The organism is Bacillus cereus group sp. N14 (assembly GCF_016483555.1).
In the GTDB taxonomy this organism is placed as follows: domain Bacteria; phylum Bacillota; class Bacilli; order Bacillales; family Bacillaceae_G; genus Bacillus_A; species Bacillus_A wiedmannii.
The window spans coordinates 57,672-115,342 of sequence record NZ_JAEHBQ010000014.1; the positions used below are offsets into that span (position 1 = coordinate 57,672).

A 57,671-nucleotide genomic window follows, 5' to 3' on the forward strand; every position below is an offset into this window, starting at 1 on the left:
TCCATATGTCTTGTTGTATACATTCGCTTTTATAAGAAACATTCCCTTTTTCTTACTATACCATTATTTATCTAAAAAAACAGAAAAAAGGAAACCACGACGGTTCCCCCTGCCCTTTTATTCCATTATTTGTAGGAAGTAACACTCACTGAATGCGAAGAAATGAGTGTTACTTCCCCAAAAACACAATTGGTGCTGGCTAATAATCAGCGAGGGATAAATCCCTCACCGATTAAACTTTCACCTTATACTAATTCTCGTTGCTTCGTTTCTTGCCCAAGTACAATTACAGCAACTACGCCAATTAAAATTGATCCACAGAAAATCGTAAATATTAGTGATAGTGAAGCCTGTGAAGCAACTAAATATCCTACTAATAGCGGCCCAAGAATACCACCAATACGACCGAATGCTGCTGCCATCCCTGCACCTGTACCACGAATAACCGTTGGATACTGTTCCGGTGTATAAGCGTATAATGCACCCCAAGCACCTAAATTAAAGAAGGATAGTAACATGCCTGCTACGATTAATACCGTTAATGACTCCGCCACTCCAAACAAATAAGCACTACATGCTGTACCGATTAAATACGTAACTAAAACGAACTTACGACCAAGTCGTTCAATAAACCAAGCAGCCGTGAAATATCCTGGCAATTGAGCTAACGTCATAATAAGTACGTACTGGAAACTTTTTATTAAACTAAATCCTTTTAATACCATCACACTAGGTAACCAAAGGAACATCCCATAATAGGAAAAGACAACAGAAAACCATAGAATCCATAACATAATTGTTGCCTTACGATATTCCCCAGACCAAACTGACTTTACATTTTCAATAACGGACGGTCTTTTTTCAGCCTTTTGAAATCTCGGAGAATCCGGTAAATTCCATCTTAAATATAAAGCATATAATGCCGGAACCGCGCTCAATACCATTGCAACTTCCCACCCATATTTCGGAATAACAAAATACGAGATAAGGGCTGCAATTAGCCATCCACCTGCCCAAAAGCTTTCTAATAGCACAACTATTTTGCCACGTTCATGCGCTTCAACGCTCTCTGATACTAATGTAGACGCAACTGGAAGCTCTCCGCCAAGCCCCATACCAATTAAAAATCGTAAAACAAGGAACATCGCAAGTGTCGTCGTTAAAGCAGTTAAACCACTACCGATAGAAAATAGTAATAATGTAATAATAAAGACTGATTTCCGCCCTATTTTATCTGATAGTATTCCAAAAACGAGTGCTCCAACTGCCATACCAATCGAATTAATGCTGCCTATCCAGCCCATTTCTTGCGTACTTAATCCCCAATCTTTTTGCAGTGCTACCATTACAAATGAAAGCATTCCAACATCCATTGCATCAAATAACCATCCAAGCCCTGCTATACCAAGTAGCTTTCGCTTCGAAATTTCTTTCACCTTGCCCACAAGAAGTCCTCCTTACACAGCTGTCTTTACACATCATTTTACATGTGTGAATTACATAAGTAAAATACTTTCGTGTAAAAAATTCTCCTTCTTCTATTCCCAAAAAATAAAATACTTATCCCGCCTCAAAATTCAGCTGGAGCGAAAGAGTTAGATTGAAGATCAACTGCCAGTAAATGTCCGATTGGTGAAGACTAACAATCAGTAGGAGATGAACAAAACCTCACTGATTAAAGTTGCATTTTATCAAAAATGGCCAAATAAAAAAGTAGCGATATTCCGCTACTTTTTCGAACGCATAACTTCTTTTAAAAATTCCACTAATACTAACTGACGACGCCAGCGCGTTGGATTGCTACACAATCTATAAAACCACTCTAAATAAATCGATTGAATCCATTTTGGTGCACGTTTTACCTCTCCAGCCCATACGTCTAAACTTCCACCTACTCCAACAGCCATTTTCGTTTCTAAACGATGCTTATTAGTTTGGATAAAGTTCTCTTGTCTCGGGAAACCAAGTGCGACAAGTAATAGATCTGGTTTTGCTTCTTGAATACGAGAAATGATATTTTCTTCGTCCTCTTGTTTAAAATACCCATCTTGTATACCCACAATAGATACCGCTGAATACGTCTTCGTTAAATGATCTGCTGCAGCTTGTACAACATGTGGTTTTGCTCCTAATAAGAAAACGGATACTGGTTTATTCTCTTCTGATAACTTCGCAAACAAATTACACATTAAATCAAAACCTGCTACACGCTCTTTTACAGGTGTACCAAGCATACCACTTGCTTTTACAACTCCAATACCATCAGGTGTAATTAAATCTGTATTTAATAATGTTTTATGGAACTTTTCATCCTTTTTTGCACACATAACAATTTCAGGATTCGCTGTTACTACCTGAAAAGTATGCGTTCGCTCCAATTCTAGTTGCCCCTTCAAATATTGGACCGTTTCATCCATTGTCATTGTAGAAAAAGGAACACCTAGAATATCAACCGTTTTTACTTCCATGATTAACTATCCTCTCTATTTCAGTAAAAGTTTTTTATATGCATTATAAGTATCTTCATACAAATTTTTTAGGGAGAACTGAGTAGATGCATGATTATATAAACGATTTCCCATCGCTTCTAATTCACCATTCAACCATTTTTCGTAAGCATTTTCTAATGCGCTTGCTAACGAGTCTACATCACCAATTGGTACAATCCAGCCATACGTATCATCAACTATTAACTTTTTCATATCACCTACATTTGTTGCAATAGAGGTTAAGCGTTGATTTGCTGCTTCTAATAAAACGAGAGGGAAACTTTCACTATAAGAGGTTAACAAATTAATGTGTGCAGATGCATATAATTCTTTTGAATCTGTACGAAAACCTAGAAAAATCACCTTATCCTCTAGTTTTTTTTGTTTCACCATCTCTTTTAATTCTTCTTCTATAGGTCCGTCACCAAGCAAAAGTACCTTTATATTTGGTATTTTAATTTTTTGTAACGCCTCAAACAAAATGTGGTGGCCTTTCACAGGATGCAGACGAGCTACTTGAATGGCTGTAAATACTCCTTCTTCTATTCCAAATTCACTTTTATCATAAGGTTTTGCTGGAACGTTATCATATTCAATTCCATTATAGGTCGTACAAATTTTCTCTTCTGGTACGCCAAGATTTATTATGTTTTTCTTAAAGTTTTCCGTAATTGCAAAAAACAAATCCACCTTCTTGAAAGAACGTAAATTTAACTTCGTAAACACCCACCCTTTTAATCCTCTCTGCATAAAATCCAACGTTGGATCACTATGGACAGTCATTATCCATTTTGCTTTTATACCTTTTTTCAAGAGGGAGAGATAGAAATTCGCTCGTGCTCCATGTGTATGCACAATGTCAAATTGATTTTCATTAATAAATGATTTTATTCTTGAAAGAATGGATAGGTCGTACCGAGATGATTGAGTAAAAACATGCACTTGAATACCAAGGTCTCTCGCTTCTCTAGCAATCGCACCTTCTTCGAATACCATTAATTCCACTTCTTTCTTCGGAAACTGAGATAAAAGTGAAATAATATGTGTTTTTCCTCCGCCCTCTTCTGCACCAGCATTTATATGTAACACTTTCATTTCCTATTTCCTCCACACTTTTTTATTTTTACTTACTATAACAAAAATAAAAGCTAACATGTGCTAGCTTTTATTTTTTAATCATTCAATTTCCAAATCAACAAGTAGGTATGCGCTAATAAGGGCTAAATAAAAACTTACACCCGGTGCCATTAAAACATGACCAGCTATAAATGAAATACCTAGGGCTAAACCTATTCCGGTCATTACTAATACATATTTCACAGTGAATAATTGTTTAAATTTAGTCAATACAAGTCTAATAATTTTAAGTCCAAAGTATACAAAAGGTAGTAAAAGTAACCCAAGTCCACCAATTCCAAATGAATAGAACCAATCATGGAAATCTCGTTCAATTAATTTGGGCTCACCTTTATAATTACCTGAATAACCCATACCTAATATTTTTTGAGAAAGAGGAGCTTTTTCATAGTACTCTTTATACTGCTGTTCAAATAATTCCCTGCCACTAAAGATAATAGCCTGTGTTTCCTCTTTCTGTTCTTTTTCAATTTCAATTTCTTTCTCTTTTTCCGTCTCAATAACGTGAGGTTTATGTTCTTTCAATTCTTCTACTTGTTTCGCATTTTCTTCCTTCTTCTCATTTTGTTGCTTCTCAATTACTTGAAAATGTAGCCCCATATTTTTCATAAATGGTGAGAAAGGAGTGTATGCCATTACCCCTAGAAAAACAGTCATTGCAATCATACCATTTAATACATATGCATTTTTCTTTGTATCTTTACGTTGCATAAATGCCTGAATAAAACACATGATGAACGCAATAATCATTGTAGCAAAAATCGCTCCAAATCCAACCTTTGTACCAACAGCAAACAATGAAAAAATAATCAAAATAGAAGGAATCCAGCAATATATTTTAGACATACTAGTTGTTTTTTCAATAGAATATAAAACAACTATTGGACAAATAATCGCCAGAATTGAACCTAATTCATTCCCTGCATAAAACCATCCACGTGAACCAACCTTTAACCAATCATAACTGTTATAATCTGTTCCTGTTACAACTGAAACTACCATTACTATATTTATAATTAATGCTGCATAGGCAATATTGTTTCGCATTTTAAAATGCCTATTTTCTTTAAGTGATTTAAAGACCAAAATATAGCAAGTAAACATGATAAACGGATATAAAGATTTCGCTATAAACTTAATCTCTTCCCCTAATACGATAGGATCCTTAACCAATTTATTATTAATTAGTCCTATAGTGAAAAAAGCACCCATTCCAATTATATACAGCAAGTACTTAAGATTCCCTCTTTTCCTAGCTTGGAATACAATGTATATTCCTCCTAGGCCCATGACAAATAGACGCGTAAGAATTCCAATGGTTGTATCAATTTTTAAAACCATTATACAAAATGCCGTGAGTAAATCTAGAATTGGCTGTAACATTATAAAAATCAGTAAGAAATTTTCAAATTTACTACTTATACTGTTTTCCTTTAACATTTAAAGCCTCCATAACTATTACATAATTTCAACCTATAAAATAAACATTTTTTATCCATCTCAAATGTTTATTATAGCATAACCTTATTGTTAAACTATCCGATTTATATACCAATTTTTATAATAGAAAAGGTAATAAATTTGTATTTTCAAACGCTTTCTTTCCTAATTTATTCTTTTTTTTTACACGTAAAGAAAATACATTGTTATTTCCAAAACTTTAGTGTATATTTTTTCTCTGGAACATCTTTATAAGGAAGGAATTAGAGCCATGTTATTAATCGATATATTTACGTTTCTTGGCATTATCGCCGCTGCCATTTCTGGTACATTAGTTGGTTTAAAAAAAGATTTAGATTTATTCGGTGTCCTTTGTTTAGCTGTAGCTACTGCGCTCGGCGGCGGTATTATTCGTGATATTATGATTGGTAACCTGCCTCCTGTCGCATTTGTAAAACCCATTTACTTTTTCGTAAGCGTATTATCAGCATTATTTACTTGTATGTTTTTTGAACGCATCAATAAACTTCAAGTCGTTATTATGCTTTCTGATGCTGTTGGCTTAGGTGTTTTTACAGCTATTGGTGCAAATGCAGCAATGTCACATCACGTTGACGCCTCATTTTTAGTAGTTTCAATGGGAGTCATTACAGGTATTGGAGGCGGTATTTTGCGTGACATTTGCGCTCAAGATATCCCTTACGTATTCCGAAAAGAAATTTACGCAATCGCTTCTATCTTAGGAGCAATTAGCTTCCTAATCACACATGCAATGGGCGCGCACGTATTAGCTTTCTATGTTTGTTTATTAGTAACATTCATTATTCGTGTCGTCACTGTAATATATAATGTACATTTCCCTGTTTTCTTTAAAACACATGCTAAAATTAATAAAGGTCATTAAGAGAATTCTACATAGAATTCTCTTAATTTATATACAATTCCATATACTGTAGAGTAATTTTATATAACAATATATAATTACATTAGAATACAAAATTGAAAACGCTTTACAAACAGGGGGAAGAATGATGCTTGGGGTTTTTAAAAAAATTAAAACAAACACCAGTATAATTGAGTTAAGTAAAGGCCAACAAATAATATTTAATGTGCCTGCTAATTCTGAACTAAAAACTCAAATGGATATGCTACATATTTCGAAGGAAGATTTACAAATTGTAAAAGTATTACAGCCGTTTATTTATGAGGAAATAGATTGGATCACTGAAAAATTCTACACCAACATCACAAAACAACCTAATTTAATTGCCGTTATTGAACGCTACAGCTCTATTCCCAAATTAAAACAAACGTTAAAAACACATATTAAAGAATTATTTAGCGGTAATATGTATGAAGATTTTATTGAACAACGTGCTAAAATTGCAAGAAGACATGTACAAATTGGTTTACATAGAAAATGGTATACTGCAGCCTATCAAGAATTATTCCGTTCCGTCATGAAGATTTTGCAAACTAAAATTTCAACAATAGAGGATTTTTCTTATTCTATAAATGTAATAAACAAATTATTTACATTAGAACAAGAACTTGTTATTGCGGCTTATGAATCCGAATATGAAAGAATTCAAAAAGAACATGAAAAAGAAAAAGAACTGACAGCTATGACGATTACACATATTGCAACAGAACTAGCAGCAGTATCTGAAAAAACAAGTTCTTCTATTCAACAGTTAACATCTAAATCAGAAAATATTGTAGGAATTGCAAAAACAGGTACATCATTAGCCACAACATCAGAAGAAAAGGCTAATAAAGGAAAAGAACAATTAAATCTGCAAAACAAACGTATGGAAAGCATTCAAACAAATATGGAAACTATCATTACTGATACTCGTGAACTTCTCGATATTTCTAATAAAATTAACGAAATCATTGATATCGTAAAATCAATCGCTGAGCAAACAAATTTACTAGCATTAAATGCTGCTATTGAATCTGCACGTGCTGGTGAATTCGGTAAAGGTTTTTCAGTCGTAGCGGGAGAAATTCGAAAGTTATCAGAGCAAACGAAAGAATCTATCTACAACGTTACAAAGCTCGTTGAAAAAACTAATAAACAAATTATCCACGTCTCTTCCTCCGTAGAACAAATTAGCTCTCTCGTATCTGAAGGGACAGATAGTATGCATGCGACAGATCAATATTTCCAAGAAATCGTAAAAGATATGTCTAACTCTAAAGACCAGAATAAAAAAATTGAAAATGAATTAGAAGTTATTTCACAGGTAATGAAGAGTATTCAAGACGACTCCTCAAAAATGGCCTTAACAGCGGATAGTTTGCAGCTAGAACTAAACCGATAAAGCAAACAAATATAAGGGTGGAGATTCTTCATCTCTCCTTTGTATGAACTCTAATCATCCATCTACAAAAAAAGAATCCAAAATGGATTCTTTTTATTTTCTGAAAAATATTTTTTGACAGTAAACATAACTCATATAAACACCAAAGCTTTGTAAAATAAACAAGGCTGGCACAATCATATTGTAATATGCCATATGTACTTGGAAAAGTCTTAACAACACATATCCACTAATTAACAGTAAGAACAACACATATCCTTCGTTTTGTTGTGTCTTAATAAGAAAATATAATAAAGCTACAGTCATAAATAACGTTACCACTACATATATAAGTTTTTCATATTTAAGTAGAATAGAATTTATCCCCTCATCTGAAAACTGATTCATTACTGGTTTTAGCAGTTTAAATCTTTCACTCTCAATCTCTTTTAACTTTTGATCAATATGTTCTATTACAGTTTGATTTTCCGGTATTTTTTCCTCTTTTTGATTTTTACCGATTAAAACCGATTGAACATACGTCTCATTCGAAATCGTATATTGTGACATTCCCATTGTCTTAATTCCGTAATTCACACCAAAATGAGTACTATAAAATAAAATAAGTATCCCTATCATCTTTAAAAATACTCTTTTTTTCGTTGCTGATTGAAAGAATTCAATTAATAGCACATACACAGCGATAAAAATAGGGAGGAATAACCCCATTGGGAAAATCATATTGCTAAATGCAAATAAAATTGCCGAAAACACCCACATATAAGGATGCTCTAAGCCTTTATGTAGAAGTATGTAACAAGCAAAATAAAATAGGAATATTGCGAGTGATTCCTGCGTTAATAAAGAACTCATAAATATATTTGGAATATATAAAGCGTAGAACACAGACGCAATTCGACCACATTCTTTCCCAAAAATCATCGCTGCAATACGATAAATGAAAAATGCGGTTCCTGTACAGAACAGAACATTAAATAACTGTAAAACAAATACCGTATCACCAAATATACGAATAACAATCGATTCATAAATAATAAAAGGTAACTGCATTACATTCTCTATATTATTACCAATTGCAATCTGCTTTGCAGCCTCATACATAGCTTTCATATCACCGATTACTGGAACGTCTACAAATAGAACCACACTAAGTCTCACAATTGTAGATATACTTATAAGAAAAATAAGAAATTGTTTATCTGTAAAACGATATTGTAAAATTGATGCCGCTAACAAGATGAGGATAATGAAAATTGCCAATACAATTGTCACACTTGTATTACTTCCTCCCAAAAGTTGCTTGCTTGCTTCAAACGCTGACCAACAACTATAAACAAAAAATGCGAGCATCGCACCGATCATTATTTTACTGAAGAAAAATGAAAAATTTGTTTTTATATGATTCATATGTCCATTGCACCTCTATTTCCATTCATAACACAACGATTCTATCATGAATAGGCACACAGCTGATAGGGAATTTATATGACAAATATGTATTCTTCACTTTTCACTTGCAATGTAAGCGAATCCTCTTTTACACTACACTTTAGACAAAATAAATTTTCTTTCAGTTGCATGAATATACTTGCAGAAGTATTCTTTCCTCTCTATCCATAACTTTTACTCATTTGAATATCTGGTAAAATCCAATAGGAACTAACACTCCTTTTATGTCATAAAGAACATGTCACTCTGATTGAAAACGTAACCTAGGGGCTGATTATATGGAAAAGAAATTTATGAGAGAATCAAAAGCAATTAAAACAACACGTGTTTTCCCAAACGATTTGAACAATCATCAAACTTTATTCGGTGGAAAATTATTAGCGGAAATTGATAGTATTGCTTCTATTGCAGCTGCCAGACATAGCCGAAAACATTGCGTTACAGCATCTATTGATTCTGTTAATTTTTTAACACCAATTCAACAAGCTGATTCTGTTTGTTACGAAGCGTTTGTTTGTTATACTGGTAAATCATCTATGGAAGTATTTGTGAAGGTTATCGCAGAAAGCTTATTATTAGGAGAACGTCGCATCGCTGCTACTTGCTTTATTACATTCGTAGCTCTAAAAGATGGGAAACCTTCTTCCGTTCCGCAAGTACTGCCAGAAACTGAAGAAGAACATTGGTTGCACAAAACTGGTCTAGAACGTGCAGAAGATCGAAAAAAAGGACGTCTAAAAAGTAAAGAAATGGCTGAAGTACTAACTTTAAATAAACCTTGGAGCGTATAAAAAGCAATGAGCGAATATGTAGTATATATATTCGCTCATTGCTTTTTAAACAATTCAAACATCCACTACGATTTTTATAGTCACCCCTTAACCTATATATCTATCTTAACTACGCATATCCATTCTTATTTTCTTTTTTATACAACTTATTTTATATATATTTCTATACAAGCAATAGTTGATTTACAAAGTTTATGTAAGGTACACTTATACTCGTAATTAACAAATGAAGGTGATGATTTATTGCACATATAAAAAAACTATACCTTCAAAACTGTATATAAAATGTATTTCATTATACTAAAATTATTCACACTTCAAATATATTTTTATATGGAGTCAAATAATTAGCTCTAATAAGGGTTCTTAATACGATACAAATGATATTTTGATTAAATCGTATTACTTTAATGAAAAGGTGAAATCATGCAAAAATCAATTATTTCTAATATCTTTTATAAAATGCTGCTCAATACATTTAATATTATACTCCCAATCTTAGTTGGTCCTTACGCGTATCGAATGCTAGGAGCCAAGTCAATAGGAACTGTTAACTACGCCGAAACTATTTTTAATTATTTTTTCATATTCGCAGTATTTGGTGTATATCAATACGGACTACGTGAAATTAGTTTAATAAAAAATGATAAAAGTAAAGTTTCTAAGTTATTTACAAGTCTTTATGTAATTAACTTTACGACTAGTATTTTGGCTTTACTATCCTTTTTACTCTTTAGTTACATTGGATACGGTAACGAAAACTTATTCCCTGTCCTTCTAATTTTCGGCTTCAATTTCATTTCAAATATATTTTATGTGGAGTGGTACAATGAAGCATATGAAAATTATGATTTCATTACTAAAAAAACAATTGTTGTTCGACTTATCTATGTTGGACTTCTTTTCTCTCTAGTTCATGGAGTGAATGATTATAAAACATTTGCCTGCTTATTAGTGCTCTCAACATTCTTAAATCATTTTATTAGTTTTATATATGTGAAACGCCAAGTCAAATTTGATTTTTCTAACTTAACGATTATTCCACATTTAAAACCCTTAGTATTAGTCGTTATTTTTTCAAATGCCAGTATTTTGTACACACAATTAGATCGACTTGTCTTAGGCGCATACGCAGGAAAAATAGAAGTCGCTTTCTATGTTATGGCTTTCCAAATTATGACTATCATCAATACACTTATGTTAAGTGTTGTACAAGTCACGATTCCAAGACTTTCGTATTTATCTGGAAATGCAGCTGAAAATGAATATGAATCTTTATTAAATAGAATTTCAAAAGTATATTTCATTACCTTATTTCCTGCGGCAATCGGTCTAATGCTCATTGCCCATACGGCCGTCATTATTTATGGTGGAAAGGAATTCGCTCCCGCTGGTAATACTTTAATTATTTTTGCTTTTTATATGATCACAGTAGGTATTGAGTCTATTTTATCGAATCAAATTATTTATGTGAAAAAGAAAGAAAATATTTTGGTGCGCTTTTTATTTATTTGTGGATTCGTCAACTTAGTATCCAATATCGCATTAATATTTTTCGATATACTCACTCCCACAACAGCAATTTTCACAACAACCATTGCAAACATTGGATTAATTACTCTCGAATATATATATATAAAAAAGAAATTAAAAGTGAATTATACATTGTTTGATATTCAAAAACTTAAATACCTATTTTATTCTCTAACATTTTTACCAATAGCGTTTATTATAAAAAAATTAGTCTCTGGACAAATCATACAATTCGCCCTAGTAATATTAATATGCGGATTAACATACATTCTTATCTTATTTGTAACAAAAGATGAGATTCTATTAGCTCTACTAGGAAAGCTACAAGCACGATTCAAAAAGGTGTAAACGCAACCTCTTAAAGGAGCTGTTAAAATTGAAATTTTCTTTGATTATGGCCACTTGTGGTAGACGTGATGATATTCTAGATCTACTAAAGTCACTTAAACAACAAACTTATAAAAACTTCGAACTTATTGTAGTAGATCAAAATGACATTCCAATCTCTGAGCTCTTTGAGGAATATACCAATAATTTTTCTATTAACTATATTTATACACCTATTAAAGGCCTATCTCGTGCAAGAAATATCGGCTTACAAGTTGCTAATGGCGATATTATTGCTTTTCCAGATGATGATTGTATTTACGAAACGAATGTCTTAGAGAGCATAGTAGCAACGTTTAACTCAAATGCACATATTCAATTTATATCGACAAACACTACAAACATTGAAAAAACAGGATCTTTAATACATGCGCCTGATAAAGACATCATTCTAAATAATAAGTATGGATTCATGGGCCCCTCTTTCGCTCTGTTTTTTACAAAACAATTTGTACAAAACGTTGGCACATTTAATGAAGATTTAGGTGTTGGATCTGGAACAATTTATGGTGCCGGTGAAGAGACTGATTTCGTACTACGAGGTATGAAAAAAAATTATATAGGTTTATTTAGAAAAAATCTTTTCGTGTACCATCCTGTAAAAGAGGATACTATAGATGAACAATCATTAAACAGAGCTATTTCTTACGCTGGTGGTTTTGGTAAAGTTATCTGTTTACATTATGGATTTCCTTACCTTTTACGTGCAGTCGTTGCCGCTATATTCCGCATGATGCAAAATATATTTAACGATAAACGTAAATTCCATGCAAATCGAGTAAGAGGCATTATCCGTGGATACTTTAAATAATTTTTATTTCCCCTAAAAAAGGTGCAATCATTTTTAATAAACTGATTGCACCTTCTATTTATCTATCTTTCTATTATAGACAAAATAGTCTTTTCTAACCCTTCACGCTACGACGTTTTCGGTACTTCTCCAATAAATCTCTCATACTTATCACCATCATATATATTTTTTTCAAAATAATGAAACATAATTCTTGAAAAAATATACATTTTGAAATGATAGCATTATACGAAAGAATTTAGTATCATGATTCAAGGTACTATTTCAAGTTGGACGGAGGATATTATGAGCTTATTAACAGTCGAAAAACTAGGACATACATTTGGTGATCGTACATTATTTAAAGATGTATCCATGCGCTTACTCGCAGGAGAGCATGTTGGATTAGTTGGAGCAAACGGTGTTGGTAAATCAACATTTATGAATATAATTACTGGTCAGCTTATCCATGATGAAGGTCGTGTAGAATGGACACCTGGTACAAATTACGGTTACTTAGACCAACATACAATTTTAACACCCGGTCGCACGATCCGTGATGTATTAGCAGATGCATTTTTACCTTTATTTGAAAAGGAAAAAGCTTTAAATGAAGTTACAGAAAAAATGGGAACTGCTACACCGGAAGAATTAGAGGAACTTCTTGAGCAAATGGCAGAAATTCAAGATGCTCTTGAAGCAGGTGGCTTCTATTTATTAGATATTAAAATTGAGGAAGCAGCTCGTGGTCTTGGAATTGATGCAATCGGTTTAGATCGTGATGTTGCTGCATTAAGTGGTGGACAACGTACAAAAGTATTACTTGCAAAGTTACTACTTGAACAACCAGAAGTATTACTATTAGACGAACCTACCAACTATCTAGACGTTGAACATATTCATTGGTTAACAAATTATTTAAAAGAATATCCTCATGCCTTCCTATTAATTTCCCATGATACGGAATTTATGAATAAATGTGTCGATATTATTTTCCATCTAGAATTCACAAAAATGACGCGTTATACAGCGACATATGAAAAATTCCTAGAGCTAGCGGAAATCAATAAAAATCAGCATATAAATGCTTATGAAAAACAACGCGAATTTATTAAAAAGCAAGAAGACTTTATTGCGAAGAACAAAGCTCGTTATTCAACGACGGGTCGTGCAAAGAGTCGTCAAAAACAACTTGATCGCATGGAGCGTATTGATCGTCCTGAAACGGCAATTAAGCCAGAATTCTCTTTCAAAGAGTGTCGTGCAAGTAGTCGTTTCGTCTTTGAAGGTGAAGATGTAGAAATCGGATATACACATCCATTATTACCAAAATTAACGATGACAATTGAACGCGGTGAAAAAATTGCAATTGTTGGATGCAATGGTGTTGGTAAATCAACATTACTAAAAACGATTTTAGGCAAGATTAAACCATTAAGCGGTAAAACAAGCCTTGGTGATTTCCTAACGCCATCATACTTCGAACAAGAAGTAAAAGCTGATAATATAACACCGATTGATGATGTGTGGAATACATTTCCTAGCATGGACCAACATCAAATCCGTGCAATGTTAGCAAAATGTGGTTTAAAAAATGAACATATCTCTCGCCCTTTAAGTCAATTAAGTGGTGGTGAACAGGCAAAAGTTCGTTTATGTAAACTAATGGGAGAAGAAAGTAACTGGCTATTATTTGATGAGCCAACAAACCACCTTGATGTTACAGCAAAAGAAGAGCTTAAAAAAGCTATGAAAGCATATAAAGGAACGATTCTACTTGTATGTCACGAACCAGACTTTTATGAAGATTGGATAACAAAGGTTTGGGACGTAGAAGAATGGTCTCAACAAAACTCTTAATTTCTTAAAACAAGCCCTATGCAGACTAAGTTAAGTTTGCATAGGGCCATTTTCATTGAAATAACTTATAAAATTCATTAAGGAGTTTAGACATATAATGCAAAATATATTTTCTCTAAAAGCCAATGCATTTTTTGTAAAGTGTTTATTACTACTATGCCTATTTATTTATGCAGCCATAACATGGTATTCCATATCCATAATTGGAAGTACTTCCGATTCTCGTTTCCTTGTTATAGTCCCACCCATTATTATAGGTCTACTCCTTTTACTTATTGGTTACATTGCGAATAAATATATGTCAAAAATAGTATTTACTATTTCACTTATTACTTTAACTTTTTCGATTCGATTGATCTGGATTCTCAATATTCCAACCCCCATCGAATCTGACTTTGCAGTGATGTACTATAGCGCAGTCCAAGCCGCTAAAGGCGACTTTAGTTTTGCTCAAAATACATACTATACTTCATGGGTGTATCAACTTGGTTTTACAATGTATCAAGCTTCTATTATAAAATTATTCGGAGAATCTCCTACACTGCTGAAGATTTTAAATGTTGCATATTGCACAGGAACAACATTACTGATTTATAAGATTACTTCGAAGGTATTTAATGAATGGTCTGGGCGTATTGCAGGGGTAATATACTCGCTATATATCCCAAGCATTATAATGAGCTCTGTATTAACAAATCAACACCTTGCTACCTTCTTCTTTTACCTTGGTTTTTATATATTAATTACAAAGGGATTAAGCCATAAATATATGTGGATTTTTATAGGAATCTTCCTATCTCTAGGAGATATCATCCGTCCACTTGGTGCCTTAATTTTGATTGCCGTAACTATTTATACTTTTTTACAAGTAATATTAGGAAAATCAAAACAGAGTGTTTTCCATTCTATAAAAAAACTTGTTGGTATTTTCATCATTTTTTACCTTGTACATTATATTATTAGCTACATACTTATATCCACCGGTGTTACACAATATCCGCTCTCTAATCGTGATCCGCTATGGAAATTCACAGTAGGATTTAATCATGACACAAAAGGCGGTTATTCTGAGGAAGATGCAGAATATATTACATCCATTGAAATTGGTGAGGAACGGACAGTCGCGGAAAAAAAACTTATTCAAGAACGCATAGCTGACCCGAAAAAAGTTTTATCTTTATTTAAAGACAAGTTCATACTTATGTGGGCCGATTACGACTCAGCTCCGATGTGGAGTTTATTTGGATTAGAACATAAAGACAATGATATAATCACATTAAAAGACAACCTTATAAAATACGAAAGATATATTTATGTTACCACCTTGCTATTTGGTATATTGTCACTTCTTTATCTTATAATAACTAAACAAAATGAAACTCCTTATACATTATTTTTACTACTAATAATTGGTTATGTATCTATTCATTTCTTAATCGAATATCAAACAAGATATCGTTATTTCATCATTCCTAGCTTTACGATTATTCAAAGCTATGGAGTGTATATATGTCATATCCTAATAACAAAAAGAAACTCAATACAAGATTTAAAATAAAAAGATTATTGAATTTTGTATACACAATACAGATTATCTTATCGACTAATATAAAGGTACACCAAACATGCACAATGCCATATCAACTCTTTGAAATATTCACGTAATAACGCCCTTACATGATTTACAACAATATAAGGAAGCAGTATTCGTTCATTAATAAAAAAGGTAACAATGAAAGCCATCATTGTTACCTTTTTATATTGTAATACCCCATAAGTCGCAAACGAAATTCCTTTAAATTTGGATATGCCTCTAAATTAGACAGCATCCCTTGAATAACTGGAATCCTTGGATTTGGTAATCTCATTTCTGCCTCTAAAACATCTAGCGTAATAAGTAATTCATCATCTTCTAATTGATCAGCTAATGTACGCTTAAAAACAATGATTTCTTTTAAAAAATGCTCCTTAACTTGTTCTTTAATAAACTCTGATTTACAAAGAAACTCTCCAAGTCTTTCTTCATGTAAAACAGGTTCTTCCGAAGATTCTATAAGTCCATCTACTAAATGATCCACCCTTTTTAAAATAAAAGCCGATACATAGGACAAATCAATTTCTGGCGCTTGTAAAATAATTAGTTCTAAATACCCACGGCAGATCCCTTCTACCATAATTACTAAATCTAATAAATACGGCATAACCTTGTCACCATAAATAGACAACAAACTATTTCGATAAAATGCATGAGATTCCAATTTCATTCGCATCATAAACTCTTCTACTTCTTTATTAAAAGGTATAGCATTTTCCCTCGCATGCATAATAATAAATTCTTTATGCTTTTGTATATCATTAAACTGGCAATGCAATTGTTTTGCAAATTTTTCACGCGGCAATAACGATTCTTTTTCAATATCCATCATTTTATTTTGAATCTTGTCATAGTAATATCGAAGTGTTGCTAATAAAAGTTCCTCTTTCGATTTAAAGTATAAATAGAAAGCTCCCTTAGATATGCCACAAGCGGTCACAATTTCCTGTACTGATGTCGCATTTACACCCTTAGTCGCAAATAACTTCATAGCCATCTCTATAATTAAACGCTCTTTTTCTTTCATATCATGTCTCTCCTAAATTTAATCTCGCATCTTATTATGAATTTATTATACCATCCCTTTTCATTGACGGCTGACCAATCAGTCAGTTATATTATGTATTAGACTGACCAGTTGGTCAATACAATACAAAAGGGAGCGCAAACATGAACAAATTCATTAATTTCTCGTTAAAAAATAAGTTCGCAGTTTGGCTACTAACCATTATTGTTACCATTGCAGGTATTTATTCTGGGCTGAACATGAAGCTGGAAACAATTCCTGATATTACAACACCGGTTGTAACAGTAACCACGGTTTATCCTGGTGCTACACCAGAAGAAGTAGCTGACAAAGTTTCAAAACCGATGGAAGAGCAACTGCAAAATTTAAGTGGTGTAAACGTTGTTAGTTCATCATCTTTTCAAAACGCATCTTCTATTCAGATAGAATATGATTTTGATAAAAATATGGAAAAGGCTGAAACAGAAATTAAAGAAGCTCTCGCAAATGTGAAATTTCCAGAAGGTGTAAAAGACCCGAAAGTTTCACGTGTAAACTTTAATGCCTTTCCAGTTATTTCGTTAAGCGTAGCAAGTAAAAATGAATCTTTAGCTACCTTAACTGAAAATGTAGAGAAGAATGTTGTGCCAGGATTAAAAGGACTTGATGGTGTTGCATCTGTTCAAATTTCAGGTCAACAAGTAGATGAAGTACAACTTGTCTTCAAGAAAGATAAGATGAAAGAATTAGGTTTAAGTGAAGATACTGTAAAAAATGTAATTAAAGGATCGGACGTATCTTTACCACTTGGCTTATATACATTTAAAGATACAGAAAAATCGGTTGTTGTAGATGGGAATATTACGACAATCAAAGCATTAAAAGAATTAAAGATCCCGGCTATACCTTCATCACCTAGCGGTCAAGGTAGTCAAAACGCTGGAGCTGGTACACAAACACCGCAAATGAATCCAGCGGCTATGAACGGGATTCCGACAGTTACATTAGACGAAATTGCTGACATTAAAGAAGTCGGAAAAGCAGAATCTATTTCTCGAACAAATGGAAAAGAAGCAATTGGAATTCAAATTGTGAAAGCTGCTGACGCGAATACTGTTGATGTTGTAAATGCAGTGAAAGATAAAGTAAAAGACCTTGAGAAAAAATATAAAGACTTAGAGATTATTTCAACATTCGACCAAGGTGCACCGATTGAGAAATCAGTAGAAACAATGCTGAGCAAAGCCATTTTTGGTGCTATCTTTGCGATTGTTATTATTATGCTGTTCCTACGAAATATCCGAACAACATTAATCTCTGTCGTTTCCATACCACTTTCTTTATTAATTGCTGTATTAGTCATAAAACAAATGGATATTACGCTTAACATTATGACACTTGGAGCAATGACAGTCGCTATTGGACGCGTTGTTGATGACTCCATTGTTGTTATTGAAAATATTTACCGACGAATGTCGTTATCAGAAGAGAAACTGCGCGGAAAAGATTTAATTCGTGAAGCTACGAAGGAAATGTTCATCCCAATTATGTCTTCTACCATTGTAACAATTGCTGTATTCTTACCGCTTGGACTAGTAAAAGGTATGATTGGTGAAATGTTCTTACCATTTGCCTTAACTATCGTCTTCGCTTTATTAGCATCGTTACTAGTAGCAGTTACAATCGTGCCGATGTTAGCTCACTCTTTATTTAAAAAAGAGAGCATGAGGGAAAAAGAAGTACATCATGAAGAAAAACCAAGTAAATTAGCAAATGGGTATAAACGCATACTTGCATGGGCTTTAAATCACAAAATTGTTACATCAAGTATCGCTGTCCTTCTATTAGTTGGTAGTCTTGCACTAGTGCCAATTATCGGTGTAAGTTTCTTACCAGCTGAAGAAGAAAAAATGATCATTACAACGTACAATCCTGAACCAGGGCAAACGTTAGAAGACGTTGAAAAAATTGCAACGAAAGCTGAGAAGCACTTCCAAGATAATAAAGACGTCAAAACAATTCAATTCTCATTAGGTGGAGAAAACCCAATGAGCCCTGGTCAATCAAATCAAGCAATGTTCTTCGTACAATATGATAACGACACGAAAAACTTTGAAAAAGAAAAAGAACAAGTCGTTAAAGATTTACAGAAGATGTCTGGAAAAGGTGAATGGAAAAACCAAGATTTCGGAGCGAGTGGCGGTAGTAATGAAATTAAACTATACGTTTACGGAGATAGCTCTGAAGAAATTAAGCCTGTCGTAAAAGATATTCAAAATATCATGAAGAAAAATAAAGACTTAAAAGATGTAGACTCTAGTATTGCAAAAACGTATGCAGAATACACTTTAGTCGCAGATCAGGAAAAACTAAGCAAAATGGGTCTAACGGCTGCACAAATCGGAATGGGACTTTCTAATCAACATGATCGCCCTGTTGTGACAACAATTAAAAAAGACGGTAAAGATGTCAATGTATATGTAGAAGCTGAAAAGCAAAATTATGAAACAATCGATGACTTAACAAATCGTAAAATTACAACGCCACTTGGTAATGAAGTGGCTGTGAAAGATGTTATGACTGTAAAAGAAGGGGAAACTTCGAATACAGTGAAACACCGTGATGGCCGTGTTTATGCAGAAGTAAGTGCAAAACTAACATCTGATGACGTTTCAAAAGCATCTGCCGCGGTTCAAAAAGAAGTAGATAAAATGGATCTTCCTTCCGGCGTAGATGTTTCTATGGGCGGCGTTACAAAAGATATTGAAGAATCATTCAAGCAACTTGGCTTAGCGATGTTAGCTGCGATTGCGATTGTATACTTCGTTCTTGTCGTTACATTTGGTGGTGCTCTTGCACCATTCGCAATTTTATTCTCGCTACCATTTACAATTATCGGAGCTCTTGTTGCCTTATTAATCTCTGGTGAAACGTTAAGTGTCTCTGCAATGATCGGTGCGCTTATGTTAATCGGTATCGTTGTAACAAACGCAATCGTGCTTATCGACCGCGTTATTCATAAAGAAAATGAAGGTCTATCAACACGTGAAGCTTTATTAGAAGCTGGTGCAACACGCCTTCGTCCAATTTTAATGACTGCAATTGCAACAATTGGGGCTCTTATCCCGCTTGCATTAGGATTTGAAGGTAGCGGCTTAATTTCTAAAGGACTTGGTGTAACAGTAATTGGTGGATTAACAAGTTCAACGTTATTAACACTTCTTATTGTCCCAATCGTTTATGAAGTATTAAGCAAGTTCAAAAAGAAAAAAGCAAAATAAAAAAATAACCTCGCTAATTGCGAGGTTATTTTTTATTCCCAAATACGACTAGAAAATCACCATATCCTTCTTTCTCTAATTCCTCTTTTCGGATAAATCGAAGGGCTGCGGAATTAATACAGTAACGAAGACCATTTGGTCCTGGGCCATCCGGGAATACATGACCTAGATGTGAATCTCCCTCTTTGCTTCTCACTTCCGTACGCGTCATATTATGACTGACATCCATTTTTTCTTTCACACTTGCTGACATAACTGGCTTCGTAAAGCTAGGCCATCCACACCCGCTATCAAATTTATCTAAAGAAGTAAATAACGGTTCATCTGAGACGATATCTACATAAAGTCCTTCTTCTTTATGATTCCAATATTCATTTTGAAAGGGTGGCTCAGTTCCATTTTCCTGTGTTACATAAAATTGCATCTCATTTAGTTTTTCTTTTAAATGAGCATTATCTTTTTGCCAATGTTGTTTAATAAACGCATCCCGCCCTGACCCTTTACGGTATAACTCATAGCGGAATGTATTTTTCTTATGATATCCTTGGTGATAGTCTTCAGCTGGATAAAACGTAGCTGCTGGTAATACTTTTGTCGCAATTGGTTTTGAAAAGCGTCCACTCTTTGCAAGCTCTTCTTTTGAAGCATTTGCTTTTTTATGTTGTTCTTCATTATGATAAAAAATCACTGTTTCATAAGACTGTCCGCGGTCGTGGAATTGCCCACCTATATCAGTCGGATCAATTTGTCTCCAATATATATTTAATAACTCCTCATACGGCATTTTATTTGCATCAAATGTAATTTGTACTGCCTCATAATGTCCAGTCGTTTCTGAACACACTTCTTTATATGTTGGACTCTCTTTATGACCACCTGTATAACCAGAAACAACCTTTATAATTCCTTCCATCTCTTCAAATGGCGAAACCATACACCAGAAACACCCTCCAGCAAATGTAGCTAACTCTACCTTTTCATTTACAGCCATTATTTCACCCCTATTCTATCTTCTGCTTACAGTATGGCATAAAAAACATCATGTTATAAAAGAAAAAGCATCGAACATCGATGCTTTTTCTTTACTTCACCTTATTTTTTCTGGCTTCATTCTCCATTTCATCACTTGTCACATCTAAGACATCTAATAAGAAAATGAAGATTGGAATACCGATAATTAATCCCCATACACCTAAGAAGTGTTCTGAGAAGATTAATACCATAAATGTATAGAAAATCGGTAAGTTTGTTTTTTGCGACATGAACTTCGGATTTAACACGTAACTTTCAAGCGCATGAATTACTGTTACGATAATTAAAATATAAACAACGTACATAATACCGCCAATATTGTAAGCAATCATACAAAGCGGGAATAACGAAATGATAACCCCAGCTACTGGAATTAAACCAAGTAAGAAGATCATTAACGCTAAACCTAATAATTGCGGGAATCCTAATATCCATAGTGCAATAACGGATAAAACACAGTTAACAACTGCAATTAAAAATTGTGCTTCAATTACTTTTCCGAATGAACGTGCAAATTTCTTACCGAAGTACTCAATTTCAGTATAGAAAATTGCAAGTCGGCTTTCTTTAAATTTTGCAGTAAAAGCAACGATACGAGCTTTCTCCAATAAGAAAAATAAACTTAAAATTAAAGAAAGTAATACTTGAAGGCCAAATTTCCCAACATTCGTAATCGATTTATATAAAATGTCAACGCCTTGTCCTACATATTTCGAAAGTTCCATATGATTGACAGCGTTAACTGCATACTTAATTAATTCACTATCTGGTGGGTTTCTTAAAAACACGTTAAATTGATAAATCAATTGTGAAATTTGTATCGTTAATACTGGTAAATATTTGAATAATGTAATAACAATTCCACCGATTAACATTACATATAGAAATGCTATAATGAGCTTTCGATTAATGGGCATGAAGTGATCTAATTTGCGGGAAATAAACTTTTGGAATCGATCCATTAAATACGTGAGAATAAACGTAATTAAAATTAAATTCAACATACTTTGCAGCCCGTATAACACGAGAGCAAGTATTACTAATACGAGAAACCTCTGAAATCCTTTGCTTTGAAACAGGTTTTTTATTTGCATAATCGACGAGTACTCTCTCCTGTCCTATAAAGTAAAACGTTAATAAGTAGATTTTTTCTCTCTTCTCTACCTTTAATTATTTATTCATATAAAGATTTTTATAAACTTATTATAGATCTCTCTTAGCAGATCCTATAGTAGCTTACTTCTTATTTTACAATACAATGACCTAATTCAAAATGTATTCTACACAGTATTAATGAAGATTTAAGGAAACTTACATTTTTTTAAAATAGGTCTTACCACTACTGTAACATAAAAAGCAAGCTATCAGTAGAAATCTGTCCTACAAATAGCTTGCTTTTCTCATTTTTTTAAGTAAGTTTTATTAGCCAATGAATGGCATAAACATCGGTATGACAACTACAGTTACAACCCCTACTACTGTTACAGCAATACTTGCCATAGCTGCCTCTACTTCACCCATTTCAATTCCTACTGCCACTCCTAATGCGTGACCTGCTGTTCCAAGTGCTAAACCTTTTGCAATTGGATGTTTTACTCTAAATGTTTTTAAGAATAATGCTCCTAATGCGTATACAATAACCGCGTTAAAAATAACTGCAAACGATGTAATTGCTGGTATACCACCAATACTTTCAGAGATCGGTAATGCAATTGCTGTTGTTGCTGCTTGTGGTAACATTGAATTCATTACTGCTGTATCTAGACCAATTGCTTTTGCAACAATGAACACGACAATTACTGAGCAAATAGATCCAACCACGATAGCCGATAAAATTTGCCACCAATATTTTTTCAACTTATCCACTTGTTTATATAATGGAATTGCAAACGCGATTGTTGCTGGTTCTAAGAAGAAGCTAATCATTTTTCCGCCAGTATTATATTCTTCAAAAGTAAAGTTACCTACTTTTAGAAAGACAATCCCTAATACCATCGCTACGAATAATGGTGTGAATAAGAAGAATCCTTTTGAATGCTTAAATAATAATGTTCCGATTCCGTATGCGATTAATGAAACGACGATTCCGAAATATGGAGTCATTGTGCTTGCCATGTTCATTCCCTCCTAACAATATATACTAAATTGGTTACGCAACTTTTCCGTGCTTGCGTCCTTTATTTACTACTTTCAATTCTTTCGTATCTTCTATTTCTTTATCGTCTTTTCCTAAAATAAATTGTGCAAATAATCCTGTTACAGCGAGTAAAATAATTGTTGCGACAACAATTACAGTTAAAATTTGTACAAAATATTGTCCCATTACACCGAGAGAATTAATAACCGAAATACCTGATGGAACGAAAAGGAATCCGATAATACCTGTTAAAGCCGTTCCGAGTGATTCAACTTGTTCCAATTTAATAACTTTTAAACATAATAGGCTAAATAAAATAACTAATCCGATCACCGATGAAGGCATCGGAATTGGTAAATGCGTTGCAATAATATTAGAAACTAACATAATAGCTGAAAATATGAATGCTTGTGATAAGAAACTATATACTTTTTTCGTACTCATTTTGGCCACCTCTTTCGATTTGGTACCTTTATTGTATAAGATAAAAACAAAACTGTAAGCGTTTACATAGCGGAACGTCAAATATACAAAATTAGTTACAAAAATAGGCAGACGAAATACAAAAAGCTACTTCTTAAATACGAAGTAGCTTTTTGAGTTCTTTTGCATATGTACGGCTAACAGGTACTTTTGATCCTTCTTTCATAATTAAATTATATGTAGAATTGAACCATGGTTGTATTTCTGTAATATGATTAATATTTGCAATAAAACTACGATGGACACGCATAAAACTTGCTTGTGGCAACTTCTTTTCCAAAATTACAAGCGTATCATGTGTTACATACGTTTCTCTCATTGTTTTTACTGTCACTTTTCCGTCCACAAGTCCTACATATATAATATCTTCAATATTCACGAGTACAATCGATTCTTCAATTGGTAATGCTAATTTATGCATCTCGGTCGTTACGTCTACACTCTTTACTTCTTGTTTTGTTTCTAATTTTATTTGTTTTTGCTTTTTATATTTCTTTAATGTCTGTACGATACGTTCTTCATCAAATGGCTTTAAAATGTAGTCTAACGCATCTACTTCAAATGCTTGCAATGCATATTGATCATAGGCAGTAGCAAACACAATTGCAGGGGGATTTTTCATCTTCTTTAATATATTTGCAATTTCAAATCCGTTATCATCAGATAGCTGAATATCTAGGAAAACAATATCTGGTTTGTTTTTCATTAATTCCTCTAATGCATCCTCTACACAATCCGCCTCACCAATTATCTCTACTTCTTTCGTTTGCTCTAATAAATATTTCAATTCATCACGCGCTAACATTTCATCATCAACTACTAATACTTTTAACACTCCGTTTTTCCTCCCCTACTTTTTTCGGAATTACAAAGAGGAACTTTGTCCCTTGCTCTAATTCACTTTCAATTTGAAGCATTGTCTCTTTCCCAAATAACCCGATAAGTCGTTCATTAATATTATATAAAGCTGTTCCAGTCCCTTTCTTTGATGGAACTACCATTTTTCCTAATTGTCCTAGACGTTCACTCTCAATTCCTTGTCCATTATCTTGGACTTCAAAATGCACCATCCCCTCTTTTTCAAACACATGTACTTCAACTTCGCACACCGGCTGCTTTTTCGGAAAAGCATGGCGCAATGCATTTTCAACTAATAGCTGCAGTACAAATGGTGGAACTAAGGTCGTCTTTAACTCTTCCTCAATGTACATCTTCACTTCATACTTATTCGGAAACCGCGCTTGTTCTAACGATAAATATGCATGTACATGATTTAACTCTTGTTCTAATGGAATAAGCAATTGGCGTGCCCCTTGCAAATTACAACGAAAATACACGCTAAGCTGCAATAATAATTTTCTCGCTTTTTCTACATCTGTTCGGCATAAAGCCGATACAGTATTAATTGCATTAAATAAAAAATGCGGATTGATTTGTGCTTGTAACGCTTTTATTTCAGCATCTTGCAATAACTTACTTTGTAACTCTGCTTCACCTAACTCAAGTTGTGTAGAGAATATTTTTGCTAACCCTTCTGCTAATTCCTCTTCCACACGACTTAACTGGCTAGAATTTTTAAAATATAATTTTAATGTCCCAATTGTATTTCCATGTGAAGTTAGTGGAATAACGATTGCCGCCTGCAAAGGGCAGCCTTCATGTTGACAATTAATAACCTCACGCGATTTCGCTTTCATTATTTTCCCTGTGTTCAACACTTCTTTCGATAAACCAGTTATTAAACTATGTGAAGGAATATGGTGATCTGATGCTAATCCAACGTGAGCTAATATTTTCTCTGTATCTGTTAAGGATACCGCATCTGTTCCCGTAAAGCGGTGAATAATTTGTGCCACATGTTTACAAGAATCCTCTGTTAATCCGCGGCGAAAATATGGTAATGTTTTGTCAGCAATTCGTAATACTTTATGCGTTTGTAAAGCTTTCGCATTTTCTTCCTGGCGCAAAATAGCTTGTATCATAGAAAGTAAAATAAAACTCCCGAAACTATTTACAAGTATCATTGGTATCGCAATTGTTTTCACGATACTAATCCCATCCTCTACGATTAATAAGATCATAATCATCTCTAAAGAAACGATAAACACACTTAAAATCGCTGAAAATTTAGGCGTAATTGCACGATTATATTTTTTAAAAATGTATCCAATATACCCCGTTATAACACCTGCTAAAATTGATGAAATTGCACAACTTAGCGCTGTCGTCCCGCCAAGCATATAACGGTGAATACCAGCAATCGATCCCACTCCAATTCCGACGATAGGACCACCAAGCAGTCCACTAATTCCAACACCCATAATACGTGTATTCGCAATTGTACTAGATGACGAAACACCTTGTAGCCAATTTTCTTTCATAATTGTATTCCCGGCAATTTCAATTCCTGTGTAATTGCTTACAATTGTAAACACTGAAAAAATACAAATAAGCTTAAGCTTATCTACATATCCATCTTGTCTATGAAGAAGGCGCCTGAACGTTTTAATATGAGAAAGTAAAAATCCTAAAATAACAATAAGTCCAACACGTTCAATCATCATAAGTACTAAATTTAGCATCTGTGATTCATTCCTTTTTATATGAGTTAGTTTTATTATGGGAAAATAATGAAGTGGGCGTCAAGGAGAATGCAATATCTTTTGAAATATTTTACACATAAATATCCCCTCTTTATTTGACAATCTAATAGAAGAGTGCTAAAAATAAAGTAATATAATACAGTCCTTTAACCCAACCCCGTGAGGTTGAGAAGGAAGTCGGAATATACTATACGTATGGTCTTTTTTAGGGATACGTATGCTTTTTTGGCCTTCTCATCATATCAGGTGAGAAGGCCTTTTGTTATTCTTCCATAGCGACTGTAGAAAAAATAAGGAGGAGTAATGATGAACGTCACTACTGATGTACAATCAACAACAGAGGAAACGAAGGAGAAAAGATATAAAACATTGTTTGGTTCTGCGCTAGGATATGCAGCAGAAGGTTTAGATATGTTGCTCTTATCTTTCGTACTCGTCTACATTTTAAAAGAATTTCATTTAAGCCCTGTTGAAGGTGGAAACTTAACATTAGCTACCACAATAGGAATGCTAATTGGGTCTTATTTATTTGGATTTATTGCTGATTTATTTGGGCGTATCCGTACGATGGCCTTCACAATCTTACTATTCTCACTAGCAACAGCACTTATTTATTTCGCAACAGATTATTGGCAATTATTAATTCTTCGCTTTTTAGTTGGAATGGGAGTTGGTGGTGAATTCGGGATTGGGATGGCCATCGTAACTGAAACATGGTCTAAAGAAATGCGCGCTAAGGCGACATCCGTTGTTGCACTGGGATGGCAATTTGGCGTACTAGTCGCTTCACTCCTTCCAGCATTTATCGTCCCGCATTTCGGATGGAGAGCTGTTTTCTTATTTGGGCTCATTCCCGCTCTACTAGCTGTCTATGTACGCAAAAGTTTAAGTGAACCGAAAATATGGGAACAAAAACAACGATACAAAAAAGAGTTGTTACAAAAAGAAGCTGAAGGTAATTTAACAACTACTGAGGCAGAACAACTAAAGCAAATAAAAAAGTTCCCACTTCGAAAGTTATTTGCCAATAAAAAAGTAACGATAACAACCATTGGTCTTATTATTATGTCATTTATCCAGAACTTCGGATATTATGGAATTTTTACATGGATGCCAACTATTTTAGCGAATAAATATAACTACACATTAGCAAAAGCGAGCGGTTGGATGTTCATCTCTACGATCGGCATGCTAATTGGAATTGCAACGTTTGGTATTCTAGCCGATAAAATTGGCCGCCGTAAAACTTTTACAATCTATTATGTCGGTGGTACTATATACTGTCTCATTTACTTCTTCTTATTCACAGACTCAACATTATTGTTATGGGGAAGTGCATTGCTGGGATTCTTTGCAAATGGCATGATGGGAGGATTCGGAGCAGTTTTAGCTGAAAACTATCCTGCTGAAGCTCGATCGACAGCAGAGAACTTTATTTTCGGTACAGGACGTGGGTTAGCTGGATTTGGACCTGTTATTATCGGATTACTTGCTACAGGTGGTAACTTAATGGGAGCACTATCTCTCATCTTCATTATCTACCCAATCGGTTTAGTTACAATGCTATTATGTGTCCCAGAGACGAAAGATAAAGTATTAGAATAGATTGAAATTGTACAGAGTACTATCCCCTTCGAAAAAAGTAGTTAAATAAATAGTAAAGAGGAAGCATCTCAAATGAAATGCTTCCTCTTTTTATATAAATACAATTCTTTATTTTGATTTACTAGCTTTTTGGAACAAGAAGGAAGTTTTCTCTTCTTCTTTTACAATACCTTGTTTTAACGCTAATTCCCCTGCAACTTTAGGCGCTAGCCATAGCATTGGGAATAACAGAATAGATACTGGGACAGCAGTTACTACGATGAATGATTGTAAGGCGTTAATACTTCCCTCACCCATGTATAAAAGAATCGCTGCAACTGCGCCCATAATAAGCGACCAAAACACTCGCAAACTAATTCTAGGATCTCCATCTCCAGTCACTGCCATTGAAATCGAATACGCCATAGAATCTCCTGTTGTCACTACAAATAAAATTGTTAATAAAAGAAATGCAGGTCCAATAATATTAGATAGTGGCAGTTGCTCTGTAATTGCAATCATAGCCGCCGGCATACCAGATTCACTTAATGCGGTTGAGATAGAACCAGGATTCATTAACTCATAAAACACACCTGATCCCCCTAGTATAGTAAACCAAAACGTTGTAATAATAGGTGCAATAATTCCAATTGCAACGATGATTTCTCGGATTGTTCTTCCTCTTGAAATACGGCTCACTAAAATTGCCATCATCGGTCCGTATCCAATAAACCATCCCCAGAAAAAGATTGTCCATGATCCTAACCAACCTGAATCCCCACGATATGTGCTCATTGGAATAAATTCATTTATATAAAATCCAAACGAAGAAACAAATGAATCGATAATAAATCCACCTGGTCCAAACAGTAATACGAATACCATTAATAAAACTGCTAACCTAACATTTAAATCACTTATAATTTGAATCCCTTTATCAATTCCTGTTACCGCAGATATAGTAGAAACAGCTACTACACAAACAATAATGGCTAATTGAGTAGTAAACACATCAGGAATGTCAAACAATGCTTGTAATCCATAACTTGCTTGTAGTCCTAAAAATCCAATTGGACCAATTGTCCCTGCTGCTACTGCAATAATTGCAAACACATCGATCGTTGTTCCAAGCCAACTCTTTCGCAATTTCTCTCCAAAAATAGGATATAAAAGCGTTCGAGGTTTTAACGGCATACCTTTATGATAATGTCCGTACATCATAACTACCGCACTAATTGTTCCTAAAATCGTCCAAGCGAGGAAACCCCAATGCATATAACTTTGTGCTAAAGCAGGCATTACTGCTTCTTTCGTTCCAGCAGTTATACCCTCATGTATTGGTGGCACCGTCATCAAATGGTACATCGGCTCTGCAGCTGCCCAAAAAACGCCACCTCCGGCAAGTAATGTAGACATAATAATAGCGAGCCATTTCGTCGTACTAATCTCAGGTTTTTCTAGCCCCCCAAGTTTAACTCTCCCATATTTTGAAAACGCCATACACATGGCAACAACAAATGTACCAATTAATAAAACCTGCCAAAAGGCACCAAAATATTTAATTGAAACTGCAAAACTGCTATTAATGGCTCCCTCTACGTAACTTTTATTTAAAATAACTGCAATTACAAATAATAAAAGTGAGCCACCACTAATAAGAAATACAGGCCAATCCGTTTTTCGACTCTTCATCCTCATTTACACTTCCTCCTTCCTCAGCAATCTAAAAAAACAACTTTATTATGTTTTATTGTTTACACCCAAAACATAATGATTATATAAGCATAATAATTCATCGATTTTCCACACACTTATGTTGTCCCTAAAAATATGCTAAATCCCTTATTTAAAAGAAAATTTCTATTCCTATTACATAAAAAAGCAAAACAAAAGACCTTATATTTCTATAAGGTCTTCGAAACAGAAATTTGATTATAACATAAGGAACTCCTTGGTTCAAAAAGCTCCTTCCAAAAATAACCGAGAGTAAAGGCTTCCATTTGCTATGTAACAGTAATTAAAAAAAATTATAATTTGCACAAAAAAACTATACTAAATATTATTTATGAAAGAAATTTGGCTTCAAAACTTCATTCGGATACGGTTTATGATAAATATGAGTAGTAGCTGGAGATAACGGTGGAATGAGCCACACCCAATTGCCTGTTACAACCCGCCCACACGCTGCTTCTTGCTTCTCAAATTGTTGAAATTGTTGTGCAGCTGTATGGTGATCCACAATACTAACCCCTTGTTTTTTAAAAGAATGTAAAACAGCCACGTTTAATTCAATTAGCGCCTTGTCTTTCCATAGCGTACCGTTCCTCGATGTATCTAGATTCATCATCTCCGCAACAGCTGGAAGTAAATTATAGCGATCATGATCCGCTAAGTTACGAGCCCCAATCTCCGTTCCCATATACCATCCATTGAACGGAGCTGCCGTATAAGAAATACCGCCAATTTCTAAGCGCATATCTGAAATCATTGGAACCCCATACCATTTTGCTCCTAAAGATGAGATTGGGTACTCTGGATGTTCAATCGGTACCTCTTTCACTTCTTTTTTAGGAATTTCTTTATATACGGGTTCTTTTCCATCGACAGAAAACACAAGTGGCAATACATCGAAATTCGTACCTTCTCCTTGCCAGCCAAGTTCCTGACAAAAATCCGTAAACGCAGTGGAATGAGAGTCACCAATCACTCCCATTTCTGTTTTATATCCTGCATACCGAATCAATTGGTGATTATAAATTCGTATATTATTTTCTTCACCTTGATATTGCTTAAAAATTGTAATTGTCGGTTTAACTTTCCCATCGTTCGTTGCATATTTAATATGATGAATTAATGCATTATATACACCTTCCTCATCATTTACTTCACGTGCATCTAATATGTGCATCTTACTCCAAAATAGTCTTCCGATACATCGATTACTATTGCGCCATGCCATTCGCGATCCATGAACAAGTTCTTCAAATGTATGCTCATACGTCCCCGTCTTCTCTATCTCAACTTGAATTTCTTTCACACGCTCTTCTATGAATTGCTCTTTATTAAGCTCTTTATAGCAAATCGTAATAAACTGACTCGCTTCCTCTATTAATTGTTTCGTTTTACTCATAAACGATCTCCTTCTATTTCAACAAAACGTTCTACTTTACAGTATAAGCAAAAAGAATAAGAGTCACAAATGAAAGTCGAAGTGTTACTTTTATTGTAATATTTTTCAGAAAATTAGAGACATTACTATTGACTTGTATAAAAAATAGGTGTATTTTTGACTCAGGTAAATTATTTTTACCTTGACCAACTTTTAAAGAGAAAGGAGGGAATATCATGTCTTCATTTCAATTGCCAAAGCTTTCATATGACTATGATGAACTAGAGCCATATATCGATAGCAACACGCTTTCCATTCATCATGGAAAGCACCATGCGACATACGTAAATAACTTGAATACCGCTTTAGAAAACTATACGGAATTACATAATAAGTCTTTAGAAGAGTTACTATGTAATTTAGACGTTTTACCAAAGGAAATTGTTACAGCTGTAAGAAATAACGGTGGTGGTCACTATTGTCATAGCCTTTTTTGGGAAGTAATGAGCCCGCGAGGTGGCGGTGAGCCTAATGGAGACGTTGCAAAAGTAATTGATTATTATTTCAATACCTTTGACAACTTAAAAGATCAACTGTCCAAAGCAGCAATTAGCCGTTTTGGAAGTGGCTATGGGTGGCTTGTCCTTGATGGTAGAGAACTTTCCGTTATGAGTACACCCAATCAAGATACACCTTTGCAAGAAGGTAAAATTCCATTACTCGTCATCGATGTATGGGAACACGCCTATTATTTAAAGTATCAAAATCGGCGTCCAGAATTTGTTACCAATTGGTGGCATACAGTGAACTGGGACCAAGTAAATGAAAAGTATTTACAAGCAATTCAATCACAAAAACATTAGTCGTGCGTATAAGGTAAGTTTGGTAATGTAAAATTAGTATTGTCGAAATCCTCCAGAATCCCCCGGATTGCCACCGGGGGATTTATGATTATTCCATTGCATGTATGTAATAACGTAATACTTGCTCTATGTCTATTTTCACCTCTCGGAACGGGAATCCTAATTCACTAGCTTTTCCATTATGTAATGTGCAATTAATCACTTCATTATAAGGCGCTACATTATCTCCTACTTCTTGAACGAGCGCTTTTATTCCCGTACTTTCTTCTATAAAATGAATAACTTCGCCAGTAGAAACTACCCCGTTGCTACAAGCATTAATTGGCCCTTCTATGTCCTTCATCCCGCACCAAGCTAAAAATTCTCCTGCTTCTTTTTCATGTATAAATGACAACTCTCCATCTAAATGATTCACGGCAACAGGCTCTTGCTTCACAATATATTCAACGTAAAATTGTAACCTTTTCGTATAATCGTTTTCTCCAATAACAACTGGAAAACGCACTGCAACAACTGGGAATGTCGCTTGTTGAAATGAAACCGCTTCGGCTAATCGCTTGCCTTCACCATAAGTAAAATCCTTTCTACCACCATACGTAATGGCATACTCGTACGGATTAAAGTTCTCTTCTAATAAGCCTAGTGCTGGCTCGTAAACAGCCTTTGAAGATGTCATAACGTATTTCTTCGTTTTTCCTCGTAACACTTCACATACTATCTTTGCTGCATTCGAGCTATAGCATAAATTATCGTATACGATATCATAACTTTTATCTTCTAAACGCTCTGCTAGTTGTTTTTCATCTTCTCTATCTACAATCAGCCTTTTTACTGCACTTCCAAAAGAATCTTCTGTAATCCCTCTCGTCGCAATCGTTACATCGTGTCCATCTTGCAAAAGTGCTTCTACTAAATGTTTACCAAAAAATCTTGTTCCCCCTAGCACCAATACTTTTTTCAACTTCATCATCCTCATTTTGATAAAATGTAAAATAATACCTCTCTATTATAACTGCTCATATATAAAAAGCATGGAATTCGTTTAACGATTCCATGCTTTTCTACAGAAAATATATTAACGTACTCGATATTTATAAATACAATAACAGAAGTATAAAATAGAAATTACGGATACATAAACCCATAGTTCATATACGAATCCCTCTCCCCATACTCCCATAAAATAAAAGAGTGAAGGCAACGTCAATGTTACCCATGATTGTACGAAGGCAATTCTTCCAAGATATTGATTGATATTCTTCTTTTGTGTATTTAATACAAAGAATAAATACCAAAGTAATGCCCACATAAACCACGTTAATGCATTAACAACATCGTGAAATTGAACAAATGAAACAACCATATAGAATAAAGCAATAATTGCTACCCAAATACAAAACCAACCTAAACCGCTACTATCCATTCCTTTTATAAAGGTAACACCTACATATAAATAGGTTAATCCAAATAAGAAAGTAGCTGCATATGAATACACTGTCCAATTGCTTTGGTCAGAAGTCATGATCAAATAGAACGGAATAATAATTTGTAGTGCACCTACAAATAAATTAAAAACACCCGCACTTTTCATCTCTGCTTTCCCTAATATAACAAGACTATTTAAAAATAAAGCTGCACCCGAAAGTAATAATCCTACGTACCCCATATATCCTCATGTGAAAACCTTACATTTTCACACTGTACCCTCCCCGTCTTGTAAAAATTATATTATTCCTTATTCTCCTTCTTACTTACAACTACATACGAAGTTTTTTCGAAAATAAGTCAGACTTCCTACCTTAAAAAACAATAGAAAAACCCTTTTTATACATTTCATACAGTAATGATGTCAATCAAAATATATCACGCAATAAAAACGCTTTCAATAATACGTAATTCAAACAAAAAGCTAATAAGATTATTTGATTATAAACGCACTTTAACAATGATACAAGTATTGGAATACTTTTCAATAGAACCGGTTGCTATTCAAATGCTATGGTCAGTAATATTTTATTACATTCTCTTTCCTAAATTGAACATATTACTGACCCCAAGCAGCATAATAAAGAATACAATTTATTATATACATAAAATATCCTACAAATTAATAAGAGAATGCTTTACTAACTACCTTAAATCATTTGATAGCCATTTTTATTATTTACCTGCCATCTCCAAGAATCTACACACATCTCTTCTAACCCATATTCTGCTTCCCATCCTAATTCTCGTTTCGCTTTAGATACATCAGCAAAACATACTGCTACATCACCAGGACGACGCCCTATCACTTTATAAGGTATTTTTTTACCTGAAACCTCCTCAAAAGCCTTTATCATCTCTAACACACTATACCCTTTACCTGTGCCCAGATTATATGCCTCTATTCCTTTCGTCTTAAGTACTTTCTCAAGTGCCTTTACATGTCCTTTTGCAAGGTCAACAACGTGAATATAATCACGGACACCTGTCCCGTCTTTAGTTGGATAATCGTTTCCGAATATATTTAGTTCCTTTAATTTACCTACCGCCACCTGCGTTACATATGGCATTAAATTATTCGGAATCCCATTTGGATTTTCTCCAATACGGCCACTTTTATGTGCTCCGAAGGGATTGAAATAACGAAGTAACGCAATACTCCATTCATCATCAGCTTTTGCCACATCACGCATAATTTGCTCAATCATTAATTTTGTTTGCCCATATGGATTTGTCACACTTAGTGGAAATTCTTCTGTAATTGGTGACGTTTTTGGAATTCCATATACAGTTGCAGATGAACTAAAAATAAACTTTTTAACATGATGTTTCTGCATCACATCACATAGTACGATTGTACTTATTATATTATTATAATAATATGTTAGAGGAATTGTAGTCGATTCCCCCACTGCTTTAAATCCAGCAAAATGTATAACCGCTTCAATGCTATTTTCCAAAAAAATCTCATTCATTTTTTCACGATTTAAAACACTTTCTTTATAAAATTCAAATTGTTTTCCTGTTATCTCTTTTACTCGGTTTAAAGACTCGATTGAACTATTTGAAAGATTATCTACGACTATAATTTTATAATTATTATTTAATAATTCTATACACGTATGACTACCAATATATCCTGCTCCACCCGTTATAAGTATCGCCATATATAGAGTCCCCCACTTATTATTAATTATAAAATTTTATAACCTCAATACACATCTATCCTACCATAAAAAGACTGATAATTTTAAAAATTTATTTTTAATTATTATTTATATAAAAAAGAGCCGCATAACCTTTACGTTATGCAACTCTTTAACATACATATGTGTCTATATCTTTATTTATTAATCAAGAAAAAATAAAAATTACTCGGAAATTTCAGCTTGTTAAATTACGTAGCAATATACACTTAAAAAGTGGGCAAGGCTTCCCAATAACACGAACACGTGAAAAATTTCATGATGCCCCATATGTTTAAACTCTAACCATTTTGGCTTTGTTCCATAAATAAATCCACCGATTGTATACAGAATGCCTCCAAGCACTAGAAGTACGATACCCCCTGCACTTAAGTTAGCAGCTAACGGTGCAAAGAACAGAACAATTAACCAGCCCATTGTAATATAAATTGCTGTTGATAACCATCTCGGGCAACTAAACCAAAACATTTTAAAAACAATACCACAAATGGCAGTTGCATAAACTAAACAAAATAATAATAAACCGTTTGCGGAATGTAATGTAATTAAACAAAATGGTGCATATGTACCTGCAATCAATATAAAAATCATAGAGTGATCAAGCTTCCGAAAGAAATAAATAACACGTTCACTGGCTACAACACTATGATATACAGCTGATGCTGTATACAGAACCATCATTCCGATACCAAACAAAATAACAGCTGTAATTGCCGCAAAAGATGGCATCTTAATAGAAACTTTTACAAGCATAGCTAATAATGCAATAAATGATAATACAGCTCCTCCCAAATGGGTAAAAGCATTAACTGGTTCTCTTACATAAGTATTCATATATACACCCCTCATATAATTACATGTAGTTTTAATAACTACATGTAATTATATACGCATTATTATTAGAGGTCAACATTTACAATTCATTTGTTTCGTAATACCATATTTAGAGATAAACTAAACATTATGCTCCACTAAGTTATAAAAGTGAGGGGTTCTACGTGGAAAATATAAATAAACTGCTTGAAACATTACATTTAGAAAAAAATATTACGCTTGAGGATATTCCAAATGTCGACTTGTATGTAGACCAGGTTGTCCAATTATTTGAAAATACTTATGCGGATACAACAAGAACCGATGATGAAAAAGTATTAACAAAAACAATGATTAACAATTACGCAAAAGGGAAACTGTTTATTCCAATCAAAAATAAAAAATACTCAAAAGAGCATATGATTTTAATCAGCTTAATTTATCAATTAAAAGGAGCCCTTTCCATTAATGACATAAAAAGCTCCTTAGAAAATATAAATGAATCCTTATTAAACGATGATTCATTCGAATTAAATACACTATATAAAGATTATCTTTCTCTTACCGAAAACAACGTCGAAAGCTTTACACAAGACGTAAATAACCGTGTTTCAGAAGTAAGTGAAATTTCTTCCTTAGAAGATCCGAATCTAGAGAAATTTTTATTACTAACATCATTTGTGTCGATGAGTAATATGTACAGACGATTGGCAGAGAAGTTAGTGGACGATTTAAAAGAATCGTAAATAAAAAACTATCCACCTGTTACAGTGGATAGTTTTTTTATTTACTTAATTGCTTCATGGACTTTTAATTGTTTCCCTTTAATCGTTGTAGTTTTCATGGTCTTTAAAACAATTGGTCCTTTTCCATTTAATATTTCAACGTAAGAAACATTGTCCTGTATCGTAATAATTCCTATATCTTCTGCTGTAACACCTTTAATTTTAGCAATTGTGCCGACAAAATCTACCGCTCTAATTTTCTTTTTCTTCCCACCATTAAAGTACAGCTTCATAATCCCTTTGTTTAAGTCTGCACTTTTATCTTTCTTTATAATTGGTTTAGCATGTATTTTTTCCTCAAATACTGCCTTCCCTTTCATAACCTCTTCTTTTGAAGGTGCATATGCCTTTGGAATTTCAAAGCCGATGTACGCCTCAATTTCTTCTAAAAATCTATTTTCATACGGAGTTATGAATGTAATAGCTTTTCCTTTATTGCCAGCTCGTCCCGTTCTTCCCGTACGATGTACATAACTTTCTTTTTCTAACGGAATATCATAGTTAATAACATGTGTAATATTATCAATATCAATTCCTCTAGCAGCTACGTCTGTCGCTACTAAATAACGGAACTTTCCTTTTCTAAAATCGTCCATAACTTCAAAACGATCTTCTTGCACCATACCACCATGTATTTTGTCACAAGGATAGTTAACACGGTTTAACTGTCTAAATACGTGATCTACATTTTCTTGTGTACGGCAAAAAATAATACAACTATCTGGATTCTCAATTGTTGTTACATCTTTAAGAAGTGAAAGCTTCTCCTCTTCTCTCGTCTCAAAAAGTGTATGTTCAATTTTGTCTGTGGTAATCCCGGCAGCCTTAATTTCAATATGCGTTGGCGAATCCATATACGTACGGGATAACTTTTCAACATCTTCTGGAAGTGTTGCCGAAAATAGCATTGTCATTCGCTTTGTAGGTAATTCATCAATAATTGCCTCTACTTGATCAATAAAGCCCATATTTAGCATTTCATCTGCTTCATCAATGACTAAATACTTCAGACATTCTAAAGAAAGGGTACCTTTTTCAATATGATCTAACACACGCCCAGGAGTCCCCACTACGATATGTGTCTTTTGTTTTAACTCTAATTTTTGACGTGCAAATGGAGACTTACCATAAACGGCCGCAGCCTTAATTCTTTTGAAGCGGCCTATATTCGTAATATCTTCTTTCACTTGAACAGCAAGTTCTCTCGTCGGCGTCAAAACTAATGCTTGTGGCTTATTCTCTTCCCATTCCACCATTTCACAAAGTGGTATACCGAATGAAGCTGTTTTCCCACTTCCAGTTTGCGATTTTACAACAAGATCCTTCTTTTTCAATGCAACTGGAATAACCTCTCCTTGCACTTCTGTTGGATTTTCGTAGCCTAAACCAGTAAGTGCTCTTACAATTTCTTTACTTAATGCATAATTAGTAAAGCTTTTTTTATTCATATATTAACCTCATTTTATTCTGTATTATTTTCTTCTTTATCGTTTCCTATCACTGAATTATCATGTAGGTACTATCACCTTATTCATTATACTTGAAAGCTCACATAAAAAGGCAAATCGTGCAAGATTCATCTTTTTATATAGGAATAAACAGAAGGTTTCTTTATTCCGAAAAAAATTTTAGAAATATTATTTCAGAATAAAAATAACCTCCGTCATTCCATCTAATGTTCAACTAAATGATAATGCCTTTTCTTTTTAATGTTTGCCTTCAATAAAATAGTTGTTATCACTGACAACACTCCTATCCAGATTCTAATAAACGAACAATAAGGATAGAAAAATGTTTTAAATTCGCTTTTAACACTATTCCATCATAAATATACTCTGTTTTTTAAAAAAATGTTAAGAAATACTTTGACTTCTTCATAAAAATGATGTAAATTATCCTATGGACGAACATTTTTAATTAATAGAAATAAAATATTCGTATTTTAGGGGTGTAAATGATGGAAAACGTATTTGACTATGAAGATATTCAATTAATTCCTGCAAAATGCATTGTAAACAGTCGATCTGAATGTGATACAACTGTCACTTTAGGTAAACATAAATTTAAATTACCTGTCGTACCTGCAAATATGCAAACGATTATTGATGAAAGAATTGCAACTTATTTAGCTGAAAACAATTACTTCTATATCATGCATCGTTTCCAGCCAGAGAAACGTATCTCATTTATTAGAGATATGCAATCACGTGGATTAATCGCTTCTATTAGCGTTGGTGTAAAAGAGGACGAATATGAATTCGTACAACAATTAGCTGCTGAGCAACTTACACCTGAATACATCACGATTGATATTGCACACGGACATTCTAATGCTGTAATCAACATGATTCAACATATTAAGAAGCATTTACCAGAAAGCTTCGTTATCGCTGGAAACGTTGGAACTCCAGAAGCGGTAAGAGAATTAGAAAACGCTGGTGCTGACGCAACAAAAGTTGGTATTGGACCTGGTAAAGTTTGTATTACTAAAATTAAAACAGGTTTTGGAACTGGCGGTTGGCAACTAGCTGCACTTCGCTGGTGTGCAAAAGCTGCAAGTAAGCCAATTATCGCTGACGGTGGTATTCGTACACACGGCGACGTAGCTAAATCTATTCGATTTGGGGCGACTATGGTTATGATCGGTTCTCTATTCGCTGGTCATGAAGAGTCTCCAGGGGAAACAATCGAAAAAGACGGCAAACTTTATAAAGAGTACTTCGGTTCAGCTTCTGAATTCCAAAAAGGTGAGAAGAAAAACGTTGAAGGTAAGAAAATGTTCGTTGAGCATAAAGGTTCTTTAGAAGATACTTTAATCGAAATGGAACAAGATCTTCAATCTTCTATCTCTTACGCTGGTGGAACAAAATTAGACTCAATTCGTACTGTAGATTATGTAGTCGTGAAAAACTCTATTTTCAACGGTGATAAAGTATATTAATTTTTAAATTTAACTCGAAGGACAAGCATTTTTATGCTTGTCCTTCTTTTTCATACATAGAAATGTAGATTATTTTCATTTTACTGAATTTTCTAGTATCATATTTTTAGATACTTATAATAAGGGGGATATAACAAATGAAAAATGTAATTGAGAAACGCCATATTCGCACAGAAGTCCCTACTGAACTAACATGGGACCTCTCTGATTTATTCGAATCTGATAAAGATTGGGAAACTGCATTACGTGTATTAACAGACGATATGAAAAAACTTGATGCGTTTAAAGGACAATTACACACTAGCCCCACTACCTTATTACATTGCCTACTTTTAGAAGAAGAGCTTTTAATGAAGTTAACAAAACTATACTCCTATGCAAATTTAAAAGAATCAACTGATCGTACAAATCCAGTTATTCAAGCGAACTCTTCCAAAATTGCTGCTTTATGGACGAAAGTACATACTGCACTATCCTTTATCCATAATGAAATTCTCTCATTCGATGAAGGAACAATTGAAAAGTATTTACATGAAGAAACAAAACTCGAACCTTTCCGTAAATCATTACTAGACATCCTACAAAAAAGGCAGCACACGCTCTCTCCTGAAACAGAAGAAGCTCTTGCTGCACTTGGCGAAGTACATAATTCTCCATACAAAATTTACGGTATGACTAAATTAGCCGATATGGATTTTACCTCCATACAAGACGAACAAGGAAACGAACTCCCTGTATCATTTGCATTATTTGAAAGCAAATATGAGTTCTCTCCAAGCGCAGACATACGTAGAAAAGCATACTCATCATTTGTTTCCACCTTGAAACGATATAAGAATACAGTGGCAACAACATATGCTACTGAAGTAAAAAAACAAGTAACACTCTCTCGTTTACGCAAATTTGAATCTGTTACTCATATGCTTTTAGAACCTCAAAAAGTTCCACTTGAAATGTATAACAATCAACTTAATATTATTTATAAAGAATTAGCGCCTCATATGCGCCGTTTTGCAGATTTAAAAAAGAAAGTATTAGGACTCGATCAAATGCTGTTCTGCGACTTACATGCACCTTTAGATCCCGAATTTAATCCAACCATCACATACAAGGAGGCTGGTAAATTAATTCAAGATTCTTTAAAGGTGTTAGGCGATGAATATAGTTCCATTATCCAAAAAGGTTTCAAAGAAAGATGGGTGGATCTTGCAGATAACGTAGGCAAATCCACCGGAGCATTTTGTTCAAGCCCCTATGGTTCTCATCCATACATTTTAATTACATGGCAAAATACGATGCGTGGATGCTTCACATTAGCACATGAATTTGGCCATGCTGGTCATTTTTATTTAGCAAATAAAAACCAGCGTATTATGAATGTACGTCCATCTATGTACTTTGTTGAAGCACCATCTACAATGAATGAATTACTATTAGCCCAGCATTTATTAGCGACTACTGACGACAAGAGAATGCGCAGATGGGTGATTCTGCAACTACTCGGCACATATTATCATAACTTTGTTACTCACTTACTTGAGGGAGAATATCAAAGAAGAGTATATACCCTAGCAGAAGAAGGAGAAGCACTTACAGCTACAACTTTAACTGAAATAAAAACAAATGTACTTTCGACATTCTGGGGAGATTCTGTAGAAATTGACGAAGGTGCTGGCTTAACTTGGATGCGCCAACCTCATTATTATATGGGCTTATATTCTTATACCTATTCCGCAGGCCTCACTGCATCTACTGCGGTAGCTCAAATGATTAAAGAGGAAGGACAACCTGCCGTTGATCGCTGGTTAGATGTACTTCGCGCTGGTGGTACGATGAAACCACTTGAATTAATGAAACATGCCGGAGTCGATATGTCAAAACCAGATGCAATCCGCAGGGCTGTTTCTTACGTCGGTTCCTTAATTGATGAATTAGAACGCTCTTATCAAGAATAAAAAATAAGCCCTCGCTTTATGAGGGCTTGTTTCATATTTATTTTCCAAATCTTTTACGGTATCCACATTTCCTACATAGCTCTTCGACTGCAACTCTTTTCGAAAATCCATCGACAATGTTTGTTGCTCTTTCACCTTCTATAATGTTAGAAAATGAGTCATTATTAATATTCCCAAGGTTAATAATCCCTTCACCATCTAAACAACAAGGAATAACCGTTCCGTTCGCTAAAATACCAGCTTGATTTCGAAGACCATGACAGAATCCTTTTCCGTCATCCTCTTCTTCATGTAATGCCGGCCACTGAAATTCATAGTCTTGATTAATAAAGACACGTTCCGCAATTTTTATACCTTTTCCTGGTGTAAGCTTCTCTTCGATTTGATAAGATAGGCCAAACTCATTTTCAATGATAGATAATAAATCTCTATTTTTCTGGATTTCAGCATTTGTTTTATTATCCTGAGTTAAATTCCATAACCGTAGTGAAACAATTAAATCCGATTGACTTGTCGCCTCTCTAATGAAGGAAAGTATACTCCTTACATAACCTTCTTTATCTTGCGAACCTGGATGCCCATCAAAACTGTGCAGTGAAAAATTCATTTGTCTTAAAGCAGGCTTATTTAACAGTCTATGCCTTCTCTTATTAATTAACGTTCCGTTCGTTGTAATATTAACTTTAAACCCTTTTTCATGGCTCAAATCTAACAGTTGATCTATTTTTGGATGGAGCAATGGCTCACCCTTCACGTGCAAATAAATGTAGTCTGTGTGAGGTTTAATTTGGTCTAATCTTTTAGCAAAATCCTCCACAGAAATGAATTGCTTCTGCCTTTCCGTCGGCGGACAAAAGCTGCACGCAAGATTACATACACTCGTAATCTCCAAGTAAAACTTTTTAAACTTCTTCACCTTTAATTCCTCACTTCTATGACTACTTATACTTTTTCCTCTTCATATTACAACACACTTTTTTATAAATAGAAACATACTTATTTTAGGAAACCTTCGTACTACCTATTAATATTTAAAAGACCATCGGTGGTTTTTTCCAATGGTCTTTTTATATACAAAAAGTAATTTTATTTATGATACGGTTCTCCACGATTAATACGAAACGCTCTATACACTTGCTCAAGCAATACTAATCGCATTAATTGGTGTGGTAATGTCATCTTTGAAAAAGAAAGAGATTCGTTTGAACGCTTCATTACTTCTGAACTTAGTCCAAGTGATCCACCAATTACAAATGCAACTTTACTCTTTCCATATGTAGCAAGACGATCTAAGCTTATTGCAAATTCTTCTGATGATTTTTGCTTTCCTTCTATCGCTAACGCAATGACATGCGTATCGTCAGAAATTTTATCCAGTATACGTATACCTTCTTTTTCTTTTACAATTAACATTTCTGCTTCACTTAAATTTTCTGGCGCCTTTTCATCTGGCAATTCAATTACTTCTACTTTTGCGTATGCAGATAATCGTTTTAAGTATTCTGCTATACCTTGTTTTAAATATTTTTCTTTTAATTTCCCAATTGAAATAATCGAGATATTCACACTCATTCCCCACCTTACAAACATGTTATCCACATAACTTATCCACATATCCACAATTGTTACCCACATATTGTGTGAGAATCTGTGTTCGATACAACATATGTCGCCTCGTTTTGACAAAATTCACATGTTTTTTTCTCTTTTTCCGAGTTATCCACACTGTTGATAACTGGTGCAACTTCACACTCATCCACAATAATGTCTAAAGCTAATTCAACATGTTCTAAACAACAAGGTAAATTCATATTCTTCACCTCACTTTTCTACAATAGAAAACAGGAGGTAGGCCCTCCTGTTTTTAATACTTTTGAATGCCTAGTTTAACCGTTGTTGTTGCTCGTTTTGTACCACGATAAAACGTAAGAGTCATTTTATCATTAATTTTTTTATCATATAAGGCCGTACGGAATCCGATAATATCGCGAACCGGTTTTCCATCTACTGCTACAATCACATCGTGTTCTCGTAAACCAGCATCTACACCTGGCGAAGGACTCTTCACATCTAAAATGCAAACTCCCTCTGTTACATTGCCTGGTAAATGCAATGTTTTTGACCAATGGTAATTTGGAATCTCATTTAACGATCTAAGTTCAATTCCAACATACGGTCTCCTTACTTTTCCGTACTTCTCTAATTCATTCATAATTGGGACAGCTCTAGTAACTGGAATAGCTAGTCCAATTCCTTCTACTTCTTTTGCTGCAATTTTCATTGAGTTAATACCTATTAATTGACCTGCCGCGTTTACAAGCGCACCACCACTATTACCTGGGTTAATTGCTGCGTCTGTTTGCAATACTTCTACTTGCCAATCATAATGTCCATCTTGATCTAAATCTACAGGGACAATACGTTCATTAGCCGAAATAATGCCTTGTGTGACAGTTCCAGAAAATTGTAGCCCCAGTGGGTTTCCAATCGCAATGACCGGTTCCCCTCTACGAACAGTATTAGAATCGCCAATTTCAATTATTTTTTTCACATGCTTTGCATCTATTTCTAATACAGCTAAATCTGTGACTACATCGGTTCCTAATACTTTCCCAGGAACCTTCTTACCGTCACTTAAACTTACTTCAATACGATTTGCTCCAGCGACAACATGATTATTCGTTACAATATAAGCTTGGCCATCTGTCTTTTTATAAATTACACCCGATCCTGTACCAGCTTCTGAATCTGCCTCTGAAAAATTATCTCTTTGAATATTAATAACGCCAACAACAGCTTCAGACGCACGATCAACAGCATCAACAAAGCTAATCTGTTTAATTCCTTGAGCTTCAGCCATATTACTTCCACTTGCTTCAGCTTGCGGAAGCGCCCCCGCATCATTCGCAAATAAAGGAGCTCCAAATGCAAATAACGAAGCTCCTACAATTGTTCCTGCTATACTAGAAATAACAATACCTTTATGCTTCTTTTTTCTTGCACGTTTCATACGATAATTTTCTTCATCAATAAAGGACATATTTGTTCACCCATCTTCCTGAAAACAACTATATTCACCTTTATTGTTTACTAAAATGAAGAATTATACGTATTGAATTTTTGTAGGCATTTTCGGATCTGTATCATGAATTTCGAAGGCTTCTCCCACTCCAAATCCTTTTTCCTCTAATACTTGTGATACTGACATACGTGCTAGTTCTTTCATGTTATTATCTAAACTTAAATGGGCTAAATAAATATGTTTTGTCTCATCTGTAATTACATCCGCCATCGCTAATGCAGCGTCCTCATTACAAACGTGACCCACATCACTTAAAATACGTCGCTTAATACTCCATGGATAACGTCCCATACGAAGCATTTCCACGTCATGATTACTTTCAAACACGAAAGCATTAGCACCCTTAATAACACCTTTCATACGATCACTCACGTATCCCGTATCTGTAATAAGGGCTAACTTTCTATTATTGTTATGAAAAGCATAGAACATCGGCTCTGCCGCATCATGAGAAACCCCAAATGACTCGACCTCAATATCACCGAATGTTTTCACATCCCCAACTGAGAAAATAAACTTTTGCTCAGTTGGGATATTTCCTATTAAATGTTCCATTGCATTCCATGTTTTCTCATTTGCATAAACAGGTAAATCATATTTACGTGCCAATACACCTAACCCTTTAATATGGTCACTATGTTCATGTGTTACAAGAATACCTGATACATCATTTATATTTAGTTCTGCCTGTTTAAATAAAGCCTCTGTTGCTTTACCACTTAAACCTGCATCGACGAGTAATTTTTTTTCATCTGTTCCTACATATAGCATATTCCCTGTACTTCCACTTGCAAGTACGCTAAAATGCAACCCCATTCTTTCTCACTCCAGTATGTTCATCAACCACTTGATTTTCCCTTTCCCCTAATTCCATAACTTGTCCTTCAATTGCATTTACAAAGAAGTCCTGCTTCTGCTCCGTTTTTAAATTCCATGTTGGAGCGAATACTTGGTTATTAGAAGTAGATGCGGTAAGGGTGGCATAACCAATTTGTGCTTCTTTTACATGTGTATTCCCATGAACTTTATTTTTTAAATACAGATTTTCTAAAGCTGTTTGAGCAGTAATAATTTCTTGCTGTTTCGTTTTTTCACTTTCGCCCATTTCTTTTAAATCAGTTAGCATCGTCTGCGTGTACGACACAAGTTCATTTTTTTCATTTAATTCCACAACAATCATTGCCTGATCGTTATAGAAAATAGGCTTATCTTTATATTTTTGGAAGAAGTAAATTTTAGAGTCTTTCATCGCCCCAAACTCATACTTTTGTCCATCCAATACATAGTTCTTCAAAAAATCACTATACTTATCTTTGGATAATGATTTTGTATTTAAAAAGGGCTCTTTTAGCTTACTTTCTATTTTGTACATATTTTGTATATGCGCCGTTTGACTCTTTAAAGACTGTACATCTTCTTCTTTAAATGCCTTGTTTTCCGCCCTAATAAATGACTCTTTTTTCGGTTCTTTAGGGAAATTACCCATAGTAATTTTGTTTGCTTTTAATTCTTGATCTATCTTTGTTTCTGCAATAAGCTCCAATTGATTACTATCTTGCTTTTGAATGAATTGAAAAATGAGAAAGAGGTCCAAAACAAAAAAGGTCACAATAAATATGGTTTTAATCCGATCCCAATCCATTTAGTCCTCCCTCACTCCACTCATATATTTTTTGTTTACCCGCTTCATCTTCAACAAACTTTACATACCAAATTGGCTGTAGTCGAGCTACTTGCCCATCTAGTGATAATTTGTATCCAATACCAATGTCTTTAATGAATCGTTTATCTACCGCGGCATTATTTTCTAAGGATGCTATTACAACGTGACCTGATGGAAGAGTAACCTTCTGTTCTATACCTTTCGTATTTAAAGACAACAACGGTCTTTCATATTCCATTACTTCTTCTGATCCCCATATTTGTCTCAATTCAGCTAATCCATCTGTATTGAATACGGAATATCCATCTTCATGTAAACGGAATACCGTCTGTCCTTTATTCATATAGTCCAAACGATATGAATCCAAACTCCCACTGTGACCATTTACAAAATCAAAGCTTTTTTGTAAAAGCATTAAATTATCTGTCGTTTTCTCACTTGAAACAGAAGAATTTTTATACTTTAGCATATGACGATCATTTTCAATCTCCATGGACCTAATACCATCTGTAAATGTTTCTTTCGATTTCTCGGTAATAGGGCTTAAATAACGTGGGTCACTAAAAAGAGCATTCTTAAATGTGTCGACCGCTAAATTAGATGAAATATATGTTATATTACTCAATTCTGTCGTTCCATCTGGTAAAAATAGCTTTTTCATATCATTAATTTGATAGTCAAAATAAGGTTTTGCCGATACTATAAATTGATTTTGTGCATTTACAATATCTTTTAAATACACACCACTTAATTTTGCTTCATATATTCTAGAGTTATCGCCATCAGAAACAAAATTAATTTTAATTTCTTGATCCCTACTTCTAGAAGGGTCAAGAATAATTCGATTAAAATGTTTAGGCTTATCTATACTTTTTTCTTTCATATTAAACATAGATTTAACTGCATCAAATGGGATGTTGGTAGGAAAAACAAGTTCCATTTTCCCTTCACCATGCACATAAGAAAGGAAATCAGCCTTAGCAATCGATATCTCTTTGAAATCATGTAATTCCCCTGCTTCCAAAGGTTTATAGATTGATTCTATATCGCCCTCTCTTTTGCTCCCGTAATGATTTTTATCTTTATGCACGATGATAGAAGTAGGGCGGACAACATCAGCGATTTTAGTTTGAGTAATTCCTTCATTCCCCTGCACAAATTTTGCGTTTTGCATAGACGTGGAATCTGGCACATACGTCCATAAGTTAAAAGTAAGAAATAGGCTAATTACAACTAAATTAATTAAAACTATCGTTTTAACATTTTCCATACTCATTCCCAATCGTCCTCTTCATCCGCTGCCATTGGCAATGTGAAGTAAATAGTTGTCCCTTTTCCTTCCTCACTCTTCGCCCAAATCGAGCCACCATGTGCCTCAATCATTTCTTTCGCAATTGCTAATCCAAGTCCTGTACCACCCATTTGTCTTGAACGTGCTTTATCTACGCGATAAAAACGTTCAAAGATTTTATCGACGTTTTCTTTTGGAATACCCATTCCTTGGTCACTTACACTAATCTCTAATAATTCCCCGCGATCACGTAAGCGATATGTTACTGTTCCACCTTCTGGTGAATACTTTAATGCATTCGAAATAATGTTATACAAAACTTGCGTAATTTTATCCGTATCCATATCAATAAATCGGGATTTCTTAGAGAAAGATCGTTTGAAACTTACGTTTTGCTCTTTAGACATTTCAAAACGATCAATAATGTTATTAAAGAAGTCAGTAAAGTCGACCCATTCTTTCATTAAACGATGTTCTGTACTATCAAGTTTAGAAAGTTGCAATAACGCATTTACAAGTCTAATCATTCTTTCTGTTTCTTCTTGTGTAACTGTTAAAAATTGCGGTGCAATATTCGGATCTTGCCACGCGCCGTCCGTAAGTGCCTCTAAGTAACTGCGCATCGTTGTTAATGGCGTTCTTAATTCATGGGAAACGTTTGCCACAAACTCACGGCGTTCCCTTTCTATACGCTCCTGCTCAGTTACATCATATAATACGGCAATTAAACCATTTGCTTTCCCTGTCTCTTTTTGAATAACAGAGAAACTAGCACGTAAAATATATGGCTCATTTCTCGTACTAAAATCTAATAAAACAGAATCAGGCTCTTCGTATAAATGATCGAGCGTAAATTCTTCTTGTATCCCTAATACTTCTAAAACAGATTGATCGAGCGCCGTTTCACGAGAAACATTTAGCATCTTTTCCGCAGGATCATTTAATAAAATAATGTCCCCTTTTCGGTCAGTAGCAATTACTCCATCTGTCATATGTGATAAAACAGATGATAATTTACGTCTTTCACTTTCCGTTGAAGAACGAGCTTGTTGTAATTTTTTTGATAAATTATTGAAAGATAATGCTAATTGTCCAATTTCATCATGGCTATGCACTTTTACTTTTCTTGAATAGTTTCCTTTTGCCATTTCAATCGCTTGTCTTCGCATATCTGAGATTGGTCTCGTAATCGTTTGAGCTAACAAAATTCCAAGTACAGCTGTTACGAGTAATGCAATAACGGTTCCAGTCGCAAAAATTTGATTAATATCCTTCATCTGTTTATAAACATCTTCCATAGATGCAACAATGTAAATAACACCAAGTGCATCCTTGCCGTTATCATCTAGAATAGGAGTAAGCATAACTTGTACACGATGGCCTGTACGACCATCTTTCTCAATTTTCACTTCTGGCTTTTTTTGTACCAATACCCGCTGAACAGCTATATCAGTTGATGTTCTATTTACCTTGTTTTGCTTTGACTCATCTGAAATAGCGAGTAACTTTCTATGCGAATCAAATACACTTACCTCTTGGATATCTTTCTTTCGATCAGAGGCAAATTTTCGAATTGAAGTTTTAATCGTTTCATCTGTTGATTCTGTTTCTGCTTTTGTATAACTTTTTTTAAACTCTTGTTTCAGGTTATATGATAATAGGTTCGTTTGCTGCGTTAAAGAATCTCTAAAGCCTTGTACAAGACTCTTTTCTAACTCTCTTACAAAATATACCCCAATAACCTGCATAGCTATCAATATTAATAGCATATATATGAGTACAAATTTTAAATGAATAGATTGAAAAAAACCAACTTTCTTCATATACTATTCCTGCTCTGGGTCACGCAAGTAATACCCTACTCCACGTCTAGTTACAATTAAAGTAGGATGACTTGGATTATCTTCAATTTTTTCACGTAAACGACGCACTGTTACATCCACTGTACGTACATCTCCAAAATAGTCATAACCCCAAACTGTTTGCAATAAATGTTCACGAGTCATAACTTGTCCTAAATGTTTGGCTAAATAATGTAGTAGCTCAAATTCACGATGTGTAAGTTCAATATTTTCCTCACGTTTCGTTACACTATACGCATTTGAATTGATAACGATTGGTCCAATAACCATTTCCGTATTTTCTTCTTTTTCTGCAGCACCACCTTGTTGATGGCGACGTAAATTCGCCTTCACACGAGCAAGTAATTCCCTCGTACTAAATGGCTTCGTTACATAATCATCTGCTCCAAGCTCAAGCCCTAATACTTTATCAATTTCAGAGTCCTTTGCTGTAAGCATAATAATCGGCATTTCTGAGCTTTTACGTATTTCACGGCAAACCTCTAAGCCATCCTTACCTGGTAGCATAATATCTAATAAAACCATATCTGGCTGCTCTTCATTCGCTTTTTCAATCGCTTCATCACCATCATGCGCCATTACAATTTCAAAACCTTCTTTTTCTAGGTTGAACTTCAAAATATCCGCAATCGGCTTTTCATCATCAACTACTAAAATTTTCTTTCCCATCATCGTCTATTTCCTCCTTATAAAGTGAAACTTTAATCGGTGGGGGTTTTCTTCATCCCACATCGATTATTAGTTGAACCAATCGGGCATTTACGGGCCGTTGATCCCACACCTAACTTCTTTACCTTCGCTGAATTTTTGGGTGGGGTCTTACTACCCGGCAAATAGCGGGTAAAAATATGGTCAATATCCCTAAACACATTGATGTCTACATAGTATGTCCCTATATGACCGCATCTTTTGCTTAAGTACTTTCTCCTCTATTCTCACAGACTCATGTATGATCCACTTTTACACAGAATCCTATACGATCTATAGAAAAACCTCTAGCTTCAACTGCTAGAGGCTCCTCATTCTATTGTAAAATAACTACCCACATTTGTAAAACTGGACAAAATAAAAAGGATATTAAGTGGGCCCACTTAATATCCTGAGAGTGGCTCGGGACGGAATCGAACCGCCGACACGAGGATTTTCAGTCCTCTGCTCTACCGACTGAGCTACCGAGCCAAAACTATATATAAAACCACTAATGGTGGTATAAACAAAAGTGGCGGTCCCGACCGGGGTCGAACCGGCGATCTCCTGCGTGACAGGCAGGCATGTTAACCACTACACCACGGGACCAAAAATGAACATAAAAAAAACATGACCCGTACGGGATTCGAACCCGTGTTACCGCCGTGAAAGGGCGGTGTCTTAACCACTTGACCAACGGGCCACGAAAAATAAAATGGTGAGCCATGAAGGATTCGAACCTTCGACCCTCTGATTAAAAGTCAGATGCTCTACCAACTGAGCTAATGGCTCATACTCACCAACGTCATATTTTCGTGACGACAAGATGTATCATAACATGTTTTCTTTGTTTTTTGCAATACCTTTTTTTATTTTTTTATAAAAGATAAGAAAAAACTCATGCGGACATGAGTTTTTTCTCAAAAATATCAATTAAGCTTCGTATACGTTACGAACAATATTTGTTTGGTTACGATCTGGTCCAACTGAGAACATAGATAATTGAATTCCTGTTAACTCAGAAACACGTTCTACATATTTTCGTGCATTTTCAGGAAGCTCGTCTAATGATTTTACACCAGTAATATCTTCTGTCCAACCTGGAAGCTCTTCGTATACAGGCTCACATTTCGCTAAAATGTTTAAGTTTGCTGGAACTTCATCGATCACTTCGCCATTGTATTTGTAAGCAACGCAAATTTTAAGAGTCGGAATACCTGTTAGAACGTCGATAGAATTTAATGATAAATCTGTTAAACCACTAACACGACGTGCATGTCTTACAACAACGCTATCGAACCAACCTACGCGGCGTGGACGACCAGTTGTCGTTCCATACTCACGACCAACTTCACGAATTTGATGACCAATTTCATCATGAAGCTCAGTAGGGAAAGGACCATCACCTACGCGACTTGTATATGCTTTACACACACCTACAACGCGAGTAACTTTCGCAGGACCAACTCCAGTTCCAACTGTTACACCACCAGCAATCGGGTTAGAAGATGTAACGAACGGGTACGTACCGTGGTCGATATCAAGCATAACACCTTGTGCACCTTCAAATAATACACGGTGATTGTTATCTAGTGCATCATTTAATACAACAGACGTATCACATACATATTGCGCGATTTGTTGTCCGTACTCGAAGTACTCTTCGAAGATTTCTTCTACACTGAAACCTTCTGTATCGTACATTTTTTCAAATAAACGATTTTTTTCTACTAAATTGCGCTCAAGCTTTTCTTTAAATGCTTCACGGTCTAAAAGATCAGCCATACGAATACCAATACGAGCAGCTTTATCCATATATGCAGGACCGATACCTTTTTTCGTTGTACCGATTTTGTTATCACCTTTACTAGCTTCTTCTAATTCATCTTGTTTTAAGTGATAAGGTAAAATAACGTGCGCACGGTTACTTACACGTAAATTGTCAGTACTTACACCACGATCGTGTAAGTATTTTAACTCTTCAAGTAATGCTTTCGGATCTACTACTAAGCCATTTCCGATTACACAAATTTTCTCTTTATAGAAAATACCAGATGGAATTAAGTGTAATTTATATTTAACTCCGCCGAAAACAATTGTATGTCCCGCGTTATTTCCACCTTGATATCTTGCAACTACTTCCGCATGCTCAGAAAGAAAATCAGTGATTTTACCTTTTCCTTCGTCGCCCCATTGTGTTCCTACAACTACTACTGAAGACATTATTAAAGCACCTCCGCGATTTTCAAACGATCTATTCAAACAATATAATTGTACCAAAACCGAAAAAGAAGTCAACCAAAAAGCGAACATTTTTTTATTAAAAAACATTTTCGTTCGTAAGAATTATATTTTCACACTATGAAAGCCTTATCTTTCCTATAAAAAAAAAGAAACACATCTTATTATAAGAAATGCATTTCTTTTTTATACTATCTTTATGCAGGCGGCGCATGTCCATCCTCGAAGCGACGTTCTAAGTTAACGAACTTATTGAACTCTTTAACGAATGCGAGCTCTACCGAGCCTACGGGACCGTTACGCTGCTTTGCAATAATAATTTCAATCGTATTTTTATTTTCCGTTTCTCGGTCATAGTAATCTTCACGATATAAGAAGGCTACAATATCAGCATCCTGCTCGATACTTCCCGATTCACGAATGTCAGACATCATCGGACGTTTATCTTGACGAGATTCTACACCACGAGATAACTGTGACAAGGCAATAACAGGCACTTGTAATTCACGCGCAATCCCTTTTAATGTACGAGAAATCTCAGATACTTCCTGCTGACGGTTTTCTCCTGATTTCCCGCTTCCTTGAATAAGCTGTAAATAGTCAATTAAAACCATCCCTAGACCTTGTTCTTGCTTTAATCTACGGCATTTCGCTCGAATCTCATTTACTTTAATCCCCGGTGTATCATCAATATAGATACCAGCATTAGAAAGGCTCCCCATCGCCATTGTTAATTTTGCCCAATCATCAGAAGTTAATGAACCGGTACGCAGTCTTTGCGCATCAATATTTCCTTCTGCACAAAGCATACGCATAACAAGCTGATCAGAGCCCATCTCTAGACTAAAAATCGCTACATTTTCATCAGTTTTCGTCGCTACGTTTTGTGCGATATTTAATGAAAATGCGGTTTTCCCTACTGATGGACGTGCCGCTACGATGATTAAATCATTTCGCTGGAAACCTGCGGTCATCTTATCTAATTCTGTAAATCCAGTTGGTATCCCAGTAACTTCACCTTTTTGATTATGCAAAAGTTCAATTTTATCGTAAGCATCTACAAGAACATCTTTAATGTTTTGGAATGCTTTTGCATTTGTTTGGTGAGATACTTCTAATATTTTTTTCTCAGCCTCATTTAAAAGACCATCCACGTCATCTTCTCTCTCATACCCATCAGACACGATATGAGTCGCTGTTCGAATCAAACGACGTAATAGCGCCTTTTCAGCGATGATTCGTGCATAATATTCTACGTTAGCAGCGGTTGGAACAACTTCTGCTAATTCTGCTAAGTAAGAAACCCCACCAACTTCTTCTAATAATCCTTGATCAGCCATTGCTGACGTCATTATTACTAAGTCAATCGGCTCTCCTTTATCAGATAACCCAAGCATGACTTCAAAAATCTTTTGATGTTTCGTTCGATAAAATGAGTCAGGTACCAATAATTCCGATGCTGACGTTAACGCATCTTGATCAATTAATATGGCCCCTAAAACCGCCTGCTCAGCCTCTATATTATGCGGAGGGGTACGATCAGCCATTACATCACTCATACGCAATCCTCCTTGCTTAACTTATTTTTATTGTTCACTAACATGAACTTTTACTGTTGCTGTTACTTGCGGATGCAACTTCACAGTAACGTTTGTATAGCCTAATGCACGAATTGCATCATCCATTTCAAATTTACGTTTATCAAGTTTAATTTTATGTGATTTTTGCATTGCATCTACGATTTGTTTACTTGTGATTGAACCGAATAGACGGCCACCTTCTCCAGATTTCGCCTTTACTTCTACAGTTAGTTTCTCTAACGTTTCTTTCAACTCTTTTGCATTTTCAACCTCTGCTGCTGCATCTTTTTCTTCTTTTCGCTTTTGAGCTTCTAAAGTTTTCATACTACTATTTGTCGCTTCAGCAGCTAATCCTTGTTTTAGTAAGAAGTTATTTGCATAGCCATCTGGTACGTTTTTTATTTCTCCTTTTTTCCCTTTACCTTTTACGTCTTTTAGAAAAATTACTTTCATGATTGTGTGCCTCCCTGTAAATAGTCATCAATAACAAATCGAAGCTTCTCCTCAGCTTCATCTACTGTAACATTTTTCATTTGTGTGGCTGCATTCGTTAAATGCCCACCACCGCCTAAATTTTCCATAATTAGCTGCACGTTCACTTCACCTAAAGACCTGCCGCTAATTCCAATGAAATTCTCGCCACGTTTTGCAATAACAAATGATGCAATAATTCCTGTCATTGTTAATAATGTGTCCGCTGATTGCGCAATAAGCACTTGATCGTAGTAATCATCACTATCAACTTTTGCAATCGCAATTCCATTTGTATAAATGTACGCATTTTTAATAGCTTTTGCAACCCGTAAATACTGATCCATATCTTCTTTTAAAAGCTCTTGTACAAGTACAGTATCTGCACCATGTGAGCGTAAATAAGAAGCGGCATCAAACGTACGAGCACCCGTCCGGAATGTAAAGCTTTTCGTATCAACAATAATACCTGCTAACAATGCCGTTGCTTCTAACATTGTCATTTTTAAATTTTTCGGTTGGTACTCAAGTAATTCTGTAACAAGTTCTGCCGTAGAAGAAGCGTATGGCTCCATGTAAACAAGCAATGGATCTTCAATAAAATCTTCTCCCCGGCGATGATGGTCAATAACAACTACATTTTCAATTTTATGTAACAGCTTTTCTTCCATCACCATTGAAGGTTTATGCGTATCAACAACAACAAGTAATGAATCATCATTTGCAAATTCCATCGCTTGTCCTGGGGTAATAAAGTGAGACCATAACTCTTCGTTTTGTTTCACTTTATCCATTAAACGCTTAATTCCCTTATCAGAATCATTTTCATCTAACACAATATATCCTTTGCGCTCATTTAATTGCGCTACCTTTAAAATACCAATCGCAGCACCAATTGCGTCCATATCAGGAGCCCTATGCCCCATTATAATGACATTACTACTTTCTAATACTAAATCCTTTAATGCATGCGAAATAACTCTGGCACGTACACGAGTACGTTTTTCAACTGGATTCGTCTTACCACCATAAAACTTAACTTTACCTGTCGCTTGTTTAATAGCTACTTGATCTCCACCACGGCCAAGCGCAAGGTCTAAACCGGACTGAGCCATTGCCCCAAGCTCTGATAAAGGTAAATCACCTGATCCAACACCTACACTTAAGGTGAGTGGTATATTCCTTTTGGATGTTTCTTCACGCACCTGATCTAAAATGCTAAATTTCCCTTTCTCCATCTGTGCTAAAATACTCTCATTTAGTACAACGAAGAATCTTTCTGAAGATGCACGTTTTAAATATGCTCCATACTTAACGGCCCATTCATTTAGTCGTGATGTTACAAGACTTGTGATATTCGTACGTAATTGATCATCTAACCCCTGTGTAACTTCATCATAATTATCTAAATAAATGACAGCCAAAACAGTCCGTTGATCTTCGTACATCTTTTCAATCTCTGTTTGTTCCGTTACATCAAAGAAGTAAATTAACTTTTCTTCTTTCCTTACAAAAACGCGAAACTTTCGGTTATTTAAAGAGACTATATCGTCGGAAGTTTCTCCCTTAATAAAAAGAAGCAACGTTTCTGATACATCATAAAGGTGCCATCCAGCTAACGCATGCTGTCCTAGACATGAAGATAAATAAGGATTCGCCCAATCAATCCCATAATCCTTATTGTATAACAAAATACCAATCGGCATTTGGTTAAATGCTTCATTACTCACTTTCTTTACTCTTGTAATCATATCTGTCGTATACTTTTCGAAATTCCTTTGAAAGGTCAGTTCAAAGCGTATAACAACAAAAAGTACAATGCAAAAAATAAAAAAGGTGGATATCCCCATAATTAAATGAAAATAACAGAGGATGGCAATGAGCACAAACACGAAAAATGCCAATACATAAACAGGATATAAAAACCACTGTTTCTTATAAAATTCAGGCATGTATACAACTCCTATAAAGTAAAACTAACTCACCTTCCAGTTAGTTAAACAGATTAAAATAGTATAAGGAATATTACTTTATCCTCCTATTTTAGAACGCAATGAAATCCCTAAATCAATTATACCTAAGATTGTCACAAGAGGAAACAACATCGGTATAAACATGCAGACAATAAAACTAATAATAGGAATCCCTTTCGTAAAACCTTTACTATGCGCTAGAAAAGCGATAAATGTCAGACCTTGTAGTACTAGTAGTAAAGCAAATATGACATATAGGTTAGAAAATACCATATGTAAATATGATGTCGGTTCTACTTTTATAAACGTTGATAGCAAAATAAATATAACGTAATACCAAACAATACTCTTTGGTAATTGTATATCTTTAAATTTAGGCCAAGGTTTAACGTCATGCTTTAGTTTTCTCAAAACACTACCTGATATCATAACTGTAATCCAAGAAAGACATACAGAAGCCATTACAAATATACTCGGGAATATCGTTTGTAATATATCATTCATTTGTGCAAGTAACTCTTTTTGTTCTTTACTAACCGGCATACCGGCAGCACTTGCTATCTTTTCACTTTGCACTACACTTTCATTAAACATATTTTGCATTTGCTTTATGAAATCTATGTTAAAAAACTTTATACTCGCAACATAAATGAGCATAATACCAACTAAGTATGCAAGTGAACCTGTTATCAAAATTTCCAACGGCTTTCTTTGCTGTTTATACATGTATCCTAAAACAATACCCATAACCCCAAACACGACCGTCTTTATTAGACCTATCGGTTGACCTAAAATAACAGCAATTAAAAATGCCGCCGTAAAAATTACAAAGGCGTTAGATAATCTATATCTTATCATTAGCAATATAAACGGCAATGGCAACGCAAACGTTACAACTCTACCTAAAATTGGAACATACATAGATATAAGCAATAACATTGCATATATCGCTAGCAACGCTGCACCCTCAGTAATAAATTTCGTATTCTTCATTATCTAACCTCTCTTTCAAAAAAGAAAAGCATAGCAAAATGCACAGTAGAGTCCGACTCTACTGTGCATTTCATACGCTATTATTCACCAACATATGGTAAAAGTGCCATTTGACGAGCACGTTTAATTGCAACTGTAAGTTTGCGTTGGTATTTTGCGCTTGTTCCTGTTACACGACGAGGTAAAATTTTACCACGCTCAGAAACGAAACGTTTTAATAAATCAACATCTTTATAGTCAATGCGAGT

Annotated in this window: 47 protein-coding genes, 4 tRNA genes and 1 pseudogene (1 of these 52 only partly in view); 14 read left to right on the forward strand and 38 right to left on the reverse strand. The window is 34.7% G+C overall.

Features of this window, described 5'->3' with window-relative positions:
- Positions 1 to 245 precede the first annotated feature (245 nt).
- The 4 genes from JDS82_RS19375 to JDS82_RS19390 all read right to left on the reverse strand — a co-directional run bounded on the left by JDS82_RS19375 (position 246) and on the right by JDS82_RS19390 (position 5,066).
- The gene (locus JDS82_RS19375) at positions 246 to 1,445 is read right to left on the reverse strand and encodes an MFS transporter (protein ID WP_000521099.1); all 1,200 of its coding nucleotides are present in this window, start codon (positions 1,443 to 1,445) and stop codon (positions 246 to 248) included.
- Between the two features lie 282 nt (positions 1,446 to 1,727).
- On the reverse strand, positions 1,728 to 2,468 hold the full coding sequence (locus JDS82_RS19380; RefSeq protein WP_064449087.1) for a WecB/TagA/CpsF family glycosyltransferase: 741 nt from the start codon (positions 2,466 to 2,468) through the stop codon (positions 1,728 to 1,730).
- Between the two features lie 15 nt (positions 2,469 to 2,483).
- Positions 2,484 to 3,584 carry a glycosyltransferase family 4 protein gene (locus JDS82_RS19385; RefSeq protein WP_048566739.1) on the reverse strand — a complete coding sequence of 367 codons (1,101 nt, stop codon included), beginning with the start codon at positions 3,582 to 3,584 and terminating at the stop codon, positions 2,484 to 2,486.
- 81 nt (positions 3,585 to 3,665) lie between these two features.
- Positions 3,666 to 5,066 carry an O-antigen ligase family protein gene (locus JDS82_RS19390; protein WP_000910731.1) on the reverse strand — a complete coding sequence of 467 codons (1,401 nt, stop codon included), beginning with the start codon at positions 5,064 to 5,066 and terminating at the stop codon, positions 3,666 to 3,668.
- Positions 5,067 to 5,337: 271 nt separating this feature from the next.
- Here JDS82_RS19390 and JDS82_RS19395 point away from each other — a divergent pair, with 271 nt between their 5' ends.
- The 3 genes and pseudogenes from JDS82_RS19395 (at position 5,338) to JDS82_RS30395 (ending at position 7,393) form a co-directional block, all read left to right on the forward strand.
- Positions 5,338 to 5,970, forward strand: coding sequence for a trimeric intracellular cation channel family protein (locus tag JDS82_RS19395; protein ID WP_000924369.1), 633 nt, complete (start codon positions 5,338 to 5,340; stop codon positions 5,968 to 5,970).
- Between the two features lie 241 nt (positions 5,971 to 6,211).
- Positions 6,212 to 6,589 (forward strand): annotated as a pseudogene (locus JDS82_RS30390) (protoglobin family protein); the annotation flags it as partial.
- Complete coding sequence (locus tag JDS82_RS30395; protein WP_370512820.1) at positions 6,587 to 7,393, forward strand: methyl-accepting chemotaxis protein; 807 nt, start codon at positions 6,587 to 6,589, stop codon at positions 7,391 to 7,393. The pseudogene JDS82_RS30390 and the gene JDS82_RS30395, both read left to right, overlap by 3 nt.
- 93 nt (positions 7,394 to 7,486) lie before the next feature.
- Here JDS82_RS30395 and JDS82_RS19405 read toward each other — a convergent pair whose 3' ends face one another.
- Positions 7,487 to 8,800 (reverse strand): ArnT family glycosyltransferase, encoded by a 1,314-nt coding sequence (locus tag JDS82_RS19405; protein ID WP_001015568.1) that lies wholly within the window; start codon positions 8,798 to 8,800, stop codon positions 7,487 to 7,489.
- A 320-nt stretch (positions 8,801 to 9,120) separates the two neighbouring features.
- Between JDS82_RS19405 and JDS82_RS19410 the strand changes: the two genes are divergently transcribed.
- The 5 genes from JDS82_RS19410 (at position 9,121) to JDS82_RS19430 (ending at position 15,761) form a co-directional block, all read left to right on the forward strand.
- Positions 9,121 to 9,633 carry an acyl-CoA thioesterase gene (locus JDS82_RS19410; RefSeq protein WP_000412137.1) on the forward strand — a complete coding sequence of 171 codons (513 nt, stop codon included), beginning with the start codon at positions 9,121 to 9,123 and terminating at the stop codon, positions 9,631 to 9,633.
- 426 nt (positions 9,634 to 10,059) lie between these two features.
- Positions 10,060 to 11,514: an oligosaccharide flippase family protein gene (locus JDS82_RS19415; protein ID WP_048566741.1), complete on the forward strand. Its 1,455-nt coding sequence runs from the start codon at positions 10,060 to 10,062 to the stop codon at positions 11,512 to 11,514.
- A gap of 28 nt (positions 11,515 to 11,542) precedes the next feature.
- Complete coding sequence (locus JDS82_RS19420; RefSeq protein ID WP_199713774.1) at positions 11,543 to 12,364, forward strand: glycosyltransferase family 2 protein; 822 nt, start codon at positions 11,543 to 11,545, stop codon at positions 12,362 to 12,364.
- Between the two features lie 246 nt (positions 12,365 to 12,610).
- Positions 12,611 to 14,203: an ABC-F family ATP-binding cassette domain-containing protein gene (locus JDS82_RS19425; RefSeq protein WP_074651465.1), complete on the forward strand. Its 1,593-nt coding sequence runs from the start codon at positions 12,611 to 12,613 to the stop codon at positions 14,201 to 14,203.
- A gap of 97 nt (positions 14,204 to 14,300) precedes the next feature.
- On the forward strand, positions 14,301 to 15,761 hold the full coding sequence (locus JDS82_RS19430) for an ArnT family glycosyltransferase (RefSeq protein ID WP_199713775.1): 1,461 nt from the start codon (positions 14,301 to 14,303) through the stop codon (positions 15,759 to 15,761).
- Between the two features lie 190 nt (positions 15,762 to 15,951).
- Here JDS82_RS19430 and JDS82_RS19435 read toward each other — a convergent pair whose 3' ends face one another.
- Positions 15,952 to 16,824 carry a TetR/AcrR family transcriptional regulator gene (locus JDS82_RS19435; protein ID WP_000659617.1) on the reverse strand — a complete coding sequence of 291 codons (873 nt, stop codon included), beginning with the start codon at positions 16,822 to 16,824 and terminating at the stop codon, positions 15,952 to 15,954.
- A 143-nt stretch (positions 16,825 to 16,967) separates the two neighbouring features.
- Between JDS82_RS19435 and JDS82_RS19440 the strand changes: the two genes are divergently transcribed.
- Positions 16,968 to 20,084 carry an efflux RND transporter permease subunit gene (locus JDS82_RS19440; RefSeq protein WP_001031851.1) on the forward strand — a complete coding sequence of 1,039 codons (3,117 nt, stop codon included), beginning with the start codon at positions 16,968 to 16,970 and terminating at the stop codon, positions 20,082 to 20,084.
- A 25-nt stretch (positions 20,085 to 20,109) separates the two neighbouring features.
- On the opposite strand, the gene msrB is transcribed toward JDS82_RS19440, so the two are convergent.
- From msrB to lytS, 6 genes are all read right to left on the reverse strand, one after another.
- Positions 20,110 to 21,075: a peptide-methionine (R)-S-oxide reductase MsrB gene (msrB, locus tag JDS82_RS19445; RefSeq protein WP_199713776.1), complete on the reverse strand. Its 966-nt coding sequence runs from the start codon at positions 21,073 to 21,075 to the stop codon at positions 20,110 to 20,112.
- A gap of 91 nt (positions 21,076 to 21,166) precedes the next feature.
- The gene (locus tag JDS82_RS19450) at positions 21,167 to 22,210 is read right to left on the reverse strand and encodes an AI-2E family transporter (RefSeq protein WP_001165999.1); all 1,044 of its coding nucleotides are present in this window, start codon (positions 22,208 to 22,210) and stop codon (positions 21,167 to 21,169) included.
- Between the two features lie 328 nt (positions 22,211 to 22,538).
- Positions 22,539 to 23,231, reverse strand: a complete 693-nt coding sequence (lrgB, locus tag JDS82_RS19455; RefSeq protein WP_000168869.1) for an antiholin-like protein LrgB — start codon at positions 23,229 to 23,231, stop codon at positions 22,539 to 22,541.
- A gap of 34 nt (positions 23,232 to 23,265) precedes the next feature.
- Positions 23,266 to 23,697 (reverse strand): antiholin-like murein hydrolase modulator LrgA, encoded by a 432-nt coding sequence (lrgA, locus tag JDS82_RS19460; protein ID WP_000104908.1) that lies wholly within the window; start codon positions 23,695 to 23,697, stop codon positions 23,266 to 23,268.
- A 133-nt stretch (positions 23,698 to 23,830) separates the two neighbouring features.
- Positions 23,831 to 24,571, reverse strand: coding sequence for a LytR/AlgR family response regulator transcription factor (locus JDS82_RS19465; RefSeq protein ID WP_000921823.1), 741 nt, complete (start codon positions 24,569 to 24,571; stop codon positions 23,831 to 23,833).
- Positions 24,549 to 26,318: a two-component system sensor histidine kinase LytS gene (gene lytS, locus JDS82_RS19470; protein WP_000933595.1), complete on the reverse strand. Its 1,770-nt coding sequence runs from the start codon at positions 26,316 to 26,318 to the stop codon at positions 24,549 to 24,551. Before lytS ends, JDS82_RS19465 begins: the two co-directional genes overlap by 23 nt.
- A gap of 327 nt (positions 26,319 to 26,645) precedes the next feature.
- Here lytS and JDS82_RS19475 point away from each other — a divergent pair, with 327 nt between their 5' ends.
- The gene (locus JDS82_RS19475; protein WP_001103427.1) at positions 26,646 to 27,944 is read left to right on the forward strand and encodes an MFS transporter; all 1,299 of its coding nucleotides are present in this window, start codon (positions 26,646 to 26,648) and stop codon (positions 27,942 to 27,944) included.
- 108 nt (positions 27,945 to 28,052) lie between these two features.
- Here the strand turns inward: JDS82_RS19475 and JDS82_RS19480 are convergent, their stop codons facing one another.
- A complete protein-coding gene (locus JDS82_RS19480; RefSeq protein WP_064459783.1) occupies positions 28,053 to 29,621 on the reverse strand; it encodes a BCCT family transporter in 1,569 nt (522 codons plus the stop codon).
- Positions 29,622 to 29,982: 361 nt separating this feature from the next.
- The gene (locus tag JDS82_RS19485; RefSeq protein WP_098058547.1) at positions 29,983 to 31,053 is read right to left on the reverse strand and encodes a nitric oxide synthase oxygenase; all 1,071 of its coding nucleotides are present in this window, start codon (positions 31,051 to 31,053) and stop codon (positions 29,983 to 29,985) included.
- Between the two features lie 215 nt (positions 31,054 to 31,268).
- On the opposite strand from JDS82_RS19485, the gene sodA reads away from it, so the two are divergent.
- Complete coding sequence (gene sodA, locus JDS82_RS19490) at positions 31,269 to 31,895, forward strand: superoxide dismutase [Mn] (protein ID WP_000094064.1); 627 nt, start codon at positions 31,269 to 31,271, stop codon at positions 31,893 to 31,895.
- Between the two features lie 88 nt (positions 31,896 to 31,983).
- Here sodA and JDS82_RS19495 read toward each other — a convergent pair whose 3' ends face one another.
- From JDS82_RS19495 to trhA, 4 genes are all read right to left on the reverse strand, one after another.
- A complete protein-coding gene (locus JDS82_RS19495; protein ID WP_199713777.1) occupies positions 31,984 to 32,871 on the reverse strand; it encodes an NAD-dependent epimerase/dehydratase family protein in 888 nt (295 codons plus the stop codon).
- A gap of 99 nt (positions 32,872 to 32,970) precedes the next feature.
- Positions 32,971 to 33,561, reverse strand: coding sequence for an AmiS/UreI family transporter (locus tag JDS82_RS19500; RefSeq protein WP_098058549.1), 591 nt, complete (start codon positions 33,559 to 33,561; stop codon positions 32,971 to 32,973).
- A gap of 469 nt (positions 33,562 to 34,030) precedes the next feature.
- Positions 34,031 to 35,047 (reverse strand): UDP-glucose 4-epimerase GalE, encoded by a 1,017-nt coding sequence (gene galE, locus JDS82_RS19505; protein ID WP_199713778.1) that lies wholly within the window; start codon positions 35,045 to 35,047, stop codon positions 34,031 to 34,033.
- 225 nt (positions 35,048 to 35,272) lie between these two features.
- Positions 35,273 to 35,920: a PAQR family membrane homeostasis protein TrhA gene (gene trhA, locus JDS82_RS19510; RefSeq protein ID WP_001099732.1), complete on the reverse strand. Its 648-nt coding sequence runs from the start codon at positions 35,918 to 35,920 to the stop codon at positions 35,273 to 35,275.
- 164 nt (positions 35,921 to 36,084) lie between these two features.
- Here trhA and JDS82_RS19515 point away from each other — a divergent pair, with 164 nt between their 5' ends.
- Positions 36,085 to 36,645 (forward strand): DUF1836 domain-containing protein, encoded by a 561-nt coding sequence (locus JDS82_RS19515; protein ID WP_061671892.1) that lies wholly within the window; start codon positions 36,085 to 36,087, stop codon positions 36,643 to 36,645.
- Between the two features lie 41 nt (positions 36,646 to 36,686).
- Here the strand turns inward: JDS82_RS19515 and JDS82_RS19520 are convergent, their stop codons facing one another.
- Complete coding sequence (locus JDS82_RS19520) at positions 36,687 to 38,132, reverse strand: DEAD/DEAH box helicase (RefSeq protein WP_001036321.1); 1,446 nt, start codon at positions 38,130 to 38,132, stop codon at positions 36,687 to 36,689.
- 509 nt (positions 38,133 to 38,641) lie between these two features.
- On the opposite strand from JDS82_RS19520, the gene guaC reads away from it, so the two are divergent.
- Complete coding sequence (gene guaC, locus JDS82_RS19525; RefSeq protein WP_000432444.1) at positions 38,642 to 39,625, forward strand: GMP reductase; 984 nt, start codon at positions 38,642 to 38,644, stop codon at positions 39,623 to 39,625.
- 137 nt (positions 39,626 to 39,762) lie between these two features.
- Positions 39,763 to 41,580, forward strand: a complete 1,818-nt coding sequence (gene pepF, locus JDS82_RS19530; RefSeq protein ID WP_199713779.1) for an oligoendopeptidase F — start codon at positions 39,763 to 39,765, stop codon at positions 41,578 to 41,580.
- A 37-nt stretch (positions 41,581 to 41,617) separates the two neighbouring features.
- Here the strand turns inward: pepF and JDS82_RS19535 are convergent, their stop codons facing one another.
- The 19 genes from JDS82_RS19535 to rpsR form a co-directional block, all read right to left on the reverse strand.
- Positions 41,618 to 42,496 (reverse strand): radical SAM/SPASM domain-containing protein, encoded by an 879-nt coding sequence (locus JDS82_RS19535; RefSeq protein WP_000713629.1) that lies wholly within the window; start codon positions 42,494 to 42,496, stop codon positions 41,618 to 41,620.
- A 170-nt stretch (positions 42,497 to 42,666) separates the two neighbouring features.
- On the reverse strand, positions 42,667 to 43,146 hold the full coding sequence (gene rlmH / locus JDS82_RS19540; RefSeq protein ID WP_001027000.1) for a 23S rRNA (pseudouridine(1915)-N(3))-methyltransferase RlmH: 480 nt from the start codon (positions 43,144 to 43,146) through the stop codon (positions 42,667 to 42,669).
- A gap of 59 nt (positions 43,147 to 43,205) precedes the next feature.
- Positions 43,206 to 43,391, reverse strand: coding sequence for a CxxH/CxxC protein (locus JDS82_RS19545; RefSeq protein ID WP_001052833.1), 186 nt, complete (start codon positions 43,389 to 43,391; stop codon positions 43,206 to 43,208).
- Positions 43,392 to 43,444: 53 nt separating this feature from the next.
- Positions 43,445 to 44,620: a S1C family serine protease gene (locus tag JDS82_RS19550; protein ID WP_000008036.1), complete on the reverse strand. Its 1,176-nt coding sequence runs from the start codon at positions 44,618 to 44,620 to the stop codon at positions 43,445 to 43,447.
- A 63-nt stretch (positions 44,621 to 44,683) separates the two neighbouring features.
- Positions 44,684 to 45,478 carry an MBL fold metallo-hydrolase gene (locus tag JDS82_RS19555; protein WP_000522836.1) on the reverse strand — a complete coding sequence of 265 codons (795 nt, stop codon included), beginning with the start codon at positions 45,476 to 45,478 and terminating at the stop codon, positions 44,684 to 44,686.
- Positions 45,462 to 46,304 (reverse strand): two-component system regulatory protein YycI, encoded by an 843-nt coding sequence (locus JDS82_RS19560; protein ID WP_000383733.1) that lies wholly within the window; start codon positions 46,302 to 46,304, stop codon positions 45,462 to 45,464. The genes JDS82_RS19555 and JDS82_RS19560 overlap by 17 nt, the downstream gene beginning before the upstream one ends.
- A complete protein-coding gene (locus JDS82_RS19565) occupies positions 46,285 to 47,601 on the reverse strand; it encodes a YycH family regulatory protein (protein WP_000061585.1) in 1,317 nt (438 codons plus the stop codon). Before JDS82_RS19565 ends, JDS82_RS19560 begins: the two co-directional genes overlap by 20 nt.
- Complete coding sequence (gene walK / locus JDS82_RS19570; RefSeq protein ID WP_000755378.1) at positions 47,598 to 49,439, reverse strand: cell wall metabolism sensor histidine kinase WalK; 1,842 nt, start codon at positions 49,437 to 49,439, stop codon at positions 47,598 to 47,600. Before walK ends, JDS82_RS19565 begins: the two co-directional genes overlap by 4 nt.
- A 3-nt stretch (positions 49,440 to 49,442) precedes the next feature.
- On the reverse strand, positions 49,443 to 50,150 hold the full coding sequence (gene walR, locus JDS82_RS19575) for a cell wall metabolism DNA-binding response regulator WalR (RefSeq protein WP_000971866.1): 708 nt from the start codon (positions 50,148 to 50,150) through the stop codon (positions 49,443 to 49,445).
- Between the two features lie 434 nt (positions 50,151 to 50,584).
- A tRNA-Phe gene (locus JDS82_RS19580) sits at positions 50,585 to 50,657 on the reverse strand.
- Between the two features lie 41 nt (positions 50,658 to 50,698).
- A tRNA-Asp gene (locus tag JDS82_RS19585) sits at positions 50,699 to 50,774 on the reverse strand.
- 22 nt (positions 50,775 to 50,796) lie between these two features.
- Positions 50,797 to 50,868 (reverse strand) — tRNA-Glu (locus JDS82_RS19590).
- Between the two features lie 13 nt (positions 50,869 to 50,881).
- Positions 50,882 to 50,957, reverse strand: a tRNA-Lys gene (locus JDS82_RS19595).
- Between the two features lie 141 nt (positions 50,958 to 51,098).
- Positions 51,099 to 52,388: an adenylosuccinate synthase gene (locus JDS82_RS19600; protein ID WP_000100228.1), complete on the reverse strand. Its 1,290-nt coding sequence runs from the start codon at positions 52,386 to 52,388 to the stop codon at positions 51,099 to 51,101.
- A gap of 215 nt (positions 52,389 to 52,603) precedes the next feature.
- Positions 52,604 to 53,965, reverse strand: a complete 1,362-nt coding sequence (gene dnaB / locus JDS82_RS19605) for a replicative DNA helicase (protein ID WP_001286242.1) — start codon at positions 53,963 to 53,965, stop codon at positions 52,604 to 52,606.
- A gap of 27 nt (positions 53,966 to 53,992) precedes the next feature.
- Entirely contained in the window at positions 53,993 to 54,439 is a 447-nt protein-coding gene (gene rplI, locus JDS82_RS19610; protein WP_000864225.1) for a 50S ribosomal protein L9, read from the reverse strand.
- The gene (locus JDS82_RS19615; RefSeq protein WP_001113891.1) at positions 54,436 to 56,409 is read right to left on the reverse strand and encodes a DHH family phosphoesterase; all 1,974 of its coding nucleotides are present in this window, start codon (positions 56,407 to 56,409) and stop codon (positions 54,436 to 54,438) included. The genes rplI and JDS82_RS19615 overlap by 4 nt, the downstream gene beginning before the upstream one ends.
- A 78-nt stretch (positions 56,410 to 56,487) precedes the next feature.
- A complete protein-coding gene (locus JDS82_RS19620) occupies positions 56,488 to 57,423 on the reverse strand; it encodes a YybS family protein (RefSeq protein ID WP_000799153.1) in 936 nt (311 codons plus the stop codon).
- 80 nt (positions 57,424 to 57,503) lie between these two features.
- A protein-coding gene (gene rpsR / locus JDS82_RS19625; RefSeq protein WP_000918874.1) for a 30S ribosomal protein S18 crosses the window boundary here: on the reverse strand, positions 57,504 to 57,671 show its 3' portion. It continues 66 nt past the right edge of the window; only the last 168 of its 234 coding nucleotides appear in the window; its start codon lies off the right edge, out of view; it ends in the stop codon at positions 57,504 to 57,506.

What these genes read in the sequence shown, in the direction of transcription:
- JDS82_RS19380 (WP_064449087.1), bottom strand. Translation starts at nt 2,468, where the DNA reads ATGGAAGTAAAAACGGTTGATATTCTAGGTGTTCCTTTTTCTACAATG.
- JDS82_RS19385 (WP_048566739.1), bottom strand. Translation starts at nt 3,584, where the DNA reads ATGAAAGTGTTACATATAAATGCTGGTGCAGAAGAGGGCGGAGGAAAA.
- JDS82_RS19390 (WP_000910731.1), bottom strand. Translation starts at nt 5,066, where the DNA reads ATGTTAAAGGAAAACAGTATAAGTAGTAAATTTGAAAATTTCTTACTG.
- JDS82_RS19395 (WP_000924369.1), top strand. Translation starts at nt 5,338, where the DNA reads ATGTTATTAATCGATATATTTACGTTTCTTGGCATTATCGCCGCTGCC.
- JDS82_RS19405 (WP_001015568.1), bottom strand. Translation starts at nt 8,800, where the DNA reads ATGAATCATATAAAAACAAATTTTTCATTTTTCTTCAGTAAAATAATG.
- JDS82_RS19410 (WP_000412137.1), top strand. Translation starts at nt 9,121, where the DNA reads ATGGAAAAGAAATTTATGAGAGAATCAAAAGCAATTAAAACAACACGT.
- JDS82_RS19415 (WP_048566741.1), top strand. Translation starts at nt 10,060, where the DNA reads ATGCAAAAATCAATTATTTCTAATATCTTTTATAAAATGCTGCTCAAT.
- JDS82_RS19425 (WP_074651465.1), top strand. Translation starts at nt 12,611, where the DNA reads ATGATTCAAGGTACTATTTCAAGTTGGACGGAGGATATTATGAGCTTA.
- JDS82_RS19430 (WP_199713775.1), top strand. Translation starts at nt 14,301, where the DNA reads ATGCAAAATATATTTTCTCTAAAAGCCAATGCATTTTTTGTAAAGTGT.
- JDS82_RS19435 (WP_000659617.1), bottom strand. Translation starts at nt 16,824, where the DNA reads ATGAAAGAAAAAGAGCGTTTAATTATAGAGATGGCTATGAAGTTATTT.
- JDS82_RS19440 (WP_001031851.1), top strand. Translation starts at nt 16,968, where the DNA reads ATGAACAAATTCATTAATTTCTCGTTAAAAAATAAGTTCGCAGTTTGG.
- msrB (WP_199713776.1), bottom strand. Translation starts at nt 21,075, where the DNA reads ATGGCTGTAAATGAAAAGGTAGAGTTAGCTACATTTGCTGGAGGGTGT.
- JDS82_RS19450 (WP_001165999.1), bottom strand. Translation starts at nt 22,210, where the DNA reads ATGCAAATAAAAAACCTGTTTCAAAGCAAAGGATTTCAGAGGTTTCTC.
- lrgB (WP_000168869.1), bottom strand. Translation starts at nt 23,231, where the DNA reads ATGGCAAGCACAATGACTCCATATTTCGGAATCGTCGTTTCATTAATC.
- lrgA (WP_000104908.1), bottom strand. Translation starts at nt 23,697, where the DNA reads ATGAGTACGAAAAAAGTATATAGTTTCTTATCACAAGCATTCATATTT.
- lytS (WP_000933595.1), bottom strand. Translation starts at nt 26,318, where the DNA reads ATGCTAAATTTAGTACTTATGATGATTGAACGTGTTGGACTTATTGTT.
- JDS82_RS19475 (WP_001103427.1), top strand. Translation starts at nt 26,646, where the DNA reads ATGAACGTCACTACTGATGTACAATCAACAACAGAGGAAACGAAGGAG.
- JDS82_RS19480 (WP_064459783.1), bottom strand. Translation starts at nt 29,621, where the DNA reads ATGAGGATGAAGAGTCGAAAAACGGATTGGCCTGTATTTCTTATTAGT.
- JDS82_RS19485 (WP_098058547.1), bottom strand. Translation starts at nt 31,053, where the DNA reads ATGAGTAAAACGAAACAATTAATAGAGGAAGCGAGTCAGTTTATTACG.
- sodA (WP_000094064.1), top strand. Translation starts at nt 31,269, where the DNA reads ATGTCTTCATTTCAATTGCCAAAGCTTTCATATGACTATGATGAACTA.
- JDS82_RS19495 (WP_199713777.1), bottom strand. Translation starts at nt 32,871, where the DNA reads ATGAGGATGATGAAGTTGAAAAAAGTATTGGTGCTAGGGGGAACAAGA.
- JDS82_RS19500 (WP_098058549.1), bottom strand. Translation starts at nt 33,561, where the DNA reads ATGGGGTACGTAGGATTATTACTTTCGGGTGCAGCTTTATTTTTAAAT.
- galE (WP_199713778.1), bottom strand. Translation starts at nt 35,047, where the DNA reads ATGGCGATACTTATAACGGGTGGAGCAGGATATATTGGTAGTCATACG.
- trhA (WP_001099732.1), bottom strand. Translation starts at nt 35,920, where the DNA reads ATGAATACTTATGTAAGAGAACCAGTTAATGCTTTTACCCATTTGGGA.
- JDS82_RS19520 (WP_001036321.1), bottom strand. Translation starts at nt 38,132, where the DNA reads ATGAATAAAAAAAGCTTTACTAATTATGCATTAAGTAAAGAAATTGTA.
- guaC (WP_000432444.1), top strand. Translation starts at nt 38,642, where the DNA reads ATGGAAAACGTATTTGACTATGAAGATATTCAATTAATTCCTGCAAAA.
- pepF (WP_199713779.1), top strand. Translation starts at nt 39,763, where the DNA reads ATGAAAAATGTAATTGAGAAACGCCATATTCGCACAGAAGTCCCTACT.
- JDS82_RS19545 (WP_001052833.1), bottom strand. Translation starts at nt 43,391, where the DNA reads ATGAATTTACCTTGTTGTTTAGAACATGTTGAATTAGCTTTAGACATT.
- JDS82_RS19550 (WP_000008036.1), bottom strand. Translation starts at nt 44,620, where the DNA reads ATGTCCTTTATTGATGAAGAAAATTATCGTATGAAACGTGCAAGAAAA.
- JDS82_RS19555 (WP_000522836.1), bottom strand. Translation starts at nt 45,478, where the DNA reads ATGGGGTTGCATTTTAGCGTACTTGCAAGTGGAAGTACAGGGAATATG.
- JDS82_RS19560 (WP_000383733.1), bottom strand. Translation starts at nt 46,304, where the DNA reads ATGGATTGGGATCGGATTAAAACCATATTTATTGTGACCTTTTTTGTT.
- JDS82_RS19565 (WP_000061585.1), bottom strand. Translation starts at nt 47,601, where the DNA reads ATGAGTATGGAAAATGTTAAAACGATAGTTTTAATTAATTTAGTTGTA.
- walK (WP_000755378.1), bottom strand. Translation starts at nt 49,439, where the DNA reads ATGAAGAAAGTTGGTTTTTTTCAATCTATTCATTTAAAATTTGTACTC.
- walR (WP_000971866.1), bottom strand. Translation starts at nt 50,150, where the DNA reads ATGATGGGAAAGAAAATTTTAGTAGTTGATGATGAAAAGCCGATTGCG.
- JDS82_RS19600 (WP_000100228.1), bottom strand. Translation starts at nt 52,388, where the DNA reads ATGTCTTCAGTAGTAGTTGTAGGAACACAATGGGGCGACGAAGGAAAA.
- dnaB (WP_001286242.1), bottom strand. Translation starts at nt 53,965, where the DNA reads ATGAGTGATGTAATGGCTGATCGTACCCCTCCGCATAATATAGAGGCT.
- rplI (WP_000864225.1), bottom strand. Translation starts at nt 54,439, where the DNA reads ATGAAAGTAATTTTTCTAAAAGACGTAAAAGGTAAAGGGAAAAAAGGA.
- JDS82_RS19615 (WP_001113891.1), bottom strand. Translation starts at nt 56,409, where the DNA reads ATGCCTGAATTTTATAAGAAACAGTGGTTTTTATATCCTGTTTATGTA.
- JDS82_RS19620 (WP_000799153.1), bottom strand. Translation starts at nt 57,423, where the DNA reads ATGAAGAATACGAAATTTATTACTGAGGGTGCAGCGTTGCTAGCGATA.